Genomic DNA, 57671 nt, shown 5'->3' with positions numbered 1-57671 from the left:
TTCCGTGGCGAGCATGGTGAGTACAACCACCAAGCCAAAGGCAACGGCTCCATAACCGGGAGTGAAGTCGAGAATTTGACCGCGATCAACCAGTGTCAACATAATTGAGATGACAAACAGATCCATTACCGACCATTTGCCGATCCATTTAATCGCGAAATAAATGTTCATTCTCTGACGGTGGTAAACCGTTCGCTTAAATTTAATCGCCAGTAATAGATAGGTCAGGCCGAATATTTTTACAATAGGCACGATTATACTGGCCACAAAAATGATGATTGCAATTCCGACCATACCACTATTAATCAGTGACGCAACACCAGAGAAAATGGTGTCTTCTAATCGCTGTCCGTTGGTAATTAAAATCGATATTGGAATCAGGTTCGCGGGGAAAATAGCGACACTTGCTGCAATTAAATAGGCCCAAGTTCGTTGTATCGAGTTGGGTTTCCGGTGATATAATTTTTGCGCGCAACGCACGCAGTGCGTATTTTCGGGTTGTGAAAGATGGCAATGGTGGCAATGCACCTCTTTACGCTCGAAGACATATTGATTCTCTGGCTGCCACGCTTGCCAATAGCGCCTTACGCTAACTCGAGTCGCTAACAATACGGTTGCCAGTTGCAGCAAAACTAAACCATACAACCCCACACCGATAAAAATGTCGGAATAATCTTGAAGTTTAAAACAAGATACCGCCACGCTGACTAAAAAAACATCGAGCATTACCCATGCTTTTAATCGCTGAATAATGATCAGTGAGCCACGCAGTAGATGAAACCATCGATAACGCAAGGCAATATGAGCGGTCACTACGGAACCACACACTAAAAGTGGCGCAATAGAGCTGCAAAATAGCACCAATAAAGCGAGCGCTCCAAAGCCCTCTTCAGCCAGCGCAAAGACACCGGATGGCAAGGTGGCGGGGATCATCACCCCAACCAAGCGAATACTGATGAATTCAAAAAAATGAGAGGGGATAAACAGTAACAAGCAAGTGATGGCGACGGCTAAATCCCCAGATAAAGAGGGAGATCCACCGCGGTACAGTTGGGTACCGCAGCGTGGACAATAGGCACTTTTTCCATGCTCAACCTCGACGAGATCAACGGCCAATTCACAGCCGTGACACAACCTCACGCCGTTAGGTGATTGTGGATGTTGAATAAGCGCTGAATGTTGAGACAAACAATCATCCTAATTTATTGTTACCCAATCACTAAACGTACGATTGGAGATTTCCATAAAGGGTCTGATATAACCCATCTTGCTCGACTAATTCTCGATGCGTACCCATTTGGCTAACTTGACCATCTTCCAGCACGTAAATTATATCGGCTTGTTTCACTGCCGAAAGGCGGTGCGCAACAATTAAAGTAGTTCGACCTTTCAAAAATCCAGTCAGAGCATTGTGCAATGCCGCTTCAGTTACCGTATCTAACGCGGATGTTGCTTCATCCAAAATAACAAATTTAGGATTGCTCAGTACCATCCGAGCGATGGCTAAACGTTGACGTTGTCCGCCCGACAAGCGAATACCATTTCGGCCAACTAGCGTTTCTAAACCGTCACTGAGATTCGCAGTCACATCATCCAGTTGTGCAATATGCAGCGCTTGCCATAATTCCTCTTCTGCATATTGACCGCCGAGGGTCAAATTATGCCTTAAGGTGTCGTTGAATAGTATAGGTTGTTGTAATACCACGGCAATGTTATCGCGAATAATATCAAAACTTATCTCTTCAGTGGTCGCACCATTAAAACGGATCTGCCCGGAATTGGGCTGATACACACCAATTAACAGTTGGATCAACGTGGATTTCCCACCACCACTTGCGCCAACCAACGCAACTTTTTTACCCGCCGGAATCGTGAGTGAGAGATCGTTGAGCACACTCTTTTCACTATCGTAGGCAAAATTAACGTGAGAAACCTCAACATCGACCTGGCGGTTATCTGTGAATGGGTTAATTTTGCAAATAGGGCGAGGCTCTTCCTCCAGTGCAAGCAGATCATTAATGCGATGAAAGGCCGCCTTTGCACTGTACCAAGAAAATTGAATACTCAGCAGCTCTTGCACTGGGCCTAACATAAACCACAAATAACCGAAAACGGCGAAAATTTGCCCTATGGTCAAGTCGCTAAAAACCACCATCAGCATCGCGACCGCTCTAAATAGCTCAAAACCAAGTAAAAATAGGAGAAATGAGACGCGCCCTGCAGCCTCTGATTGCCATGCATATTTGTCTGCATTCTCTCGGACTTGGTTGGCTTGCTGCTTAAGTTCATTGAGAAACTCTCGCTCTTTATTAGCGGCACGCAATTGATAAATGCCATCTAATGTTTCGACTAGCCGATTTTGAAAGCGTTCATACGCTTGGTTTTCTCGCTTTTTCAGATGCTTAACTTTGCTTCCGAGTTTACGTGAAAAGTAAATCACAATCGGGTTGACCAATAAAATAAACAGCCCTAAACGCCACTCAAGCCAGAGTAGAACACCTGCTGTGCCTAACACGGTCAGTAGGCTGATGATAAATTTACTGAGTGTGCTGCCTATGAATTGATCAATGGTTTCGATGTCGGTGATTAAGTGAGCATTAATACCACCACTGCCTTTGGTTTCGTACTGCCTGATACTGATCCGTCCTAATTTATCAATCATTTTGCAGCGCATTTGGTAAGTAATGGTTTTGGACACCAAAGTAAATTGACGGCTTTGAAGTATGTTGAGCGCTTGGCTGACGCTACGCATCAAGACCACTAGTAATAACGTGAGCGCAATATAGCCTGTTGGGTTTTGCATCGATGTCGGTAGAATAGTATTCATCATCGCCAAACCAGAAGCGGGTTTATTCAGCAGAACTTCGTCGACCATTAATGGCATTAATAGTGGAATAGGGACACTAACCAGCGTTGCAATAACCGCGATCGCATTGGCAAATAGAAGTGTAGGTCGATGTTTTTTTACTTGTTTTATTACCCAAGAGCGGCTAATAGTGTCATTGGAATTAGTCATTATGATGAGAATGCATCCTATTTATCGTGTGAGAAATTGTACGCTGTTCAAAAATAGATGTCTTCCGTTTTCAAAAGGTCGTTGAGTTTATATGAACATAGAAGAATACCGCCGTCTTACCAAGCAGGCGGTGGCACTGGTTGAATCTGAAACGGATTTAATCGCTAATCTTGCCAATTTGAGCGCCTTATTTAACATGGAGCTTGAAGATCTTAACTGGGTGGGTTTTTACCTAATAAAAGAAGAGCAACTGGTTCTCGGTCCCTTTCAAGGAAAACCAGCTTGTGTACGCATCCCCTTAGGAAAAGGTGTGTGTGGTACTGCGGCGGCGACTAACCGTATACAACGTGTTTATGATGTACATGAGTTTGCTGGTCACATTGCTTGCGATGCTGCGAGCAATTCTGAGTTGGTGGTGCCATTTTCTATCAATGGTCAAGTGGTGGGAGTATTGGATATTGATAGCCCAACAATTGGCCGTTTTTCTGAAATTGATGAGAAAGGGATGGCAGAATTAATGATTGAGATAGAAAAGCTGCTCAATTCACACGCTAACAAGGCATAAATTGGTCATTGCCTGTGGTTTTTCGCATTTAGGTCACTATAATACCGAACATATTTATCTTAATGCCTCGCGGAAAGACCGCATAAACCAGGAATCCTCATGGAAAACACTGAAAAGTTAAAAAACAGCAAAGAAGTTATTGCGTACATTGCTGAATGTTTCCCTAAGTGCTTTACTTTAGAAGGTGAAGCAAAGCCTTTGAAAATTGGTATTTTTCAAGATCTTGCTGAACGCCTAAACGAAGACTCAAAAGTAAGTAAAACACAGCTGCGTGCTGCGTTAAGACAATACACGTCGTCATGGCGTTATCTACATGGTGTTAAACTAGGTGCAACTCGTGTTGACCTTGATGGCAACCCATGTGGAGAGTTAGAAGAAGAACATGTAGAGCACGCACAAGCCGCATTGGCAGAAAGTAAAGCTCGAGTACAGGCTCGTCGTAAAGAGCAAGGACAAAAAGCACGCGAAGAGGCAAAAGCGAAGCAGCCAAAAGCGAAAAAGCCTCAAGCACAAGCTCGTCGTCCTCAAGCGAAAGCGCCAAAAGCTGAAAAACCTGTCGAGACGCGCGCTTTAAATGCTGATGAAATGATCACTGGCAAACAAGTGAACGTAAACATGGGTAAAGGAAACATGGCTGCGACCATTGTTGAAGTTAATAAGGAAGATGTGCGCGTTCAACTTGTCAACGGCCTACAAATGGTTGTGAAAGCGGAGCACTTGCGCGCATAAAGGAGAAATTCCTACGCATGAAATGCCGTTCAAAATTAACGTTGATCGCTGCTGGCCTATGGCTAGCAGCGTCATCCGTTCAGGCCTTAGAAGCCACTCTTAGCAAAGAAGATTTACCTCTTCTTGCCCCAGAAATGCAGCATGAAACGGCGAGTAAGCGTGTGACTTCCCGTTTTACTCGTTCTCATTACAAACACTTCAACTTGAATGACGATTTCTCGCAAGCTATCTTCAATCGTTATCTCGAACTGCTCGACTACAACCGCAATATCTTTACTCAGAGCGATATTGATTCCTTTCATACGTGGTCGACACAACTTGATGATCAACTCAAGGCTGGCAATAACCAAATTGCATTTGATGTTTATAACTTATCAATGCAAAAGCGCTTTGAGCGTTTTCAATATGCGCTTTCTCTGCTCGACAAAGAAATTACATTTGAAGCCGATGAATCGATGGAACTTGATCGCTCAAAAGCAGCTTGGCCGAAAGATAAAACCGAGCTCGATAAGTTATGGCAGCAACGTGTCAAATATGATGCACTGAACTTAAAGCTTACGGGTAAAGAGTGGCCGGAAATTAAAGAAACGCTAGGCAAGCGTTATAATAACGCGATCAAACGTCTGTCTCAGACCCACAGCGAAGATGTATTTCAGCTTTATATGAATGCTTTTGCGCGTGAAGTTGATCCGCATACTAGTTATCTCTCTCCACGTAATGCCGAGCAGTTCCAATCAGAAATGAATCTTTCATTGGAAGGGATTGGTGCTGTACTGCAAATGACCGACGACTACACCATCATTCGTTCGTTAGTTGCGGGTGGTCCTGCCTCAAATAGCAAGCAGTTGGGTGAAGGCGATCGTATCATTGGTGTGGGCCAAGATGGCAAAGAGATGGTTGATGTTATCGGCTGGCGTCTAGATGATGTCGTACAACTGATCAAAGGCCCGAAAGGCACTAAGGTGAAGTTGCAAGTTTTGCCGGAAGGTAAAGACGCTAAAAGTCACGTTGTCACTATTGTTCGAGACAAAATTCGTTTAGAAGATCGAGCGGTTAAATCAAAAATCATCGAGAAAAATGGCAAGAAAATCGGCGTGCTTGAAGTCCCTAGCTTCTATGTCGGTTTAGCGCAAGACACGGACAAATTGCTGACTGAACTGAAGCAGAAAAAAGTGGATGGCGTGATCGTCGATTTACGTAATAACGGTGGGGGTGCATTAACGGAAGCGACGGCATTATCCGGCTTATTTATTGAAAGCGGCCCGGTTGTGCAAGTTCGCGATAGCTATGGACGAGTAAACGTTAATAGTGACACGGATGGAAAAATCAGTTATCAGGGTCCTATGACGGTATTGGTGAATCGCTACAGCGCATCAGCCTCAGAAATTTTTGCAGCGGCAATGCAAGATTATGGACGAGCGATCATTGTTGGCGAAAACTCATTCGGTAAGGGAACGGTTCAACAGCATCGCTCGTTGAATCATATCTACGACTTGTTTGATAAAGAATTAGGCTACGTTCAATATACGATTCAGAAATTTTATCGTATTGATGGTGGTAGTACGCAGAATAAAGGTGTTGTGCCTGATATTGCGTTACCCACTGCGATTGAAGCAAAAGATACCGGTGAGAGCGTTGAACCTAATGCACTTCCTTGGGATCAAATTGAGCGAGCTAAATACGACAAGTTACAAGCTAATGAAAAACTGATTGCTAAGTTATCTGCGCAGCATCAAGCTCGTATTGCCAACGATATGGAGTTCGGCTTCATTAACGAGGATATTGCAAAGTATAAAGCGGAGAAAGATGACAACACAATTTCTCTCAATGAATCTGTGCGTAAGCAAGAAAGTGACAAGGCAGATGAATTGCGTTTGGCGCGGATTAACATGCGACAAGTCGCCAATGGTTTGAAGCCCTATAAAACCTTGCAAGATGTGCCTAAAGATTATGAAACTCCAGATGTTTATTTAGAAGAAGCAGTGGCGATCACTGTTGATATGCTAAATTAGCAACCAGTAGCAATGAAAAGCGAGCCTTAGTGCTCGCTTTTTTGATCTTATTTAAACCAAATAAATAACGTGATATAGATCAAACATTTCGCTTTATCGTACAACCGGTTCTAAGCTTAAGAAAAAAGTGAGGAGCGTGTTATGAAATGGATAAGCATCATTTTTACCTGCATTGTTCTTATCAGCACCAGTGCGGCACAAAGTCAAAGTAGTAGTACGCAGACTCATCAAGACTTAACTCAGTTTGATCTCCCTTTTTTACTTGGTGATTGGTACCTACTTAACCCCAATCCTGACACTTCTTCCGATGATTTTCGTTCTATTAAACTGACCTTGGAATCGAATTATCGTTTCAAGATCGATATTCAAAAGAAAAATTATAATGTGGAGCACTGGGAAGGTGAATTTGACGCCAGCGATAACAGCTTGATTTTGGGGCTTAATTCATCGCAACCTCAAGTTTATCAATACCAAGTGAACCACAACATGCTCAACTTAAACGGCATTATGTTCACTAAAGCTTTACCAAATGCGTTGGCAGGGGTGTGGTCTAGCAAACGGATATTTGGTGAAGATGCGATAGCAACCGACATTAACCAACTTGATCTCGTTTTACAGCCGGATTTTGTATTTATGTTCAGAGTAAGTGGTGCTAATGGTAACGAATCGATCCATAAAGGGGTGTACTACACAGAAGGTGATCATTTGGTGCTCCTTTATGAAGACGGAGAACATGATACCCGCTATACGCTTGTTAGCGATATGTTAACGTTAGAGGTGGAAAATGGTTCCATGTCGGCTGTTTTAGCGCGAGTAAATCCGTAGTCTTGCAATCTTCTATCATAAGAAAGGCAATGAGTGAAATCTGTTGATATATGGGTAAATTGTCAGCGAAATAACGGGGTATTTGTCTAAAATGCCTCGTTTTTCGGTTTGAGGGGTTGTTATTAATGATAACAAGCCTTAGATCTATAGCCATCTTACTGAATGTTTATCAAAAACGTCACATTTCACTCCGTCAACAAGGATTCCGACATGGCTCATACACCCCAAGCCAAGTATCGCAAAGATTATCAATCTCCATCACATACCATTACGGATCTCGAATTAATATTCGATCTCTTTGATACCAACACCACAGTGACTGCTGTTTCTCACGTTAAGCAGCAAAAAGAGAGTAACCAATTGGTGCTGGATGGTGAAAACCTTGAGCTGAAATCGCTCAAAGTGAATGGCACTGAATGGCAAGATTTTCAGCTGCTTGAAACCGGGCTCTCGATCTCATCATTACCTCAAGAGTTTGAATTGGAGATCGTGACACTGATTAACCCTGAAGCGAATACCGCACTAGAAGGGTTATACAAATCGGGTGGTGCGTTCTGTACTCAGTGTGAAGCAGAAGGTTTCCGTCGCATTACTTACTTCCTCGATCGTCCAGACGTTCTTGCAAAATACACAACGACCGTGATTGCTGACAAAAAAGATTACCCATTTTTATTAAGTAACGGTAACCGTATCGAACATGGCGATCTTACAGAAGGGCGTCATTGGGTGAAGTGGCAAGATCCACATCCGAAACCTGCTTACTTATTTGCTCTCGTTGCGGGTGATTTTGACGTATTACGTGATCAATATAAAACCAAGTCCGGCCGTGATGTTGCCCTCGAGATTTTTGTTGATAAAGGTAACCTCGACCGAGCTTCTCATGCGATGACATCACTTATCAACGCAATGAAGTGGGACGAAGAACGCTTCGGCTTAGAGTATGATCTCGACATCTACATGATCGTTGCCGTTGACTTTTTCAACATGGGTGCGATGGAGAATAAAGGGCTCAACATTTTTAACTCTAAGTTTGTGCTAGCCAATGAAAAAACCGCTACCGATACTGATTATTTAGGTATTGAAGCGGTGATTGGCCACGAATATTTCCATAACTGGACTGGTAACCGCGTCACTTGTCGTGATTGGTTCCAATTAAGCTTAAAAGAAGGCCTAACGGTATTCCGTGACCAAGAATTTTCGTCTGATTTAGGGTCGAGAGCCGTGAATCGCATTAATAATGTGCGCATTATTCGCGGGCCACAATTTGCTGAAGATGCCAGCCCAATGTCACACCCAATCCGTCCCGATAAAGTGATAGAAATGAATAACTTCTATACATTAACTGTCTATGAAAAAGGCAGTGAGGTGATTCGTATGATGCATACGTTATTGGGTGAAACGAATTTCCAAAAAGGGATGAAGCTCTATTTTGAGCGTCATGACGGCACTGCCGCTACCTGCGAAGATTTCGTAGCAGCGATGGAAGATGCTTCTGGCGTCGATCTTACCCAATTCCGTTTATGGTATAGCCAATCTGGTACACCGATTGTTTCAGTGAGCACTGAATATGACGCACAACAGAAAACCTATGCCTTAACCGTAGAGCAAACAACCGAACCAACGCACGAGCAAAAAGAGAAAGCAGCGCTGCATATTCCTTTTGATGTTGAGTTATACACCGCTCATGGTGATGTAATTGAGTTACAATGTAACGGAAAGCGAATCTCTAATGTACTGAACGTAACACAGGCTAAGCAGACCTTCGTGTTTGAAAATGTGCCAGAGAAACCGATCCCTTCCTTGTTGCGCGAATTTTCAGCACCAGTGAAACTGGAGTATGACTACAGTGATGATGAGCTTATCTTCTTGATGGTCAATGCTCGTAACGAATTTGCTCGCTGGGATGCAGGCCAAATGTTGTTAGCCAAATATATCCGTAGCAATGTGTTTGGAGTGCAGTCGGGTAAGGCGGCGGATTTGCCTGAATCGGTAGTTGATGCATTCCGTGGTGTGTTACTGAGTGAGGCTCTAGAGCCTGCTTTTATTGCGGAAATGCTCTCATTGCCTAGCCATAATGAGGTTTCAGGTTGGTATAAACGTGTGGATGTTGATGCTATAGCGACCGTACTTAAAGCGATGAAAGTACAGCTTGCTAACGCATTGCAAGATGAGCTCAATGCGGTTTACCACAGTTTAAAACAGACAGCATACAGCATTGAACACAGTGCAATTGGTGAACGAGCATTGCGCAATACTTGCCTTGCTTATTTAGCTTATACCGACCAAGGCAATGATTTGGTGCTGGCTCAGTATCACAGCGCCAACAACATGACTGACACCATAGCCGCTATGAGCGCTGCGAATAGTGCACAGCTTATGTGCCGTCAAGCACTGATGGATGATTACAGTAATAAATGGAAACACGATGGATTGGTGATGGATAAATGGTTTGCACTGCAAGGGACTAACCCCGCGCCAAGTGTTTTGGATACCATTCAACAAACCATGAAACATGAAGCATTTAGCTTAAAAAATCCAAATCGTACTCGTAGTTTAATTGGTTCATTCCTCAGCGCAAACCCAGTTAATTTCCATGCAAAATCGGGTGAGGGATACCGTTTTGCAGGGCAGATACTGCGTGAACTCAATGATAGTAACCCCCAAGTTGCGTCGCGTTTAATTGATCCTTTACTTAAATTCAGGCTCTACGATGAAACTCGTCAAGCAATGATGAAATCGGAGTTGGAGACTTTGAAGTCAATGGATAATTTAGCTCGGGATCTCTTTGAAAAAGTAACAAAAGCGCTCGAATCTTAAGGATCTTAACTCTACTAAGAGCGAGGTGATAGATACGTCTCCTCGCTCTATTTTGGTTAACGGCTATGAAGCAATACTATTTTACTCTCAACATTTCCTATCAAACTTACTTAGCGCACTATTCTGGTGTAGCAAGCTCTGTACAAGTCTACACAGATCAAGGTTTACGCCTTCAGCTACCCGCGTCTCGATTTCGTCCATTTCTTAGCCAAATTGGAGTAAAAGGTCGATTTCGGCTGACAACTGACCAAAATAACAAGTTTGTAAAGTTAGAAACTCTGTGAGCCGCTGATTTTCTAGATATTTAAATAGGAATCTTAATCACATTCTCAAACATTTCACCTCAGACCTGCCCTAAAACTGTTAACTATTTGTCAATAAAGCTTTTACAATAAAGCAAGCATTACCAATGGTAAGCGCTATGCTTACCGCATACCCTACAAAAATAATAATCTTGGAGTCTACTATGACTGCGCGTGAAACTTTAGTGCCAGTTCTGCTTGAAAAAGTGTACAAACTGATTCAAGACAAACTCGATCTTGCTCATCAACCGCTCGTGACCCAACTTGCTCAACATCTATTTAGTAACATTTCGAAAGATGATCTGACTGAACGTAATGAATCTGACTTATATGGTGCGATAGTTAGCCTATGGCACCATATTAACGAGAAAAACCCGGAGGAGCGTTCAGTGCGGGTATTTAACCCGACAGTAAGCCGCCAAGGTTGGCAGTCAACGCACACGATTGTTGAAATAGTAATCCCTGATAGTCCGTTTCTTGTGGACTCCATTAAAATGGCGCTCAGCCGTTTGGATTTATCGTCACACCTCATGCTCAATGGTCCAACGCAAATCTCGCGCACCGATAACGGTGTTATTACTTCGGTAAACCAAGGTGAGGGTGTTCTGCAATCTCTTTTTCATATTGAAGTCGACCGCCTTAGTAGCAAAGAAGCGATGACACAGTTGAAAAATGAGTTGCTTAGTATTCTGAGCGATACAGCTTTAGTGGTGCAAGACTGGCAACCAATGTCAGAAAAACTGGTGCAAGTGATTGCGCAATTGGAGACACAAAAAGAGTTCATTCCTGTAGAAAGTGATCGTTACGAAGAAACCATCAAATTCTTAAAGTGGATGGGAAATCATAATTTCACTTTCATGGGGTACAAAGAATACGACCTCGTGACGGTCGAAGGCGATACTGAACTGAGACCAACAGCAGAAAAAGGGTTGGGTTTATTTTCTGATTCAAAACGTGTACGCAGCGTAAAATTATCTGACTTTCCTGATTCCGCGCGCCTTGAAGCCAAAAAGCCTTTTTTATTGATTGTCACTAAAGGCAATACCCAATCACGTATCCACCGCCCAGCTTATACCGATTATATCGGCGTTAAAAAGTTCGACAAAGCAGGTAAAGTGATCGGTGAACATCGTTTCACTGGCCTATATACCTCGGCGGTGTACAACCAAAGTGTCGAAACTATTCCGCTGATCCGCGAAAAAGTAGAACGTATCCTAAAAGCCAGCGGTTATCGTGCAGGCTCGTATTCCTATAAAGCGCTGCACAATATTCTAGAAAACTATCCTCGTGATGAGTTACTGCAAGCACGTGAAGAAGAGATGTTAGAAGTTGGGATGGGCGTAGTGCAAATGCAAGATAGGGATTTGCTGCGTCTGTTTGTTCGTAAAGACCCGTTTGGTCGTTTCTTCAGCTGTATGGTCTATGTGACCAAAGAGCGCTATAACACCGAGCTTCGCCGCCAAACGCAACGAATTTTCAAACAGTACTTTGGTTGTGAGCAAGATGTTGAGTTCACCACTTATTTTTCAGAAAGCCCATTGGCAAGAACACACTACATCGTACGTGTTGATAATAACAATATGGATGTCGATGTAAAAACGGTAGAGCAGAATTTAATGGAAGCATCATCAACTTGGGATGATCGTTTATCAGATGCGATCGTAGCAAACTTTGGAGAGAGTAAAGGGCTGCCATTATCGAAAGAATACATGCGTGCATTCCCTCGCTCTTACAAAGAAGACATGATGCCGGGTTCAGCGGTGGATGATATCCAGCGATTGGAAGCCTTAGATGAAGAGCACAAACTCGGCATGTTGTTCTATCGCCCACAAGAAGAAGCGGCCGATTCAAAAGCGGTGCGGTTAAAACTCTATCACCGTGACGAGCCAATCCATCTTTCTGATGTGATGCCGATGTTGGAAAACTTAGGGCTGAGGGTGATCGGAGAGTCACCTTATGAAGTACGAAAATTAAATGGTCAAACGTATTGGATCTTAGATTTCTCAATGCTGCATAAGAGCGATAAGAGTGTCGATCTTCGAGAAGCGAGAGATCGTTTTCAACAAGCATTTGCGGCTATTTGGGCTGGTGAATTAGAGAGTGATGGCTTCAACCGACTAGTACTCGGTGCTTCATTAACTGGGCGCGAAGTCTCGATTCTTCGTGCTTATGCGCGTTACATGCGCCAAGTGGGTTTCCCATTCAGTCAACAATATATTGAAGATACACTCAGCCATTATCCAGATGTAGCAAAAGGGCTGGTGGAACTATTCTTAAAGCGGTTTGATCCTAAACACAAAGGGGCTCAAAAAGGGCAAACGGATCTTATTAATGCTATTACTGAAGAGTTAGATCGTGTTGATAGCTTGGATGATGATCGTATTATTCGTCGTTATATGGAGATGATTAGTGCGACGATCCGTACTAACTACTTCCAGCTGGATGAAAACAATCAGATCAAACCCTGGCTTTCTTTAAAAATGAAACCGAAAGAGATTTCTGAAATTCCAGCTCCTGTGCCGGCTTTCGAAATCTTCGTTTATGCGCCTGATATTGAAGGTGTTCATTTACGTGGTGGTAAAGTAGCACGTGGCGGATTACGTTGGTCTGATCGCCAAGAAGATTTCCGTACCGAGATTCTAGGGTTAGTGAAAGCGCAACAGGTAAAAAATACTGTTATTGTTCCTGTGGGAGCAAAAGGTGGTTTTGTGTGTAAGAAACAGCACATGTTTACCACGCGTGATGAGATCTTTGCCGAGGGACAACGCTGCTATAAACGTTTTATTCGTGCATTACTCGATGTTTCCGACAATATTATTGAAGGTGAAGTCGTTCCACCTAAGAATGTCGTTCGTCATGATGAAGATGACCCTTACTTAGTTGTAGCCGCGGATAAAGGGACAGCAACATTTTCCGATTTGGCTAACTCAGTGTCAGCAGAATACAATTTCTGGCTAGGTGACGCTTTTGCTTCTGGTGGTTCAAATGGTTACGACCATAAAGCCATGGGGATTACAGCAAAAGGGGGATGGGAGTCAGTCAAGCGCCACTTCCGTGAGATGGGCATTAACTGCCAAACCACAGATTTCACAGCGATTGGCATCGGCGATATGGCTGGAGATGTGTTCGGTAATGGTATGCTGCTGTCTAAACACATCTGTTTGCAAGCAGCGTTTAACCATTTGCATATTTTCATCGATCCAACACCAAATTCAGCAAAAAGTTGGGAAGAGCGCAATCGCTTATTCAACACGCCACGATCTAGCTGGGAAGATTACAACGCAAAGTTGATCTCAAAAGGTGGTGGCATCTTCTCTCGCAAAGCGAAATCGATCACCTTAACGCCTGAAATTCAAAAAATGATCGGCACTAAGAAGGCTTCTGTTGCGCCTAATGAGCTGATTAAAATGATTTTGAAAATGGAAGTGGATCTTCTGTGGAACGGCGGCATCGGCACCTATGTTAAATCATCGAAAGAGAGCCATTCTGATGTAGGTGACCGTGCTAACGATGCTCTAAGAATTGATGGACGCGATCTTCGTACAAAAGTGATCGGTGAAGGTGGTAACTTAGGTATGACTCAACTTGGACGTGTTGAGTATGCATTAACTAGTGGTCGTGTTAATACCGACTTTGTTGATAACGTTGGCGGCGTCGATTGCTCGGATAATGAAGTTAATATTAAGATCTTCTTGAATGGCTTGGTGGCGAATGGTGATCTTACCGTCAAACAACGTAATCAGATCTTAGAGTCGATGGAAGACGAAGTAGGAGGCATCGTTATTGAAGATGCTTACGCTCAATCTGAAGCTATTTCTGTCACTGAGCAACAGGGTGTATCGTTAGTTAAAGAGCAAATTCGTTTCATCCATGCTATGGAAAAAGCAGGGCACCTTGACCGAGCATTGGAATACATTCCAGATGATGAAACTTTGCTTGAGCGTGAGAAGCAGGGATTTGCATTAACCCGTCCGGAGCTATCGGTATTAGTGGCATACGGCAAAATGGTGTTGAAAGAGGAATTGGCTTGTGAAGAGATTTCTCACGATGAATTCCATTCACAGCAGTTGATCAACTATTTCCCTACTGAGTTACGTCGTAACTATTCTCAGCACATGCAACAGCATCCACTTCGTGCAGAGATCATTGCTACGGCTCTGGCCAACCAGATGGTGAACGAAATGGGATGTAATTTCGTGACCCGTCTGCAAGAAGAGACTGGTGCGAATGTTGTCGATATTGCCAATGCTTACACTGCGGCAAGAGAAATCTATGGTTTAGGCCGTGTTCTTGAGCAGGTTCGTTTACTCGACAATAAAGCAGAAGCCGATGCACAGTACGATGTGATTTTCTTAGTACGCCGAACCTTACGCCGCTTATCTCGTTGGTTGCTGCGTAATCGTTCAGGCAAACAATCGGTCAAAGATTTGATTGCGCTTTATCAAACTGACGTCAATGCCGTTTCCGCTGAACTAGACAATATGCTCGTTGCTGAAGAGGTTGCAGAGCATAATGCCATGGCTCAAGTCTGGATTGATAAAGGCATTAACTCCGAACTGGCGAATTACGTTGCTCGTTTATCAAGCCTGTACTCAGCACTGGATATATCCACAGTGGCTCGTGATAAAGGTAAGACCGTTGCTCAGACAGCTAAGCTTTACTTTAACTTGGGTGATCGTTTATCACTGCACTGGTTCTTAAAACAGATTAACGGTCAAGCGGTGGATAACAACTGGCAAGCACTAGCTCGCGCTGCATTCCGTGAAGATTTAGACTGGCAGCAGCGTCAACTCACTGCGCAAGTATTGAATTGTACTTGTGCGCCAGAAGAACTCGATGTAATGAAAGCACTGGATGAATGGATTGCTAGTAATGAAGTATCCTTAATGCGCTGGGAGAGTATCCTCAACGAATTTAAAGTTGGTGCAGTACATGAATTTGCAAAATTCTCAGTAGCATTAAGAGAATTAGTACTTTTAAATTTGAATTGTGCGGCAAATGAGTAAATAATAACGCCCCGTTTATACGGGGCTTTTTATTTCGGAGGCACAATGCTCTACCGCTTAGCCAGGACTGGCTTTTTTCAACTTGATGCCGAAAAGGCACATGATCTCGCCATTGAAAACTTTAAACGTTTCACAGGCACTCCTCTTGATCTCTTCTATCGTCAACACTTACCCAATCGCCCAGTCGAATGCATGGGTTTAACTTTTAAAAACCCTGTAGGTTTGGCCGCTGGCCTAGATAAAAATGGGGAATGCATAGAAGCTTTTGGTGCAATGGGGTTTGGTTTTGTCGAAGTTGGTACCGTGACTCCACGTCCTCAATCTGGTAACGATAAACCGCGTTTATTCCGTTTGATCCAAGCGGAAGGTATTATCAATCGAATGGGCTTTAACAACTTAGGTGTCGACAACCTGGTTGAGAACGTTAAGAAAGCTAAATATGACGGCATTATCGGTATCAACATTGGAAAGAATAAAGATACACCGATTGAAAATGGGGCAGATGACTATCTTATTTGTATGGAGAAAGTTTACCCATATGCTGGTTACATAGCGGTGAACATTTCATCCCCCAACACTCCTGGGTTACGAACGTTACAATATGGTGAGGCATTGGATGATTTGCTTGCCGTACTGAAAGCGAAGCAATCTGAATTGGCTAAGCTGCATAATAAATACGTTCCGCTAACATTAAAGATCGCTCCCGATCTTTCTGATGACGAACTTAAACAAATTTGCCAATCGTTACTCAAGCATAATATTGATGGCGTTATCGCGACTAATACCACATTGGATCGGTCGCTGGTGGAAGGTATGAAATTCGCGAATGAAGCGGGTGGGTTAAGTGGCCGTCCTGTTCAATCAAGAAGTACTGAAGTGATTAAGTGCTTGTACCAAGAGTTGGGTGATAAGCTGCCCATTATTGGAGTGGGTGGTATTGATTCTTGTATCGCTGCAAAAGAAAAAATGTTGGCGGGCGCGAAACTAGTACAAGTCTATTCAGGATTCATTTACCACGGCCCAGGTTTAGTGAGAGATATTGTCAAGAACCTGTAAATAAGTGCGATTTAAAGGTATTTACTCAGAAAAATAAAAAGTGACTGGGTCAAAGTAAGAGGGAATGAGTTATTCATTTCCTCTTTTTTTTTATATTTCTGTTCTTAAAATTACATTCACTAGCTGGCAAAGGTAATTAAGCGTTTTACCTAATAGTTTGATAATTCATTAAAATTAGAGAGTGGAACGATGCTTAAACCAAGTGACAAATGGAGTTGGTATTATTCAGATAGCGAAAGCTGCCTGATGTTGTACCTTGGTGATGAGATGGTTTTTAAGACCAATCTTTACCGTAATCTGCTCGTCGATTGTGCTTTTGCTGAGAATCATTTTTCAGTCGATGATGCGAGTGCTTTCCAAACCTACAAAGAGCAAATTGCCTATTTAGGTTTAAGTGAGCCAAGACAAGCCGAATTAGCACTCTATTGTGTTGCCGCTAAGCGTTTTCATAAACCTGTCCAGCCTAAAAGTTGGTTTTTTGATCATCAAGGCTACGGTTTTGAACCGAGTGAAGGTGACATTGTTCGGCTGGTCAACGGCTACAGCCAAGGTTATTTCATCGTACTTGAGGTAGGGGACTGCGCTAGTCTTTGCGCCTTAGTCGATTTGGATGCGTTCATACTGAATGGTTCCAAACAGCTAGAATTCGGACAGGTCATTAAGGTTATGCATGACCGTATGGCTTGCGCTAATCATATTTTGCTCGAAGAGCACGTTGCTCTTGTGAGTTAACTTTTCCCTAATAGCACAACGTTTCGTTCCTTTGTTTCATTTCCCATCGGCTTAATAGCCGATTTTTTTTGCCTAGAGCTTTTCCCCAACTCAATCCTATCCGTCTGAATTCGATCTTAAATGTGAGATTTGTTCAGGATTCTGATGTTTTTTTCTTCAAAAGTGACGTTATAAACAGTGTCTACATCGCTAGAAATGGCCGACATATTCCCATTTTTGGCTCGTTTGTAATTTATTTACACTGCAAAAGGCAATCTGGTATAGTCCAATTTGATAGTGAATAAATACTCACTTATCCCATAGGCCTTGCTATATCTAGTAAGATGTTTTTGCAATGCTCGAAGCTTGTCTATTTGTAAAATTGGCGAGTAGTTAAGCAATTGAATGGTTGAGAAGGTGAAAGAGACACTTTGTTTTACTCAAGCGTGGGATTGTCAGGTATAATGCGTGGTCATTTTTATCAGTAAAAGAGCAGTATGAATCAATATCTAGCGGTTACCTCAAACGGTCTTGAGAACCTATTAGTTGAAGAACTAACCAAATTAGGGATTACGGACGCAAAACCCGTGCAGGCCGGGGTAAAATTTAAAGCGTCGAAAGAGCAGATTTATCGCTGTTGTTTGTGGAGCCGTCTAGCATCAAGATTTGTTCGCGTCCTCTCTGAATTTACCTGCCAAAATGATATGGATCTTTACTTGTCAGCAAGTTCAGTGAACTGGGTTAATCATTTTCATAGTTCGAAAAAGTTTGTTGTCGACTTCAACGGCACAAATAACGAAATTCGCAACAGTCAGTATGGCGCGATGAAAGTAAAGGATGCGGTTGTCGACTGTTTTACCAAAAAGAACTTACCGCGCCCTTCGATCGATAAAGATCATGCAGATCTTCGTGTCCATGTACGCTTGCATAAAGATAAAGCCATTTTAGGGATTGATATGGTGGGCGGTGGTTTACATCAGCGCGGTTACCGTACCGAAGCGGGGCGAGCACCACTTCGTGAAACATTAGCAGCGGCTATTATTTTGCGTAGTGGATGGAGTGAAGCGAAGCCACTGCTCGACCCAATGTGTGGTTCTGGTACTTTGCTCATTGAGGCGGCCATGATAGCTGCTGGTATGGCCCCTAGTCTCAAGCGTCCAAAGTGGAGTTTCGAAGCTTTAGAGGATTTTGATGCAGAGCTGTGGGCGCAAATAAAATCAGAGGCTAATGTTCAAGCAAGACGTGGTGTCAAGAAAGTTGACTGTAAGTTCTTTGGTTTTGATAACGATGCACGAGTGCTGCAGACCGCGAAAGATAACGCTCGCCGCGCAGGGGTTGAAGAACTGATTACCTTCCAGCTAGGTGATGCGGCACTGATCAAACGTCCTGAAGAGTTTGAGGATGGTGTGGTTATCTGTAACCCACCCTATGGTGAACGTTTAGGTACACATCCTGGTTTGATTGCTTTATACACGGCATTTGGTGGTCAATTAAAGGCTGAATTTGGCGGTTGCCAAGCATCGATTTTCTCAAGCTCTGACGAATTACTCAGTTGTTTGCGTATGCGCGCTGAAAAGCAGTTTAAGTTAAATAACGGTGCGTTACCTTGTCACCAAAAGAACTACTCAATTTCATTGCGCACGGTAGAACCGGGAGCGTCTATTTCTCAAGAATCGGTGATCGCTCCTGATTTTTCGAATCGTTTAAAGAAAAATATTGCGAAAATTGGTAAGTGGGCGAAACGTGAATCACTAGATTGCTATCGTATTTATGATGCTGATTTGCCTGAATACAATGTTGCGATCGATGTTTATCTCGACCACCTAGTGATCCAAGAATACGCCGCACCTAAAGATATTCCAGAAGAAAAGGCGAAACGCCGTTTAACCGATATCATTCGTGCCGCGATTCAAGTCACCGGAACAGAAGCAAATAAAGTGGTACTCAAAGTTCGTGAAAAACAGAAAGGGCGCTCTCAATATCAAAAATTAGGGCAAATTTCTGAGACAATGGAAGTGAACGAGTATGGCGTTAAACTGATTGTCAATTTACATGATTATCTCGATACGGGTTTATTCCTTGATCATAAATTGACGCGTCGTCGCTTAGGGCAAATGGCAAAGGGTAAAGACTTCCTCAATCTATTTGCTTACACCGGCTCTGCAACCGTTCATGCCGCTTGCGGTGGAGCAAAATCAACCATGACGGTTGATATGTCTAAAACCTATTTAGAATGGGCTAAAGACAACTTAAAGCTCAACGGTCAAGTTGGACACCAGCATCGCTTTGAACAAGCCGACTGTGTGCAATGGCTAGAGACTGCAAAAGAACAATTTGATTTGATATTTATCGATCCGCCGACATTCTCAAATTCCAAACGTATGGAACACACATTTGATGTGCAACGCGATCATATTAAGTTGATGGAAAATTTAAAACGTATCCTACGTCCAGAAGGTACGATTGTGTTTTCAAACAATAAACGACATTTTAAAATGGATTTAGAAGCGCTAGCTGAGCTTGGTTTAGTTGCTCAAAACATTTCAGCACAAACATTACCACTGGATTTTGAACGTAACAAACAGATCCATAACTGCTGGACGATTTCCCATGCATGCAGTGAATAGGGAATGAAGTTGTTCACGCTTTACAGTACTGAAGGATGCCATCTCTGTGAGATGGCATTTCAGCTTGTTCAGCAGGCAAACATTGCTGAACAAGTACAACTTGTTGATATTGCATTTGATGATGCGCTCTTCTCTCGTTACGGGGTCACTATTCCGGTTCTTAAATACCAAGAATCCGAACTGAGCTGGCCCTTTGACCAACAAACATTACTTCATTGGTTAGAAAATAATGGCATTAATTACCATCCATAACGGTCAATTAGCATTTGGTGACCACCCATTACTCGATCATGCAGATTTCGCATTGCAAGAAAATGAACGAGTTTGTCTCGTCGGCCGAAACGGTGCAGGCAAGTCGACTATGATGAAAGTTCTTGCGAGAGAAATCATCATGGACGACGGAAAAATGCAGATAGAACAAGATGTTGTTGTTTCTCGATTAGAACAAGATCCGCCTAGAGATGAAGCTGGCACCGTTTTTGACTATGTTGCTGGTGGATTAGCGGAAGTTGGTGAGTATCTAAAGATCTATCAAGATCTTTTGGATCTCATCGTTATCGATCCAAGTGAAAGTAATATCAATAAGTTATCTCGTATTCAAGAGCAGCTAGAGCATACAGGGGCATGGCGTTTTGAAGAACGTATCCAAAATGTTCTGGCGGCGTTGAAACTGGATGGCCACACCAAACTAACGGATTTATCCGGTGGATGGCAGCGTAAAGCGGCTCTTGCAAGAGCACTAGTGTGTGATCCTGATGTCCTTTTGCTTGATGAACCGACTAACCACCTTGATGTAACCACCATCGAATGGCTCGAAGGCTTTTTGAAAGATTTTAGAGGCTCGATCATCTTTGTATCGCATGACCGGACGTTCATCCACTCAATGGCGACACGCATTGTTGATCTTGACCGCGGTAAACTCAGCTCGTTTCCTGGTGATTATGATCAGTACCTTGTCGCCAAGGAAGAAGCCTTGCGCGTAGAAGAGATGCAAAATGCCGAGTTTGATAAGAAATTGGCCCAAGAAGAAGTTTGGATTCGCCAAGGCATCAAAGCGCGTCGTACTCGTAACGAAGGGCGTGTAAGAGCACTCAAGAAGCTAAGAGAAGAGCGTAATGATCGCCGTGAGGTACAGGGCAAAGCAAACTTGCAAATCGATGACGCTGCGCGTTCAGGAAAAATTGTCTTCGAAGCGAAGGATATTAGCTATAGCATTGATGGCAAAAACATTGTCTCGAACTTCAGTTTCAATATCATGCGTGGTGATCGCATTGCACTTATTGGCCCTAACGGATGCGGTAAAAGTACGCTGCTGAAACTGCTGTTGGGTGATTTACAACCTCAGAGTGGCAAATTACATTGCGGTACCAAACTTGAAGTTGCTTATTTTGATCAGTACCGTGAGATCCTCGATCCTGAGAAGTCGGTAATTGACAACTTAGCTGACGGAAAACAAGAAGTGATGGTGGCTGGGCGCCCACGGCACGCATTAAGCTACTTACAAGATTTTTTGTTTGCCCCTAAACGTGCGAGAACGCCAGTAAAAGCGCTATCTGGTGGTGAGAAAAACAGACTGTTGCTTGCTCGTATTTTCCTCAAACCGAATAATTTATTGATTTTAGATGAACCAACCAACGATTTAGATATCGAAACTTTGGAACTTTTAGAAGATTTGCTTGCCAACTACCAAGGCACATTGCTGCTTGTCAGCCACGATCGTCAATTTGTTGATAATACTGTAACAACGAGTTGGATTTTTGAAGGTGATGGCAAAATTGAAGAATTTGTTGGAGGCTATCACGATGCTCAGCAACAAAGAGCTCAAGTTTTGCAGTCACGAGTTGCTGAAAATGTCAGCAATAAAGAAAAAGTGGTTGAGGAAACTCTCAAAACAGCGCCAATTAAGACAAAACCTAAAAAGTTATCTTATAAACTGCAGCGAGAAATGGATGAGTTGCCCGCAATGTTAGAGCAACTTGAGAATGATATTGAAATGCTTCAACAGCAAGTGAACGATCCTGAGTTTTTCATGCAATCAGCAGACAAAACACAGCCCGTTTTAGATAAGTTAACTGCGAAAGAGCAGGAGCTTGAAATTGCTTTCGAGCGCTGGGAAGAGCTCGAAGCAATGCAACAGGAAAGTTAGAGATTATTAATGAGTAGTAAAACATTTAAAATCACCGTAATAGCAGCCAGTATTTTGGCTGCCACTCAAGCTCATGCTGCACTTTACCAAATTGTAGAAGTGACACCCGGTAACTTAGTCGCTAATGAATATTATGGAAGGGCAATACAAAAAGATAACCTTTCAGCAAATCCTCTTGGATGTTTTACGGCCGGAAATAGCTGTAATACTTTTGCGTTTGGTGGCGATACGCTCAATGGCTCTGATGGCATTTCCTATCATGATGAAGTGCCATTCAAAATGGATAATCGTTTTGTTTATCAGGATATTGATGATCTCAAAAACTATTGCTCTAACGAACTCGGTTATTCTACTTGTGAGGCATGGGCTGATAAGCAATGGCATGGTTTTGAGTACAACAATGTTGAAACTGGCGGTTTGAAACGTGAGCGTGATGCTTGGGATAATGGTAGTTATCTACAAAATGCAGCGGCCTTTGTTAATTCATCGCAAGTTGTTTTGACTTTTGGCTCTATTGCAAATACTCAGAATACCGTTTTAACTGGGTTAGACGGTACTTATGCTTTTGGTATTACGAGCAGCGGTTACACACAGTCTGGGAGTAATTACGCTCTAGGCTACCGTCAACGTGGTTTTTATAATGGCAATATTTTAAATCCACCAACAGACACCACAATTGTCAAAGACACAAATAATAAAATTGTTGAAAAAATGGGTCGGACGTTCGCTTATGATGTATTCAATGATGGTACCCATAATTTCGTGGTTGGTAGTGCATCAGTTAGCCCTTATTTAACAGGTAACGGTGATGATGATAACAAAGACTACAATGGCGATGTTAACACTTGTGTGAGTGATGGTCTCGATCCACAGTTAACTCGTCAGTGTCAAAATTTTGCATTTGCAACGCAAGCTTATATGTGGGATACAGCATCTACATCGACGGGTTACCGCGTAACAGGGTGGGTCGGTGATGTTGAAGCAAACCGTAGCGGATACTCTGCACAAGCAAGTGTAAGAGGCGCTGCTATTCCTACATCTGGCAGTTACGCTAACAAGCCGGTTATGGCTGGTTTTAATACCTATCGCGATGATAATGTGTTTAGAATGCAAGCAACAGTATTCTATCCTAATGCAAGTTACGACGTAACAACCCCTAAGCATGATATGTGGAGTAGTAAGGTTATTACTGGCACAGAACTGAAAGTGGATGGAGATGTTATTTACTCCAACTCATTAGCGACTGATATTAATAATAATTTAATCGTGATCGGTGAAACAAAACGTCGAGGCGATAAACCTGAAAGCGGCGCAGCAGCAAACCGTATTTTCGTGGCAGATGCTAATAGCGGAACACCTGTAGCTAACTATCTATCAGGTGGAATTTTCTTTACTGGTGCTGGCGGTGAAGCGAAAGCGATCAACAATTTCAATGAAATTGTCGGTCAAATCGATGCAGAAAAAGGTCGTGAAGATGGAGGCAAACAACGTCGTCATCGTGGCTTTATCTATCCTTTCAACGGTACAGGGAGTAATGCAGCAAGAATGGCATTGTTCCAGAACCAAGGTTGGTGGTTAGATGATCTAACCAACGGTGGGGCTTACTCACAACATAATAACCAGTTCCGTATTTTTGAAGCCTCAGATATCAACGATGATGGTGTGATTGCAGCAAGTGCATTTAAATGTACTGGTGGCTATGACGATTTCTCCCATAACTCATACTGTACTTCTGGAAGTGAAAGCGTTGTCGCGATTAAACTGATCCCGATTGCTGGCGCGGCGGCTAGCGATATTGAAGTCCGCAGCACGGCACTTCCGCCCGTTGAACGTAAAGGCGGTAGTATGGGGTGGATTACTCTGACACTACTTGCTCTCTTTGGGTTCCGCAGAAAATAATTAAATAGTGTAAAGAATGGCGCAAGTTCACAATTTAGAATCTGCGCCTTTTTTGTAACTTGAGAAAGTCGAATTTTTGAGCAATTCTTAATTGTGGCGTAACAGATATGCCATGTAGATTTAATAGTTGTATGTAAGACACAAGTTACTGTATGAGGACTACACTATGATGAAGAGACAAAAGCGTGATCGCCTTGAAAGAGCACAGTCTCATGGGTATAAAGCTGGCTTAAACGGACGTTCCGTAGAGGCTTGCCCTTATCAACAAACGGACGCTCGTTCATATTGGCTAGGTGGTTGGCGCGATGCCAGAGATGACAAACAAGCTGGTCTCTACAAATAAACTCCCACATACATGCAAAAGGATTTAAGCCCCGGAAGGGGCTTTTTAGTATTCAAGCCACACTAAAGCACTATAACTAAGTGTTTTGATGAGAAAAAAGCGACTCTATGAGTCGCTTATGAATAGTTTAACGTCATTAAAAAGCAGAAGTATCTTGGAAAAGACCTACTTTTAAATCCTTTGCAACGTAAATCTCTTTGCCATCGACAAGAACGCGACCATCAGCTAGGCCCATTACAAGTTTACGGTTAACAACCCGTTTCATCGTGATTTCGTAAGTTACTTTTTTTGCTGTTGGTAGGATCTGACCTGTGAACTTAACTTCACCAACACCTAATGCCCGGCCTTTTCCTTTGCCACCAACCCAGCCAAGGAAGAAACCAACCAATTGCCACATCGCATCTAAACCTAAACAGCCAGGCATTACAGGATCGCCAGGGAAATGGCAATCGAAGAACCATAGATCAGGAGTAATATCTAACTCAGCAAGAATAAGGCCTTTACCATACTCGCCCTCGGTTTCTGACATTTTGGTGATGCGGTCCATCATCAACATATTTGGCGCTGGCAATTGAGGGTAGCCAGGCCCAAAAAGCTCACCTTGGCTAGAGGCTAGTAAGTCTTCACGATTATATGAATCTCGTTTATTCTGCATTATCAGTTACTCCAATTTTTGATAGGGTGCATATTAGGGAACACGTGTACGCTAAACAACTCCGATCAGTGCTACACAAACCAGTTTTTAATGCGCTCTGCAATACTGTGTGATTGGTCATGCCTTTCAAAGTTTTCAATACGTTGAGCAATTTTATTAATGATGCTTTCTTCGTCATCGCCTCTGAATGACGCACCCATAAGGATCGGTACGGCTTCATCAACTGTAGCGACTGGCCAAATATGAAATTCATCATTTTTAATGCTATTGACTACATCTTTATGAAGCGCAAGATGTTTTAGATTTGTTTTTGGTAGAATGACGCCTTGTCCACCCGTGAATCCCTGATGCTTACACACATGGTAGAAGCCTTCAATTTTTTCGTTTAGCCCGCCAACAGCTTGAACTCGCCCGAATTGATCAACCGCACCTGTCACAGCGATTTGTTGGTTAATGGGATGTTCAGATAAAGCGCTTACTAAAGAACATAACTCGGCTAGTGATGCACTGTCGCCATCCACTTCGCTGTATGATTGTTCGAAGACAACCGAAGCAGAATAGGGAAGCGGTGCGTCAAGGTTCATTGAACTGCTTACAAAGGCTTGCATTATCATCATGCCTTTTGCATGCAAATTACCACCGAGCTCGGCTTTGCGTTCGACATCGGTAATATCACCGTCACCAAAGTGCACAACGCATGAGATACGAGCTGGTTCACCATAGGAAAGAGGATGGCCAGCAACATCGATCACTGTTAATCCATTGACTTGGCCGACTTGTTCGCCTTGAGTTTCGATAATTACCTGCCCATCAAGTATATCGTCGAGTGCTCGTTGCTGCAGATAAGACTCTCGATAATAGCGTTTGTCTAAGGCACTTTCGATATGAGATTTAGTAATCGGATACTGATTTGACTCTAAGGCCGCTTCTTCTATGAGTGTTCTGTGCCATATTACACATAACGGTGTGTAATGTTGATCTTCCGTGAAACGGGCACCTGCGGTCATAAGAGCAGGAATGGCATCTTCAGTCAGTGTAGGGAGTTGGTATTCTTCAGATATCCAACGCAAATAAGCGAGGTAGGTCAATATCGATTGTTCATCAATTTTCAGGTCCAACTCTAATTCGGTGTAGAAACAAAAGCTTGAGCGGACGTCTGCATCCAAATAGTCGACATCGGCTAACTGGTTCCTATCACCTAAAATGATCAGTTTGACCTCATATTTTTTAGAGATTGGTGAGGGGTGTGGTGATTTAGCATCACAATTAATGGGGCTTACATCTTCGCCTAATACTGCCGCTTTTAATAATGGCCACATTTTAGGATTAGCCAGCAGCATATTAGCGGAGATCAGAAGATAACCACCATTGGCTTTATCCAATAAGCCAGGAATTTCGCTGGTGATAAGCCCATTTTCAGCGCGGTATTGGCCAAAGATAGTCCCCATATCGAGGGACTCCGTACAAATAACGTGCGAGTTTGGCTTTATTACTTGAAGTTTTTGACTGACTAATTGACGATAGATTGAGTTATCTGGCGCGTTGATCAACATCACTCGTGTAAAACCTTTCAATTGAACAAACTGCTGAATAGCGGTTGCTAGTCTGGGCTGTGTGTCGAGTAATGTTACCGGAGATAGACTAGGGTACTGAGCTAGTTGCGAGTGGAATTGATCATACTGAGGTGTGACTGAACGCCAAATATTTTGAGTCATTGAAATCTAGTGTTTATTAAAAGAAGCCAGATTATATAGAAAAATAGCAATGTCTAACAGCTCCATTATTATGCTTGATCTTGTTCGCTTTTTTGAATCCAAAAATTGAACTCTGAACAATGGTGGGTTACGCTGTCACCCTAACTTGGCATGGATTTTACGTTATGAAATATCAACAGCTTGAAAATTTGGAATCGGGTTGGAAGTGGCAATACTTAATTAATAAGTGGAAAGATGGCGAAACAATCACTCGTTATGTAGACAAAAGCGAAGCTCTAGCTGCAATTGAACAGTTAAAAAAAATAGAGCATGAACCCAATCTGGTTCTTGGGTGGATTGATCAGCACATGTCACTTGAGCTGAGTAATAAACTCAAGCAAGCAATTAGAGCCAAACGCAAACGCCACTTTAATGCCGAGCAACTACACACCAGAAAGAAATCTATCGATCTCGATTATCGAGTGTGGGAAAAACTATCATATCGAGCCAATGAGCTTGGTTGCACTTTGTCTGACGCGATTGAATACCTGTTAAGTGAAGCATCTCGTAGCGAAAAAGCGAGTAGAACCGTCTCAAGTTTAAAAGAAGATTTAAGTAAATTACTGTCTGAATAAGAAAGGAGATAAAAATGTTGTATGTCATTCTGGCTGCTGCTGCAGTTATCTTTTGGTTAGTCGCTGTTGATCGGCCTATATTGAGAGTTAAATTCAAAGATGGTGTCGTAGCACAAGTTAAAGGTCATTTCCCTCCAAGTTTTAAACATAATGTGACTGAGATTGCTGAAAAGACAGACTTGAGCGGCGAACTAAAAGTTTACCAGCAGAGAACGGGTGTTAAGTTGGTTTTTTCTAAAGACGTACCTAAAAAAATTCAACAGCGTATTCGCAATGTTTTTCCTCATCAGGGATTTCATACAAAAGAGCAACGAACCAAGAAGTCACATTGAGTCTGCCATTCTTAAGTTACAGATTGTTTTCATTAAAAAACGAACATCGTCGAAACGATTAACTTTACACATCGTCCATTTATAACTTGCTGATATCATGATGGAAATCTCTGTAAAGGTTCTCGACGATGAAAAAAATCTGTGTAGTTATCATTTCGTTAGTGATAGTAGTTTTCTGTTCAAAGGGTTATGCCGACGATTCAGAAAGTAATCCTGTCGCGAAATCAATAAAACAGCAAACGCTTAAAGCTCTTAAAAAATATAGATCTAAGCTTGATGGATATTGTGACGTGATGATCGAAATGAAGCATGTTCAAAGTTATGCAGAAATTGTAGGCGTTGGGACAAACGGTGATTACCAAATCTGCGCGAAAGCAAAATCTAAAATTAAGATAGGCAAAAAATTTAAATATAAAGTTCCAGAGAAATACATACGGATACAAATCAATGCAGCAGAGTTATGAGTAAGGTGTGATTTCACTGTGAAATGAAAATTTGGATGTATGGTTTCAATTGCTATGATGGTTTACAAATCAAAGTGCGCATTATGTGGATGGAATTATGTTGAGGGTTTGCCTCTGGCCTAGGAACGCGCAAAGGGTGGGCGGTGTGAATTGCTCAATGTCGCACCCAAGTGCGTACATGCTATGAGAGAGAATCGCTTTGAAGTGATGAGCCCGTAACATAATTGCCATAATGCGTTAGCCAGCAAGCCTATCGAAAAATTCAGCTTTATAGCACAAATCCCACCACCCCAAAAGATGATCCTAACCCCCTGCAAGATCCAAAAAGTATCAAAATGGAACCATAAGCCGCTGTTAGAGATAGCGGCTTTTCACTAAGTCGCTTCGCTCTGTATACAGTGACCGTAGAAGTGGTCTAAATCTGAGAAATTACGCTTCCTCCTTCTCGACTAATCAAAGATTAGCTCGAAGTGCGGCGAGCGTTAGATATAAAAAAGGTATGTCATTTTTGACATACCTAAAGAGTAGGGTTTGTTATTCTGCGTGAAAAGTGCGGATTTGTTTAAGGGAATCTAAAGCGTCAAGAAAATCAGTTACAGCAGCACCGTTGCGATAAAGCTGCTGCGTAAGTTGCTTATTCTTATTTCGCTCTGAAAGATACAATTCTCGATACTTCAAAGCATCATAGCCGCCCTTAATCAATGCTTTACTCATTGTTGACGTGTTGGTCTGCTCCTTGAGAGCTGAAAGCATTTGTTCATGTTCCGTTGTGTCTCGAATTGTAATTGCCATCATTTTTCCTTTCTGCAGAAATTGCCTGGTTAAAATATGATAGCATAAATACCAATCGATTCCAGGAGCCGGTATCAACTTTGATAGCAAAATATAAAGTGAAAATTAGAACAACTTGATGTTAGGGGCGTATTGTTTACCAGTGTCAGAGCTGGCAAGGGCCGTGGAATCATCATCCTCAGATTCATCAACAGAATCAACAACCTCACGAATGTAGAAAGGGTTACAGGTAATCGGATGAGTCACATCACCAATACGAATATTAGCCAAGCAAGGGGCAAGCGGTTCAATATTCAGGCCGACAGAATCAGGATAGAAAACAGCATTATCTGAACTACGAACAAACGAATAGTGATAAGCCTTGTCATTCATCGTGGTTTCAACAACAACCCCAGAAATATAGACATCAGTAAGTAACTCAGAAACATAAAAAGTCAAAGGGTCGGTTGTTTCGGTGGCCGGAGAAGTGGAAGGAACAACCGCAGGAACTGGAGAGGGTGTAGGCGTTGGTTCGTCAGATGGAAAAAGAGTACTAGAGAGTGAATAAAGGGAGTAAGCAATCATCAAAATACAGAAGATCGCAACAAAGCCCATGACAGGGAATTTAAATTTATGAGTATGAATTTCAGCAGACCAGTAAACACCGTAAAAGCGTTTATCACGCTTAATCGGTTTTTTAGTCGATGCTTTAGAGTCGTGATAGTCGTTAGGGTCAAAGCATTTAGGAGCTTCTTTTCTAACAACACGTTCACCACCAAGAGGGTTGAAATAGTGAACATGGCAACCCACTAATTTACGAATATTAACATCACATAGAGTTCTATCTTGAGTAACAAAATGGATGTCATAACCACCGTGGCGATGAGTTTCGAGCTGAGAAATAGCATGAGGAACACGAGAGCCAGTAGCTCGAGGAGGATAAAATTGCTGACACTCATCAATCAAAATAACCGAACGTTTGGGGAGATTCATCCACTCGTTAGGGTCAGGAAAATGAGTAAAGTGCAAATTGAGTGGTTTAACTAAATCAAACTTATCAAGCGGAGAATCCCCACAAGCAGATAAAATATCGTGAAGTTTGGTCAGTTTCTTTTTCGAGTAAACACGTTCAACCCAATACAACCAAGTAGTGAAATGATCGTGAGATTCAAACTGAGGAAGTAGCCAAGGCACATCATCAAGTGTAATAAACTCACCATCATCATGAATAGGCATCATGATTTTAATGAGTTTACGTTTCATGGCCTTGTCAGTTAAACGCGGGAAATACCAACCGTAAAACCAACCAGAAAACGAACAAGCAACAGCAATATCAAGCATAAACAGTTTGATATTCGTGTAGTAATAACGACGAGCAGCATCATGAGAAACAATGATTTCTTTCAAAGAGTTCAGTGTTTTAGATGCACCCGGCAAGCCAGTTCGTAAAAAAATCATCCTTCCATTCCTCCTGTTTTCTGACCGGGTTTCCACCAACCTTGACGCATAGCAATACCTTCACGAACACCTTTAAGGGCCATGAGAAAAGCACCAGTTGAAATCAAAAGATTCAGCGCTTTATCAGCCCACATATAACCAAGCAATTGGACGATATCAGCACCAAATGAACCCAATTCATTAAGCTCATTGAGAGACTCAACAGCCGTACCGATAAGGCGACCAGTTAACAAATTGAAGCCCGAAAATATGACAACCCCGAAACCAGCCGAAACAAGAAAGTTAGAGGCTGAAGCACCAAAAGCACCAATAATCCAAGGGAGTGCAGAACGCAGCCATATGAAAACTGAACCGAGAGCTTGAAAGAGATATCCCATAAAATCACCATAGAGTTATTGAAGCAAAGCACGGCGCCTGCGCTTCTCCCGTCCTTTGCTTCATTCAATTACATAAATTTAGCAATCATAAAAAACGAACCTAAGGCCGCAGAAGCCATAAGGAACGCACGAAAAACCAAAGCCAAAGTACAGAACGGTTGATAGTCGATAGTTAGACGAGTAATACCGAGGTCGTAGGTTCGGGGTTGTGGACAGCCGGAACTAAAACTAAAGCCGTTAGATTTATCGTAAGCTTCTAAAGCCTCATCAACAGAGCCGTTAGCATCGGTAAAGACCTTTTTAAACGCTCCATTCTCATCAACCGACTCTTGAGTAATGCGCTGTAACTCATCGGTAACAGCCCCAGTTTCTTGATTGAAAATAGGAATGCGGGCGAGTTCGCCACACTTAGCATCCCAATTCATGCGAGCAAGGTAACAACTGGCCGCATTGCCCGTACAATGAAATGAATTGCAACCAGACTCATTAAGTTCACCTGTTAATTTATCCCCTAGGCCATTGATGCCAGCACTCACAGAATCGAGAGAGTCTTTAAGCTGTGTCGTTTGAGAATTAATAGCACCAACAGTTTTAGAAGTGCCCTCAGTAATTGCGCCCGTGGTTTGAAGTTGCAAAAGCTTGTTAGCTTGGTGAATTAAATAGTCCTGATTGGTTTGCTCAACAATCGACTGACCAATAGCATCAAGCTTTGAGTTCGAGTGATTAAGGGCATCAAGTGTTGAAGAAAAACCCGCATTTAAATCAGTATTGAGAGAGGTGGCCGCCTGATTGTTGTCACGGTTTAAATTACGCAAAGCCTCAAGAACGGCGGTATCCGTTGTGTCGTTAGGAGCAACTTCATCAGGTTCAGGTTTGTCAAAATCTGGCGGTGTTGGATTAACTGGGTCAGGGTTGCTAGGGTTAAAGCCACCGTTTGGAGGATTAATCGGAGACGTAGGATCTTTAGGTTTAGCGATACCCTGAACACAAGAGAGAGAGTAATTTTCTCTATCAGTACAAGTAAAATTAACATCAGTGAAGAAGTCAGGATATTTAAGGGCACAACTATTTACTTCAGCCGCAACAAGTTCAGAAAAGTCAGTGTCGCAAAAATCGTCTTCAGGGCTAAGAACGCACATACCGACTTCATCACGAATATAGCCGGGGGGGCAAGGTGGTATATCCTCACAAACACCAGTGATAGGATTTATCTGTTGATTTTCAGGACATAATTTAGAGGATAAGCGAAAAGACATAACATTATCCCAAGAACTACCAGAGCCAAAAGCTCTAATACCAAAATTACCACCACCAGAATCATACTGAACAAGACGAGAAATAGTACCAGCATAACGAGTAGTTTTACCGATATAACAATCAGCAGCAGCAGCAGTAGCAACTTGACCAATAGTAAAATTACAACCGACACCCTTATAGAAATCAGTAATTTCATAAGTTGCAGCAGAAGCACTAAAAGAAACACCGAAGAGTAAGAAAAGAAGTGCGAGGTTTTTTTTAATGCTCATAGAGTGAACCCTAGTTAGAAAAGTCGACGAGCCGCATCCCAGATAACCAAAAGAACGAAGCCCCAAATAAGATCGTCAGGTGTTAAATACAGTGGCATGAGAACCCCCAAAGAGGGGGACGAATCCCCCAAGAAAACGAGTAATTAGCCGAAAATTGCACCTTTGACCCATTTGTAAACGACCGCAAGACCTGCCAAGCCGATGAGAGCATTACCGACTTCACCAATGGCCTTGCCGCCATCGGTGGTAATTGCAGTGGTCGCAGCCGAAGTATCAACAGCCGCAAAAACAGGAAGTGAAGCAACAGAAGCAACAGCAACAGTGGCAACTAACGTTGTGATTTTCATAGTATTAACTCCTAAAACCGAGTACACGAAGAATGGTATTGATAACAAAAACCAAGCCATACAAGCCGATAGCCGCACTAAGCAAAGCAAAGACCACTTGAGGCGTTAAAAACGCTTCAGGGTTAGCAAAGTCAGATTGTTCTAGAAGCGTAATAGCTTGGCACTTTTCACCGGGAGCGAGCGAAATCACTTTGAGCGTATCGTTAAGAACTTGAGCACAAATCATTTAGCTAGCCCCCAGAGAATTAGGAAAGAAGACCAAAGCACATGTTACGGCTAGGGTCTTCAGGATTCGGATTCACTTTTAGTTCAACCTCTTCACCAACATCAATGCCAGCGAACTCAGCAATACATTGGTTAGCAAGAGTTAAGGTTTTCACGTCAAAGCCGTGACCAACCTGTTGGAATTTTTCAGTATCAACTTGGCGAAGTGGTACAACGTAAGCAACTTCAGCGAAGTCATAAGGACGGCCAGATGTTTTAGAAATACCTGAGCGACGGTAAGCGGCAAAAAATTTAACTTTCATGTTGGATTCCTTTATAGGTACATGGGTATAGATTTATGAGTAAGTGCGAGTGATTGCGCTACAAGGTTATGCCTGAACGGATCATGTTCATGGCGTTTTAGCGTTATCTCACCATCCGGCCAGATAACAAGAGAGAGAGATTCCCGAGGGCAAACGGGAACGGGTTTAAAGTCCAAAAGGCTATCGAGCAATGGCGAATCAACATCAAGCTGAAGCATGTTAGCGACTTGCTCAGTAGGACTTTGAGCAAGACCGACCGTGTGTGAAAGTCGGTGGCTAATGCCAAACTTGTTGGCCAAATAGTTAGGTTCGTTCGCGTAAGGGGACTTTGGCTCAACGTATGAAGCAGGGCGCTGATTATCGAAGTCAAATTTAATGATTTGAGAAAGTGGCATACGTTCACCTTTGTCTAAGTTCTGTAGGTCGCTTTTGGATAGACCGATAGCTTTAAGTTCGTTAAGGTTTCTAGATAATGTGGCTTTGGGTGTGTGTGCTTTGATTTCGTTGTAGCCCCTGTCACACAGAGACATATAGAAGCGAAAAATACGGTCAGCCGTGGCGTAACTGACTTTGCCCGTCTTAGTGGTTGTGGCGTAATAAGTACGAAGCAACTGTTTGATTTTTATATCGTTGTAAAACTCAAGCTCTGTCCCTTCAATGCACTCGAGCATGTCGCGGAACATGTCTTTAAATAGCCATTCACAAAACGGATAGCCATTAATCGACTCGAATGTTTCAGCGTGACGGATAACATGCCAAATGCCCGCGCTATCATTACAAATACGTTTGATGTAACGCTTTTTACCACGGCCTTCAAAACGAAGACGGTTAGCGGTGAAGTCTTGAAGTTCATGAGTAGACAACTCATTAATGACCCGTTGAAAACGACCCGTATGATCACGTTTAGCTGAACGTCTAAGCTCAGAAAGTTGATGGTTTAGCTCATCCTCTTTGGAGTAAATGACCAGAGTTTTAGCACGGCCAACGTCACTGTTTTGTTTAGTGCCGCGAGAGAAATAAACAGTGGTCTGAAAATCGGATTTGTTCGATGGACGGAGATATTTATGCGAGATGTTAGAAAAAGACTCGATGGCCTGACGAAGCAAATCACGGCTAGGCATTTGGATTGAGTAAGTCGAGTCAATACGGGAAAACTCAGCGTTTGGAAAGTCGAGTGCGTCAAAGAGCTGAGGGTTCGCATCTTCAATAGATTTCAAAAGAAATTCAGTGCAGGTTCGTAAGTTGTCGGAGCCATAAACGTTATGGCCCTGCATGACTTTAGCTGGTGATGCTTTGATACGAACGTATCCCCAAACAACGTTAGAAAGTGGGCAAGCATCGAAAACTTTAACCGCTATGTTGGTGTAAGAGCTTGGCATAGTCGCCCAAGGACAATACAAGTTGTGGAGCTCTTTAGTCTGCCCGTCAATATCAAACTCAACATCACCAGAAGCGACCTTATAGCCAGTCAAACTGGATAGCTTTCTAAAATTCACATAGCCGCAGTTATCCGACACATCAACGTAATCAGATTTAAGTGGAATGGTGATTTCTAGAAAGTCATACATAGGCTAGCACTCAAGAACATAAGTGAGTTGAGCCAATGGAAAAGATTTCTGAACAACTTCAAGCGCTTTTTTAGCGTCAGAATCCGAAAAAGGAACAGCTTTAGACAGGTCATCGGTCGTGACCAGGGAGGAGGAACTATCGTCTAAAGCTGTGAAACCTGCAACGTAACGAGGCAAGCAACCCGATGTTACTTGAACAAGAATAGCCATATAAACAAACCTAACTGACGAAAATGAGTAAACATGTACACATTTATATTTGAATATTTTAACGCAGAATAGCAAATGGTGTTCATGTGTACAAGGTGCACATGGCTATGTTTGTCACAAAACACTAAACTACAAGTGCATTATGTAGAGGAATGAACATGGCATACAAAACACTTAGAGTAAGAGAATCAGACCAAATAAAACTCGAAAGAGCAGCGATAGAAATTAGCTTTAAGACTGGGAAGCAAGTGCAGTGGACAGATGTGGCAAGATACATGTTCGAGAACATGCTGACAGATGCAAAACACGGAATGATTCAAGAATCGAAAAAAAATCAATAAAGGCCCAACTGGGCCGTTGTTGTTATGACCGAACCCAAGTACGCATTATGTGGATGGAATTATGTTGAGGGTTTGCCTCTGGCCTAGGAACGCGCAAAGGGTGGGCGGTGTGAATTGCTCAATGTCGCACCCAAGTGCGTACATGCTATGAGAGAGAATCGCTTTGAAGTGATGAGCCCGTAACATAATTGCCATAATGCGTTAGCCAGCAAGCCTATCGAAAAATTCAGCTTTATAGCACAAATCCCACCACCCCAAAAGATGATCCTAACCCCCTGCAAGATCCAAAAAGTATCAAAATGGAACCATAAGCCGCTGTTAGAGATAGCGGCTTTTCACTAAGTCGCTTCGCTCTGTATACAGTGACCGTAGAAGTGGTCTAAATCTGAGAAATTACGCTTCCTCCTTCTCGACTAATCAAAGATTAGCTCGAAGTGCGGCGAGCGTTAGATATAAAAAAGGTATGTCATTTTTGACATACCTAAAGAGTAGGGTTTGTTATTCTGCGTGAAAAGTGCGGATTTGTTTAAGGGAATCTAAAGCGTCAAGAAAATCAGTTACAGCAGCACCGTTGCGATAAAGCTGCTGCGTAAGTTGCTTATTCTTATTTCGCTCTGAAAGATACAATTCTCGATACTTCAAAGCATCATAGCCGCCCTTAATCAATGCTTTACTCATTGTTGACGTGTTGGTCTGCTCCTTGAGAGCTGAAAGCATTTGTTCATGTTCCGTTGTGTCTCGAATTGTAATTGCCATCATTTTTCCTTTCTGCAGAAATTGCCTGGTTAAAATATGATAGCATAAATACCAATCGATTCCAGGAGCCGGTATCAACTTTGATAGCAAAATATAAAGTGAAAATTAGAACAACTTGATGTTAGGGGCGTATTGTTTACCAGTGTCAGAGCTGGCAAGGGCCGTGGAATCATCATCCTCAGATTCATCAACAGAATCAACAACCTCACGAATGTAGAAAGGGTTACAGGTAATCGGATGAGTCACATCACCAATACGAATATTAGCCAAGCAAGGGGCAAGCGGTTCAATATTCAGGCCGACAGAATCAGGATAGAAAACAGCATTATCTGAACTACGAACAAACGAATAGTGATAAGCCTTGTCATTCATCGTGGTTTCAACAACAACCCCAGAAATATAGACATCAGTAAGTAACTCAGAAACATAAAAAGTCAAAGGGTCGGTTGTTTCGGTGGCCGGAGAAGTGGAAGGAACAACCGCAGGAACTGGAGAGGGTGTAGGCGTTGGTTCGTCAGATGGAAAAAGAGTACTAGAGAGTGAATAAAGGGAGTAAGCAATCATCAAAATACAGAAGATCGCAACAAAGCCCATGACAGGGAATTTAAATTTATGAGTATGAATTTCAGCAGACCAGTAAACACCGTAAAAGCGTTTATCACGCTTAATCGGTTTTTTAGTCGATGCTTTAGAGTCGTGATAGTCGTTAGGGTCAAAGCATTTAGGAGCTTCTTTTCTAACAACACGTTCACCACCAAGAGGGTTGAAATAGTGAACATGGCAACCCACTAATTTACGAATATTAACATCACATAGAGTTCTATCTTGAGTAACAAAATGGATGTCATAACCACCGTGGCGATGAGTTTCGAGCTGAGAAATAGCATGAGGAACACGAGAGCCAGTAGCTCGAGGAGGATAAAATTGCTGACACTCATCAATCAAAATAACCGAACGTTTGGGGAGATTCATCCACTCGTTAGGGTCAGGAAAATGAGTAAAGTGCAAATTGAGTGGTTTAACTAAATCAAACTTATCAAGCGGAGAATCCCCACAAGCAGATAAAATATCGTGAAGTTTGGTCAGTTTCTTTTTCGAGTAAACACGTTCAACCCAATACAACCAAGTAGTGAAATGATCGTGAGATTCAAACTGAGGAAGTAGCCAAGGCACATCATCAAGTGTAATAAACTCACCATCATCATGAATAGGCATCATGATTTTAATGAGTTTACGTTTCATGGCCTTGTCAGTTAAACGCGGGAAATACCAACCGTAAAACCAACCAGAAAACGAACAAGCAACAGCAATATCAAGCATAAACAGTTTGATATTCGTGTAGTAATAACGACGAGCAGCATCATGAGAAACAATGATTTCTTTCAAAGAGTTCAGTGTTTTAGATGCACCCGGCAAGCCAGTTCGTAAAAAAATCATCCTTCCATTCCTCCTGTTTTCTGACCGGGTTTCCACCAACCTTGACGCATAGCAATACCTTCACGAACACCTTTAAGGGCCATGAGAAAAGCACCAGTTGAAATCAAAAGATTCAGCGCTTTATCAGCCCACATATAACCAAGCAATTGGACGATATCAGCACCAAATGAACCCAATTCATTAAGCTCATTGAGAGACTCAACAGCCGTACCGATAAGGCGACCAGTTAACAAATTGAAGCCCGAAAATATGACAACCCCGAAACCAGCCGAAACAAGAAAGTTAGAGGCTGAAGCACCAAAAGCACCAATAATCCAAGGGAGTGCAGAACGCAGCCATATGAAAACTGAACCGAGAGCTTGAAAGAGATATCCCATAAAATCACCATAGAGTTATTGAAGCAAAGCACGGCGCCTGCGCTTCTCCCGTCCTTTGCTTCATTCAATTACATAAATTTAGCAATCATAAAAAACGAACCTAAGGCCGCAGAAGCCATAAGGAACGCACGAAAAACCAAAGCCAAAGTACAGAACGGTTGATAGTCGATAGTTAGACGAGTAATACCGAGGTCGTAGGTTCGGGGTTGTGGACAGCCGGAACTAAAACTAAAGCCGTTAGATTTATCGTAAGCTTCTAAAGCCTCATCAACAGAGCCGTTAGCATCGGTAAAGACCTTTTTAAACGCTCCATTCTCATCAACCGACTCTTGAGTAATGCGCTGTAACTCATCGGTAACAGCCCCAGTTTCTTGATTGAAAATAGGAATGCGGGCGAGTTCGCCACACTTAGCATCCCAATTCATGCGAGCAAGGTAACAACTGGCCGCATTGCCCGTACAATGAAATGAATTGCAACCAGACTCATTAAGTTCACCTGTTAATTTATCCCCTAGGCCATTGATGCCAGCACTCACAGAATCGAGAGAGTCTTTAAGCTGTGTCGTTTGAGAATTAATAGCACCAACAGTTTTAGAAGTGCCCTCAGTAATTGCGCCCGTGGTTTGAAGTTGCAAAAGCTTGTTAGCTTGGTGAATTAAATAGTCCTGATTGGTTTGCTCAACAATCGACTGACCAATAGCATCAAGCTTTGAGTTCGAGTGATTAAGGGCATCAAGTGTTGAAGAAAAACCCGCATTTAAATCAGTATTGAGAGAGGTGGCCGCCTGATTGTTGTCACGGTTTAAATTACGCAAAGCCTCAAGAACGGCGGTATCCGTTGTGTCGTTAGGAGCAACTTCATCAGGTTCAGGTTTGTCAAAATCTGGCGGTGTTGGATTAACTGGGTCAGGGTTGCTAGGGTTAAAGCCACCGTTTGGAGGATTAATCGGAGACGTAGGATCTTTAGGTTTAGCGATACCCTGAACACAAGAGAGAGAGTAATTTTCTCTATCAGTACAAGTAAAATTAACATCAGTGAAGAAGTCAGGATATTTAAGGGCACAACTATTTACTTCAGCCGCAACAAGTTCAGAAAAGTCAGTGTCGCAAAAATCGTCTTCAGGGCTAAGAACGCACATACCGACTTCATCACGAATATAGCCGGGGGGGCAAGGTGGTATATCCTCACAAACACCAGTGATAGGATTTATCTGTTGATTTTCAGGACATAATTTAGAGGATAAGCGAAAAGACATAACATTATCCCAAGAACTACCAGAGCCAAAAGCTCTAATACCAAAATTACCACCACCAGAATCATACTGAACAAGACGAGAAATAGTACCAGCATAACGAGTAGTTTTACCGATATAACAATCAGCAGCAGCAGCAGTAGCAACTTGACCAATAGTAAAATTACAACCGACACCCTTATAGAAATCAGTAATTTCATAAGTTGCAGCAGAAGCACTAAAAGAAACACCGAAGAGTAAGAAAAGAAGTGCGAGGTTTTTTTTAATGCTCATAGAGTGAACCCTAGTTAGAAAAGTCGACGAGCCGCATCCCAGATAACCAAAAGAACGAAGCCCCAAATAAGATCGTCAGGTGTTAAATACAGTGGCATGAGAACCCCCAAAGAGGGGGACGAATCCCCCAAGAAAACGAGTAATTAGCCGAAAATTGCACCTTTGACCCATTTGTAAACGACCGCAAGACCTGCCAAGCCGATGAGAGCATTACCGACTTCACCAATGGCCTTGCCGCCATCGGTGGTAATTGCAGTGGTCGCAGCCGAAGTATCAACAGCCGCAAAAACAGGAAGTGAAGCAACAGAAGCAACAGCAACAGTGGCAACTAACGTTGTGATTTTCATAGTATTAACTCCTAAAACCGAGTACACGAAGAATGGTATTGATAACAAAAACCAAGCCATACAAGCCGATAGCCGCACTAAGCAAAGCAAAGACCACTTGAGGCGTTAAAAACGCTTCAGGGTTAGCAAAGTCAGATTGTTCTAGAAGCGTAATAGCTTGGCACTTTTCACCGGGAGCGAGCGAAATCACTTTGAGCGTATCGTTAAGAACTTGAGCACAAATCATTTAGCTAGCCCCCAGAGAATTAGGAAAGAAGACCAAAGCACATGTTACGGCTAGGGTCTTCAGGATTCGGATTCACTTTTAGTTCAACCTCTTCACCAACATCAATGCCAGCGAACTCAGCAATACATTGGTTAGCAAGAGTTAAGGTTTTCACGTCAAAGCCGTGACCAACCTGTTGGAATTTTTCAGTATCAACTTGGCGAAGTGGTACAACGTAAGCAACTTCAGCGAAGTCATAAGGACGGCCAGATGTTTTAGAAATACCTGAGCGACGGTAAGCGGCAAAAAATTTAACTTTCATGTTGGATTCCTTTATAGGTACATGGGTATAGATTTATGAGTAAGTGCGAGTGATTGCGCTACAAGGTTATGCCTGAACGGATCATGTTCATGGCGTTTTAGCGTTATCTCACCATCCGGCCAGATAACAAGAGAGAGAGATTCCCGAGGGCAAACGGGAACGGGTTTAAAGTCCAAAAGGCTATCGAGCAATGGCGAATCAACATCAAGCTGAAGCATGTTAGCGACTTGCTCAGTAGGACTTTGAGCAAGACCGACCGTGTGTGAAAGTCGGTGGCTAATGCCAAACTTGTTGGCCAAATAGTTAGGTTCGTTCGCGTAAGGGGACTTTGGCTCAACGTATGAAGCAGGGCGCTGATTATCGAAGTCAAATTTAATGATTTGAGAAAGTGGCATACGTTCACCTTTGTCTAAGTTCTGTAGGTCGCTTTTGGATAGACCGATAGCTTTAAGTTCGTTAAGGTTTCTAGATAATGTGGCTTTGGGTGTGTGTGCTTTGATTTCGTTGTAGCCCCTGTCACACAGAGACATATAGAAGCGAAAAATACGGTCAGCCGTGGCGTAACTGACTTTGCCCGTCTTAGTGGTTGTGGCGTAATAAGTACGAAGCAACTGTTTGATTTTTATATCGTTGTAAAACTCAAGCTCTGTCCCTTCAATGCACTCGAGCATGTCGCGGAACATGTCTTTAAATAGCCATTCACAAAACGGATAGCCATTAATCGACTCGAATGTTTCAGCGTGACGGATAACATGCCAAATGCCCGCGCTATCATTACAAATACGTTTGATGTAACGCTTTTTACCACGGCCTTCAAAACGAAGACGGTTAGCGGTGAAGTCTTGAAGTTCATGAGTAGACAACTCATTAATGACCCGTTGAAAACGACCCGTATGATCACGTTTAGCTGAACGTCTAAGCTCAGAAAGTTGATGGTTTAGCTCATCCTCTTTGGAGTAAATGACCAGAGTTTTAGCACGGCCAACGTCACTGTTTTGTTTAGTGCCGCGAGAGAAATAAACAGTGGTCTGAAAATCGGATTTGTTCGATGGACGGAGATATTTATGCGAGATGTTAGAAAAAGACTCGATGGCCTGACGAAGCAAATCACGGCTAGGCATTTGGATTGAGTAAGTCGAGTCAATACGGGAAAACTCAGCGTTTGGAAAGTCGAGTGCGTCAAAGAGCTGAGGGTTCGCATCTTCAATAGATTTCAAAAGAAATTCAGTGCAGGTTCGTAAGTTGTCGGAGCCATAAACGTTATGGCCCTGCATGACTTTAGCTGGTGATGCTTTGATACGAACGTATCCCCAAACAACGTTAGAAAGTGGGCAAGCATCGAAAACTTTAACCGCTATGTTGGTGTAAGAGCTTGGCATAGTCGCCCAAGGACAATACAAGTTGTGGAGCTCTTTAGTCTGCCCGTCAATATCAAACTCAACATCACCAGAAGCGACCTTATAGCCAGTCAAACTGGATAGCTTTCTAAAATTCACATAGCCGCAGTTATCCGACACATCAACGTAATCAGATTTAAGTGGAATGGTGATTTCTAGAAAGTCATACATAGGCTAGCACTCAAGAACATAAGTGAGTTGAGCCAATGGAAAAGATTTCTGAACAACTTCAAGCGCTTTTTTAGCGTCAGAATCCGAAAAAGGAACAGCTTTAGACAGGTCATCGGTCGTGACCAGGGAGGAGGAACTATCGTCTAAAGCTGTGAAACCTGCAACGTAACGAGGCAAGCAACCCGATGTTACTTGAACAAGAATAGCCATATAAACAAACCTAACTGACGAAAATGAGTAAACATGTACACATTTATATTTGAATATTTTAACGCAGAATAGCAAATGGTGTTCATGTGTACAAGGTGCACATGGCTATGTTTGTCACAAAACACTAAACTACAAGTGCATTATGTAGAGGAATGAACATGGCATACAAAACACTTAGAGTAAGAGAATCAGACCAAATAAAACTCGAAAGAGCAGCGATAGAAATTAGCTTTAAGACTGGGAAGCAAGTGCAGTGGACAGATGTGGCAAGATACATGTTCGAGAACATGCTGACAGATGCAAAACACGGAATGATTCAAGAATCGAAAAAAAATCAATAAAGGCCCAACTGGGCCGTTGTTGTTATGACCGAACCCAAGTACGCATTATGTATATTATGTTAAATTGCAAATGATCATATTTTAGTGTACGAATATTTCCTTCCTCTTTTTCTATCTATCCTCATGACATTAAACATAATCAGCATTTACCATAAAATACCTAATAACTAGTCTGATAATCGAAGATTTCATTCTAGTTATTATTTATGCTGATCAATCCAAGAACCAGATTGGGTTCATGTTTTATTTTTGTAAGAGTTTATATCGAGGATCTTTTTCCAATTATCTTGAAAGTTATAGGTTTATTGGGTGAATTTGGTTGGATTATCCAGTGGTCGGAATGTTGAATAAGTGTTCCATTTGTATGTATTTCTAGTTCAGGAATTCGTGGCCCAATTATGTATTGATTTGGGTTTTTATCATCTTTAATCACTATAATTTCCTGTTCATTTACAAATACAGAACAATTTGGCGTTGGAGTGCAGCTCGTCATGTCGACGTTTTGATAAGAAAAAGTCCTCCAGAAAAAAGCGACCAAAAGAATGAGTAATGTGATTAGTATTTGAGCAAACCTGTGTTTTGTAAGCTTTTCTGAAGCCATGATGCTTCCTTCCTCGTGTAACAAACTTCAAAGTTTTGAAATAAAAGGCCAAATCCTGAACAACTGTAAGGTTACTACTCTGTCATTGAATTGTTAATTGCAGTATAGTTGACGGTTGAAAATGCCACTTTTTTTTAAAGTCAGCAATAGATAGTAACGTTCTGATAAAGCAGTATTTCTATTGTGGATTTGGGGGGCATTACGACATGTGTCGTGTTGGAAGTAAAGTGTAGTTAATTAGAAATTGGAAGCATGCAAATGAGCCAAGAAAAGCAGCTTGAACAAAACTACAACTATACAGTTGTTCGGCAATTTACCTTAGTGACTATTCTCTGGGGTATTGTTGGTATGGCTGTAGGTGTTTTGATTGCCGCTCAATTAGTTTGGCCACAGCTAAACTTTGATACGCCGTGGTTGACGTACAGTCGCTTACGTCCTCTGCATACTAATGCGGTTATTTTTGCGTTTGGTACAAGTGCCCTCTTTGCAACATCTTATTATGTTGTTCAGCGTACTTGTCAAACTCGTCTATTTGGTGGTCCTCTTGTGCCCTTCACCTTTTGGGGATGGCAAGCCATTATTTTATCTGCAGCAATAACTTTACCTTTGGGTTATACCTCCGGTAAAGAATACGCGGAATTAGAATGGCCAATTGATATCGCCATTGCTCTTGTATGGGTATCTTATGCGATAGTGTTTTTTGGAACACTCGTCAAACGTAAGACGGCACATATCTATGTGGCAAACTGGTTCTTCGGAGCTTTTATCCTTACTGTTGCTGTATTACATATTGTAAATAGCATGGCAATCCCTGTTTCTATGGGTAAATCGTATTCAGTTTACGCTGGGGCGGTGGATGCTATGGTTCAGTGGTGGTACGGTCATAATGCGGTGGGTTTCCTGCTTACTGCCGGCTTCCTTGGTATGATGTATTACTTTGTACCAAAACAAGCTGAACGCCCTGTTTATTCATACCGTTTATCGATTGTTCACTTTTGGGCTTTGATCTCTCTTTACATTTGGGCTGGTCCGCACCATTTACACTACACTGCTCTGCCTGACTGGACTCAGTCACTTGGCATGGTGATGTCGTTGGTGTTGTTTGCTCCTTCATGGGGCGGGATGATTAACGGGATTATGACGTTATCTGGTGCTTGGCATAAACTGCGCTATGACCCAATCTTACGATTCCTCATCGTTTCATTGTCATTCTACGGAATGTCTACGTTTGAAGGACCAATGATGTCGATTAAGACAGTTAACGCACTGTCACACTACACCGACTGGACTATTGGTCACGTGCATTCTGGAGCTCTAGGTTGGGTGGCAATGGTGTCGATTGGTTCGGTATACCATTTAATCCCTCGCCTATTTAACCAAGAGCGTATGTACTCTGTTGGTCTAATCAATGCTCACTTCTGGTTAGCGACTATTGGTACGGTGCTCTACATCGTTGCGATGTGGATTTCAGGTGTTATGCAGGGCTTGATGTGGCGTGCTGTTAACTCTGACGGTACGTTAACGTACAGTTTTGTTGAGTCTGTCCAAGCCTCTTACCCATTCTATACCGTTCGATTCATTGGTGGATTTATCTTCTTAGCAGGTATGTTCCTGATGGCTTACAACACGTATAAAACGGTTTTTGCACCAGATAATAGCTTAAAAGCTATTCCTCAACCGGCATAAGGAGATGAAAGAATGAGTTCTAATAATCGCCATGAAATCATCGAACGTAATGTCGGTTTACTGGCTATTTTCATTATTTTTGCCATCAGTTGGGGAGCCTTGGTTGAGATCACGCCATTGATTTTCCAAAAGCAAACTACTGAGCCTGTTGAAAATCTTAAGCCCTACACTGCGCTGCAACTTGAAGGCCGTGATATCTATATTCGCGAAGGTTGTAACGTTTGCCATAGCCAAATGATTCGCCCATTCCGTTCCGAAACGGAGCGTTATGGTCATTATTCGGTGGCTGGTGAAAGTGTTTGGGAGCATCCATTTGTGTGGGGTTCGAAGCGGACTGGGCCTGATTTGGCTCGTGTTGGTGGTCGTTATTCTGATGAATGGCATCGAGTTCACTTGACTAATCCTCGCGAACTGGTTCCTGAATCAAACATGCCCGGTTTTCCTTGGCTAGCAAAAAATGTGTTGGACGGCAAGCTTACGCAAAGCAAACTTGAATTATTCCGTAATCAGTTTGGTGTGCCGTATACCGATGAACAAATCGCGAATGCAGCAAAAGATGTCGAAGGGAAATCAGAAATGGATGCAATCATTTCTTATCTTCAATCTCTTGGTCACGCAATGAAGTAAGGGGTAGTTATGGATATCGGTACTATTCACAGTATTTGGACCATAGTGCTGTTCGTCTGTTTTATAGGCGTAGTGTGGTGGGCCTATGGCAAAAACCGTAAAGCTCGTTTCGATGAAGCGGCTAACCTCATTTTTGCCGATGAACAGCCCAAATCCTCTAAGGAACAAGGAGTGACTAAACAATGACGACATTTTGGAGTCTATGGGTCATCATCATTACGGTGGGAACTTTGCTGGGCTGTGCGATTCTGCTCGTTTGGTGTTTAAAAGACAAAATGGGAGTGGAAGAAGGCTCGGATATGGGCCATGAATACGATGGTATTCGTGAGCTCAACAACCCTCTGCCTAAATGGTGGACCTATCTTTTTATTAGTACGTTTATTTTTGCCGCTATCTATCTGACCCTCTATCCTGGGTTAGGTAGTTTTAAAGGTGTACTTGGTTGGCAAAGTTCAGATCAAACCATTCGCTCTCTTGATGAGTCCAAAGCCTCGATTGCAAATGCGCAAAACAATAAAGTGTTAGTACAGTATGCAAAAGAGTTAGATGACGCAAACACCTACTTTGGTGAAGCATTTAAACGCTTAGCTTATACTGGCGGCGGTTCGGATTTACGCCCTATTCCTGAAATTGCAGCAGATTCTGATGCATTGAAGGTTGGTCAGCGTTTATTCTTACAAAACTGCTCTCAGTGTCATGGTTCTGACGCTCGTGGTCAAAAAGGCTTTCCGAATCTAACCGATAATGCTTGGTTATATGGTGGTGAACCAGAAGCGATTGTGACCACTATCCGACATGGTCGTATTGGACAAATGCCAGCTTGGAAAGATGTCCTCGGTGAGCAAGGTGTGAAGGAAGTGGTGAGTTATACCCTAAGCCTTTCTGGGCGTTCTGTGAACGTTCGAGAAGCGGAAGCAGGTAAAGCTCGCTTCGTCGTTTGCGCCGCTTGTCATGGTACGGATGGTAAAGGTAACCCTGCGTTTGGAGCACCTGATCTTACTGATAACGATTGGTTATTTGGTGACTCAAGAGCCGATGTTACTCAAACGGTCATGCATGGCCGATCAGGTGTTATGCCTGCTTGGAATGACATTCTCGGTGAAGATAAAGTTCAACTGGTTGCTGCTTACGTGTGGAGTTTAAGCAATACAGAGAACTAATTGCACAACAAAGGCAGCTCTTTATTAGGGCTGTCTTTCTTCTCTTTTTAATAAGCCTTCTTTATTTTGTTGTTGAGAACTTTTTTATGGTAACTCCTTGGTATAAACAATTCTGGCCGTGGTTTCTGATCATCTTACCGTTAACTGTGGTGATATGGACGATTGCAACGGTTATCGTCTTTTCTCAGAATTCAGTGTCATTGGTGACAGAGGATTACTACAAAAAAGGCAAAGGCATTAATATTGATCTATCAAAAATTAACGAAGCGAAAGCATTAAAGCTCAGCTCGGAAGTCTACTCTGAGGGTAATGATATTATCTTCAAATTTAATAAAGGTGAGCTTGAACACTACCCCGCGATTAAAATGATGTTTGCTCATCGGACACTGCCAGACCGTGATTTCACACAACTTGTCGCATCGGATGCACAAGGTATATATCGCATTACCCTGCCTGCCCCGTTACAAGGCCCTTGGTTCATCGAACTCACTCCTCACAATGAGGAGTGGTTAATCCAAGGTCGAGTAACGTTTCCAATGCCAACTTCTACTCAATTAATGAATTAAACTATGTGCAAAGCGTGTTACCACTGTGGTGAAGATGTACCAGCCAACACGGATTATAAAGTTGATATTCTAGGTGAAAGCAGAGATATGTGTTGTCCCGGTTGTGAAACCGTGGCTAAAACCATTGTAGAGAGTGGCCTAGTATCTTATTACCAATACCGAACGACCACTGCAGATAAAGTGGAGCTTGTGCCAGAGCAGCTCAAAGCACTCATTCATTATGATAATGACGATGTACAAGCAGAGTTCGTTCGTAACGACAACGAAACGTCCGAAGTAACGTTATCGTTAGAAGGTGTTTCCTGTGCGGCTTGTGCTTGGTTAATTGAAAAACAACTCTCTCATAAAAATGGGGTAATTTCGATAAGGGTCAATACCACTACCAACCGTGCTTTACTCAGTTGGGATAAGACACAAACACGACTCAGTGAATTACTCTCCACTATTCATAAATTAGGTTATAAGGCTGCCCCTTTTGAAGCAGACGCACATGAGGCAGCCTACCATCAATCAATGAAGCAATATCTTTATCGCTTGGGTATTGCAGGTCTAGCCACCATGCAAGTGATGATGCTTGCTGTGGCGCTCTATCTTGAGGTCTTCGGTGATCTTGATTCTGAGTTTCGCAATTATTTTCGTTGGGTTAGCTTGATCTTTGCAACCCCCGTACTTTTATACTCTGCCCTTCCCTTTTACCTCAATGCTTGGCGAAGCATTAGAGGCAGAACATTAGGTATGGATGTCCCTGTTTCTATCGCTCTTATTTTTGCGTATGTTGCTAGTCTTATAGCGACAGTGACTGAACAAGGCGAAGTCTTTTTTGAATCCATTTCAATGTTTACCTTTTTCTTACTGGTTGGACGATTTTTAGAGATGCGGGCGCGTAGAAAAGCCGCGGCGGCTAGCGGCAATTTACTGAAATTGATCCCTGCGGTTGCAACTACGTTGGATGGCCGTCAAGTGCCTGTAAAAACTCTAGCTCTTGGTGATCGAATTCGCGTGTTGCCTGGAGAACACGTCCCTGCTGATGGTCGAGTGTTGAATGGGCGTATTCATATTAATGAATCAATGTTGACCGGTGAATCAGTACCCGTTGTCAAAACAGTCGGTGATGCTGTTTTTGCTGGTACATTAAATGGCGATGAGTCTTTCGAGTTGGAAGTCACTGCATCTAAAGCGGATTCCGTTATTTCCAATATTGTTAGACTGCAAGATGAAGCTCAAATGTCTAAGCCTAAGATTGCAGAAATTGCTGATATTGTCGCGAGATATTTTGTGGCTGTAATTTTGATTATTGCAGCAGCCACTTGGTTTTATTGGCACCAGACAAAACCTGAAGATGCATTTTGGATCATGTTAGCGGTCTTGGTGGCAACCTGCCCGTGCGCGCTTTCTCTTGCCACCCCTACAGCCATCACTTGCGCTACATCACGAATGGGTGACTTTGGTATTTTATTGAGAAAAAACCATGTCTTTGAAACACTTTGCAAAGTTAACCATTTGATTATTGATAAAACGGGAACGTTGACCCGTGGTGATATCGAAATTAGTGACGTTGAGTTGCATGGTGATATAGACGAAAACCATTGTTTGGTGCTAGCCGCTGCTTTGGAGCATCATGCCAATCACCCCATTGCCAGAGCGTTTGCGCAATATCGTAATGACGAGTTTCGAGTTGAGCATGTGCAGAATATGATTGGGTCTGGTATTCAAGGTAAATATTTAGGCGGCGATGTTCGTATCGGCAGCGCCGAATTTGTTTTGAACGACATCAGTGATGATCGAGCAAATCGTATTTATCTGTCGCTCAACGGGCAACACATTGCGACCTTCACGTACCGCGATCCTATCCGTAGTGAAGCGAAACAATTTATCGATCGTTTCCATCAGGAAGGAATTAAGATCACGCTATTAACGGGTGACTCTCAACTTAATGCACAAAGTGTGGCCGCCGAAATGGACATCGATATTGTCGTATCGAATGCCAAACCAGAAGATAAACTGAGTTACTTAAAGTCGTTACCAGATGATGATATCACCATGATGATTGGCGATGGCATTAATGATGCGCCAACGCTTGCTGGTGCGCACTTATCAGTCGCTATGGGTGGTGGAACCGATGTCGCAAAAGCATCCGCTGATATGGTTTTACTTGGTGATAAACTCGACAGATTATTGGAAGCCAGAAGCTTAGCGTTAAAAGCTCGCAAAATCATTCGGGAAAATTTAGCGTGGTCACTTGGATACAATATTATTGTTTTGCCACTCGCCGTTGCGGGGCTGGTTGCTCCTTACATTGCCGTTGTGGGCATGTCGGCGAGTTCGATTATTGTGGTATCTAATTCTCTTCGACTACTCAAAAAGAGGGATAAGTAGATGGAAAGTCTTTATATATTGATCCCCATAGCGATCGTTTTGGTTACGATCGCCGTCATCATCTTTTTATGGGCAGTAAAGAGCGAACAGTTTGAAGATTTAGAACGCCAAGGACACAATATTTTGTTTGATGAAGATGAACTTACCTCATCAAAAGAAGAGAAAAAATGACCGCAGATTGGATTGGTGCTTTCTTTATCGGTTTACTTGGAGCTGGCCACTGTATGGGAATGTGTGGCGGAATTGCTTCTCTTTTGACCTTAGGTGAAAAACGCAGTGATCGACTCCCAATACTGCTTGTTTTTTACAACCTTGGGCGTATTGCCAGCTATATGCTGTTTGGCGGTTTATTAGGAGGCCTCGCCGCCTCGCTATCCGAATTCTCTACACTTAATCATGCGTTGATTTGGTTGAGGCTCATTGCGGCAGGCCTAATGATTGTACTTGGATTATATGTTGGGCGTTGGTGGTTTGGTCTGTTGAAGCTGGAGAAGGTTGGGCAAAAAATCTGGAGTTTTATTTCGCCTTTTGGGCAATCATTGCTCCCGCTTAGGAAAACGTGGTTCGCTCTCCCTTTTGGGTTTATCTGGGGATGGTTACCTTGTGGGCTAGTTTACTCGGTACTGACTTGGTCTGTGGTGTCCGGTAGTGCGCTGTCTGGGGCACTGGTTATGGCCTCTTTTGGTTTGGGAACCTTACCTGCGATGCTTCTTGTTGGTTACGGAGCGACCCGTTTGAAGAACATTCAACAATCATTCATATTTCGTCATTTTGCTGCGATTTTTATCATACTCTATGGTCTATACACGGGTTATGGAGCAGTGAGTATTTTATCATCTACGTGGTAGCTGTCTGATTTATGGCATCTTTTTTCGCTATCCTTTAGGGGTAATGGGTGCTAAAATATTGATGTACATCAAAAAGTGAAAGGTTGTTATGATTTCTGATAAGCCAGCGGCAAAGCGCATTCAATCTGGTGGTTGTGCAATTCACTGTCAAGATTGCAGCATTAGCCAGCTTTGTATTCCTTTTACTCTCAATGAATCTGAACTTGATCAACTTGATCAAATTATTGAGCGTAAAAAACCTATCCAAAAGGGCCAAGAGCTATTTAAAGCTGGTGACGACCTTAAGTCTCTCTACGCTATTCGCTCAGGTACAATTAAAAGTTATACCATTACTGAGCAAGGTGATGAACAAATCACTGCGTTTCATTTAGCGGGTGATTTAGTTGGTTTTGACGCGATCACTGATGATTCTCATCCTAGCTTTGCTCAGGCTCTAGAAACATCAATGGTATGCGAAATACCCTACGAAATTCTTGATGATCTTTCGGGTAAAATGCCTAAGTTACGTCAACAAATTATGCGCTTGATGAGTAATGAAATTAAGGGCGACCAAGAGATGATTCTTCTGCTATCTAAAAAGAATGCAGAAGAAAGATTGGCGGCTTTTCTTTATAACTTGTCGACTCGTTTCTCTCAGCGCGGCTTTAGCCCTAGAGAGTTTCGTCTGACAATGACTCGCGGTGATATCGGTAACTACCTTGGTCTCACTGTTGAAACGATCAGTCGTCTACTCGGCCGTTTTCAGAAGTCTGAAATCCTTAGCGTTAAAGGCAAATACATCACAATCCTTGACCATGACCAACTGATGGAACTGGCAGGCGTATCTAAAGAAACTAAGTAACTTCAATGAGGTAGCTCTTAAATGAGCTACGTCATACTTCTGTTAAAAACTCTCTTTTTTTCTAAAATTCTCGCTGGTTATGAGCTAAAGTAACTCTAACGCCCTCCTCCATAATTAAGGAGTCGATATGAGTATTTATAGCAAGATTCTGGTGGTTGCTGACATCAACCACGATGAACAACCCGCCCTTGCCAGAGCCATACAGTTAGCGCAGCAAAGCACGTCTTCTAGCCACATTACATTTTTTCTATCTATTTATGATTTCTCTTATGACATGACGTCGATGCTCTCTGTTGATGAACGTGATGCTATGCGACGTGGTGTTATCCATCAGCGCGAGCAATGGATGAGGAAAGTAGCTGAATCGTATATTGATAGTTCGATTCAATTTGAAGTAAAAGTGGTGTGGCATAACCGCCCTTATGAAGCGATTATTGCTGAGATATTTTACGGAGAACATGACATTCTGATCAAAGGGACGCGCAAGCATGATGTCCTGGAATCCGTTATTTTTACACCGACAGATTGGCACTTATTGCGTAAATGCCCAACTCCAGTGCTATTGGTTAAAAATTCAGATTGGCCACAGAATGCGAATATAATCGCTTCGGTACATGTGGGGTCAGAAAATCCGGCTCATATTGATTTAAATGATTGCATGGTTGAACAACTAAAAAGCCTCACCACTCGTTTAGGTGCGACGCCTTATCTTGTGAATTCATACCCTATTACGCCTGCGAATATTACCATTGAGTTGCCCGAGTTTGATCCAATGACCTACACTGATGCTGTTCGTGGTCACCATTTGATGGCAATGAAAGCATTGCGACAAAAGCATGGTATAGATGAATCGCAAACACTTGTAGAGCAAGGCTTGCCTGAAGACGTCATTCCTCAAGCTGCTGAAAAGCTCAATGCGGCGATGGTTATTCTTGGTACGACGGGGCGTACAGGGTTATCTGCGGTATTTATTGGCAACACGGCAGAACAAGTCATTGATAAAATTAACTGTGATGTTTTAGCATTAAAGCCGCATGGCTACGTGAGCCCTTTAGATCCTAAAACCTCTATTTAAAATGGCCCGATCTATCATCGATCCCCCTTGTCATAGACGAGGGGGATTTTTTATCTTCCTTACTTGTTAGATCTGGCATCTGCGCTATTTATCCGTATCATACGCACTCTATTTTGTTTTAAAGATTAAAGACCAGACACTGATGACTGAGCAAATTCAAGAGCGCACCAAAGCTCAACAATATAATTTCAATAAACTTCAGAAGCGTATCCGTCGTAATACGGGTCAAGCCATTGCTGACTTTAATATGATTGAAGATGGCGACCGTATTATGGTATGTCTTTCTGGCGGTAAAGATAGCTTTACCATGCTGGATACTCTAATGAGCCTTCAGAAAAGTGCCCCTGTTAGCTTTGAGCTTATTGCCGTGAATCTTGATCAAAAACAGCCCGGATTCCCTGAACACATTCTGCCGCAGTACTTAGAGCAGCTAGGCGTTGAATATAAAATTGTCGAAGAAGACACGTATTCTATTGTTCAAGATAAGATCCCTGAAGGGAAAACCACCTGCTCACTTTGTTCACGCTTACGCCGCGGTATTTTGTACCGTACAGCCAAAGAACTCGGTGCGACGAAAATTGCGTTAGGCCATCACCGTGACGACATTCTAGAAACGCTATTTTTGAACATGTTTTATGGTGGAAAGATCAAAGGAATGCCACCTAAACTTGTGTCTGATAACGGTGAACATGTGGTAATTCGCCCTCTAGCCTACTGTCGTGAAAAAGACATTATCAAATATGCGAACATGCGAGAGTATCCGATTATTCCATGTAATCTATGTGGCTCTCAGCCAAACATGCAACGTCAAAACATTAAGCAAATGCTAAATGGCTGGGATAAACAGTTCCCTGGGCGCATCGAGACCATGTTTAGTGCAATGCAAAATGTAGTGCCTAGCCATTTGGCTGATTTCAAGTTGTTTGACTTTAAGTCGATTAACCGTGATTCAGGCGTTATTAATGGCGGCGACATTGGTTTTGATAAAGAAGAGATGTCAATCCTAGCGCTCGAAGATGAGGATAGCGTTATGGAGTTTGATCCTAGTTTGAAGTTGGATGTCACCAATCTTTGATATTCCTACAAAGATAAAACGAGTAAGGGCTGCGAATGCAGCCCTATTGATATTAGCCCAACATGTCTAATGTTTCGCTTTGGGAAGATAAGGTAACACGCGAACCGTTTCTTGTGGTAACTGCATCGATCCACCTTCACCCAGTTGACTGAGATCCACTTGGGCTTTGCCATTTTCTATGTTAATGGTTTCGCCGTTACTCAACTGAATGACCGAATTCAAATTATTGGCAAATTCGAGTGTGACACCAGAAACATCGGGTGTGAACCAACTCGCAAACATCCCGCCGAGCTCTTCCAGTAATTTTTGCATCTGAGGTAATAAGATGGCGACCTGCTGGTAAGATATTTCTCCTTTGAACTGCTCTTTTGCCATAACAACAGTCGAAAAGTCACAACGCATATCTTGAGGAGTATCGACAAACACTAACGGATTCGCTTGCCGTAAATGATCGTCTAAAGGAAGTAGTAGTTCGTGGTTGCTACTGACTTTCAACGCTTCATAGTGCTTTTCTTTTTCCATCCAAGCCTTCTCTATTGGGCAGAGCTGCTTGGTATTGGCATTAAGGAAATAATAAGCGACTTTGACATTGGGGTACTCTTCTTTCACGTTATTTTTCATTGCTGAAAACAACTTGGAGTATGTAAACATATACTCTTGAGCGTTAACGGGAAATGCGTTAGCAAAGCATAACGTTGTCAGTAATAAGGTAAGCGTTCTTTTTTTCATTATTATTCTGTCCAGAAAGGCTGATTGTGACGCATCATAGATTGAAGATCTTGCACATAAGCTTCTCCGCGCTCTGAGTATTTCAGTAAGCCATTGGTCATCTCCATGGCACTGTCAGCACTCAATAAATCGGCATTATTTTTTCTTAATCGAAAACGAATCTCTCGTAAATCATGATAAGCGGAGTTGCGGTTAACATTCATGAAGTAACCGTGGATTGACTCTTGAACAGAACCAAAACTCGCCACTTCGTGTGTCATACCTTCCACTCGTTGCAAAGGTACCAACCCACACCCTACACTGTAACACCATTGACCGAAATAGTTGTTTCCTTCAGTTGCAAAGCGAGAGGTTCCCCAAGCCGATTCATTCGCTGCCTGGGTCAAGACTAACGCTTCGGGTAAAACGTCAACTCGATGCAGCATGTTTTCTAACCATGCGCTAGTGATGCCTTCTGCAGGAATCGGTACTTCATATCGCTTAGAGAGTTTTTGCGCCTCACTATAGTCACTTTTGGCTATCTGATTGCTTAGATGATGTTGTGCAATCCTCTCTAATATTTCACGCTCTCGCAAAACACGTAAATTTTCCCAAGCTATCCCTGGTTTTAAGAAAGAAAAAAAAGCATGCTTTTTCTCATTCACATCATCGATGGCTGAGAAGTCAGGCGCTTTGCCAATAGCTCTTGCACCTTGCAAAGATGGAATGTCGCTTTTGTAAGTCGTCTCAGTTGAGGTTTGCTTGACGTAATAAACGCTGCAGCTCACAACCACGAGCGAGATGGCGGTAAGTAAGATTATTTTACGCATTGAACACCTGAGAATTTGGATTATTGTCGGATTGATTAGTCGCTATGATCTTTAGTTTGATGCCAAACATATTGCGATAAATAATCCCTTTAGCATGGAAGAAGAAAGGTAATACAAAAATGAAACCTATCCCATAAAAGAGCGCGGCGGCAACGAACATCAGCATGATCACGGAATAAATCACGGCAATAGGAACGATTTTTTTATTTACTGCGCGTAAGGATAATAGCAGTGATTGCATAGGTGGAACCCGTTTTTCGCAGATCAATAAGATGGATTGGCTAAACGCAATACTCAAATACATTGATAGCAATGGGAAAATCATTCCTGCTACACCTTGCAGTAATAAGCTGAATAGCGTTGCTAAAATCACTGGGATGGTGAACTGTAATCCCTTACCTATATGTCTTGGCTGTGTTCTTAACCCAGCGACATGACTCATCGCCATTAAGCTCACGCCAGCATAAATAGGTGCACTAACGACCTCATAGCTAAAATTAGCCACAAAAATAGCTTGTACAATATTGCCTGTGAAAGCTTCTGGTGTTTCTAACGCATCCAAGATTAGTGATGGATCACCCAGTTGCAATTTTAAAGCAATATAGAAGATCGCAAGCTGCACAAATAAAAGAATCACGATGGAAGGAGAAAAGGAGATAAATTGCTTGATCGTACAATCCCATGCCTCTTTGAGCACGGCGTTGACTTTTAGCTCGTAATCTCCCTTGAGCGCATGCTCTACACTACCACCTAAATTGAAATCTTTTTCAATATCATTATTCATAAAATGTCCTAGGCAACGGAAAAGCAAGTTGCCTGTATTTGGGTCACAAAGTTATTGTCATTATACTGCAATACACTCTAGTCCAAAATCAGAAGCCTAATCTGATCTTGCATTATTATGTGTTTGGTTGATAATTAACCACTTGAAAGCATTGAACAGTTAGTTAGTTCTGTATGGTAATCAATCTTTACTGCTACCTACAAAACTTTTTCTGTATCAATATAAGAAAACGCTTTGAATTCACTCTTTTGGTGATTATGATGCGCGCCTCAATTGTGTATAGCGACAGGTCGTAAGATAGGCATCCCTATAGACCAAGGTGGGAGAAAAACAGACGTTGAACGTAAAAAAATCAGTAGGAAAACCAGTAGTTCGTCTTTCTGGTATCAGTAAAAGTTTCGATGGTAAGGAAATCATTGGCAACCTAAACCTTGATGTTAATCATGGCGAATTCTTAACGATACTTGGTCCTTCTGGCTGTGGTAAAACAACAGTACTAAGAATGATTGCAGGTTTTGAAACCGCAGATCAAGGTTCAATTACTCTTGATAATCAAGATGTTACGAAAGTTCCTGCTGAACAGAGACACGTTAACACCGTCTTTCAAAGCTATGCACTTTTCCCACATATGACAGTATTTGAAAATGTCGCGTTTGGTTTGCGTATGCAAAAAGTGCCAACGGCGGACATTGAACCCCGTGTGATGGAAGCACTGCGGATGGTACGCCTCGACGCGATGGCCCAGCGTAAACCAAGTCAACTTTCTGGTGGTCAACAACAACGTATCGCTATCGCGCGTGCCGTTGTTAATAAACCTAAGGTTCTGTTGCTTGACGAATCTTTATCCGCGCTTGACTATAAACTGCGTAAGCAGATGCAAATGGAGCTTAAGCAGCTTCAACGTCAGCTTGGGATCACCTTTATCTTCGTTACGCACGATCAAGAAGAAGCCTTATCAATGTCGGATCGCATTATTGTTATGCGTGAAGGGAAAATTGAGCAAGATGGCTCTCCACGTGAAATTTACGAAGACCCTAAAAACCTATTTGTTGCTCGCTTCATCGGTGAGATCAACGTATTTAATGCTGAAACGATTGAACGAATTGATGATAAGCGTATTCGTGCACATATCGAAGGTGTTGAAGCGGTGGTTTACCACGATCAAAATGTACAACCCGGACACAAACTACAAGTTTTGCTGCGTCCTGAAGATCTTCGCATCGAAGAGATTAAAGAGTCAGAAGAAAAAGGCATTGTTGGGCACGTGACAGAACGTACCTACAAAGGCATGACTCTAGAATCTGTAGTCGAATTGGAAGAATCAGGCATGCGCGTGACGGTTAGCGAATTCTTTAACGAAGATGATCCTGATGTGGACCATTCTCTCGGCCAGAAAGTCGCTATCACTTGGGTTGAAAGCTGGGAGGTAGTACTCGATGATGAGCAAGAAGCTTAATCTTCAAAATGCTATTATCACATTGATTGTTGGGTGGTTAGTGCTGTTTGTGCTAATCCCTAACGTTATGATCATTGGTACTAGCTTTTTGACTCGCGATGAAGCCAACTTAATTGAAATGACCTTCACGCTTGATAACTATACACGCCTATTGGATCCACTTTACGCCAAAGTGCTCATGCACTCTTTCTATATGGCAATTGTGGCTACCCTTCTCTGCTTGGTTATTGGTTATCCATTTGCCTACATTGTCGCAAAAATGCCACAAAAATGGCGTCCAATTATGCTGTTTTTGGTGATTGTTCCTTTTTGGACGAACTCTCTTATCCGTACCTACGGATTAAAAATAGTGCTGGGTACGCAAGGCATCCTAAACCAAGCTTTAATGGCTTTAGACATCATAGACAAACCACTGCGTATTATGTACACCGAGACAGCGGTAATGATTGGCTTGGTTTACATCTTGCTGCCTTTTATGATTCTTCCGCTCTATTCTGCTATTGAAAAATTGGACGATACTTACATTGAAGCCGCGCGAGATCTAGGGGCAAATAAGCTTCAAACTTTACTGAAGGTAGTATTGCCATTGACCATGCCGGGTATCATCGGGGGCTGCTTATTGGTGTTACTGCCAGCATTAGGTATGTTCTACATTGCTGACTTACTCGGTGGCGCGAAAAACCTGCTGATTGGTAACGTGATTAAGAGCCAAGTATTGAATGCTCGTGATTGGCCATTTGGCGCCGCGACCAGCATTGCCTTGACTCTGGCGATGGCTGTAATGCTTTATGCATACTATCGTGCTGGTAAGTTATTGAATAAGAAAGTGGAGCTAGACTAATGGGCAAAACAGTTAGATTTAGCTTTATGAGTTTAGTGTATGTATTTCTATACCTACCTATCATAGTGCTGATTGTAAACTCATTTAATGACAACAAATTTGGTATTAAATGGGGCGGTTTCACTACGAAGTGGTACCACGCTTTAGTT

Annotated in this window: 59 protein-coding genes (2 of these 59 cut by a window edge); 33 read left to right on the top strand and 26 right to left on the bottom strand. The window is 42.5% G+C overall.

All coding sequences use genetic code 11. From position 1 onward, the window contains the following. Both AACV12_RS12725 and AACV12_RS12720 read right to left on the bottom strand, forming a co-directional pair. Positions 1–1188: the 5' portion of a paraquat-inducible protein A gene (locus AACV12_RS12725; protein WP_017047655.1), read on the bottom strand. Its footprint begins 72 nt before the window's first position; 1188 of the gene's 1260 nt are visible here — the first part of the coding sequence; it begins with the start codon at positions 1186–1188; its stop codon lies off the left edge, out of view. A gap of 31 nt (positions 1189–1219) precedes the next feature. Further along, positions 1220–3016 (bottom strand): ABC transporter ATP-binding protein, encoded by a 1797-nt coding sequence (locus AACV12_RS12720; protein WP_013856918.1) that lies wholly within the window; start codon positions 3014–3016, stop codon positions 1220–1222. A 91-nt stretch (positions 3017–3107) separates the two neighbouring features. Here AACV12_RS12720 and AACV12_RS12715 point away from each other — a divergent pair, with 91 nt between their 5' ends. The 14 genes from AACV12_RS12715 (at position 3108) to rmf (ending at position 24054) form a co-directional block, all read left to right on the top strand. Beyond that, complete coding sequence (locus tag AACV12_RS12715; RefSeq protein ID WP_017041971.1) at positions 3108–3581, top strand: GAF domain-containing protein; 474 nt, start codon at positions 3108–3110, stop codon at positions 3579–3581. 99 nt (positions 3582–3680) lie between these two features. Continuing rightward, positions 3681–4310, top strand: a complete 630-nt coding sequence (gene proQ / locus AACV12_RS12710) for an RNA chaperone ProQ (protein WP_017044692.1) — start codon at positions 3681–3683, stop codon at positions 4308–4310. Between the two features lie 17 nt (positions 4311–4327). Further along, positions 4328–6322, top strand: coding sequence for a carboxy terminal-processing peptidase (gene prc, locus AACV12_RS12705; RefSeq protein WP_170900422.1), 1995 nt, complete (start codon positions 4328–4330; stop codon positions 6320–6322). Between the two features lie 141 nt (positions 6323–6463). Beyond that, positions 6464–7147 carry a hypothetical protein gene (locus AACV12_RS12700; protein ID WP_170900421.1) on the top strand — a complete coding sequence of 228 codons (684 nt, stop codon included), beginning with the start codon at positions 6464–6466 and terminating at the stop codon, positions 7145–7147. A gap of 210 nt (positions 7148–7357) precedes the next feature. Further along, the gene (gene pepN / locus AACV12_RS12695; protein ID WP_170900420.1) at positions 7358–9964 is read left to right on the top strand and encodes an aminopeptidase N; all 2607 of its coding nucleotides are present in this window, start codon (positions 7358–7360) and stop codon (positions 9962–9964) included. A gap of 65 nt (positions 9965–10029) precedes the next feature. Beyond that, positions 10030–10248, top strand: a complete 219-nt coding sequence (locus AACV12_RS12690) for a DUF2835 domain-containing protein (RefSeq protein WP_013856912.1) — start codon at positions 10030–10032, stop codon at positions 10246–10248. Positions 10249–10430: 182 nt separating this feature from the next. Beyond that, positions 10431–15272 carry an NAD-glutamate dehydrogenase gene (locus tag AACV12_RS12685; RefSeq protein WP_170900419.1) on the top strand — a complete coding sequence of 1614 codons (4842 nt, stop codon included), beginning with the start codon at positions 10431–10433 and terminating at the stop codon, positions 15270–15272. Between the two features lie 45 nt (positions 15273–15317). Next, positions 15318–16328, top strand: coding sequence for a quinone-dependent dihydroorotate dehydrogenase (pyrD, locus tag AACV12_RS12680; protein WP_013856910.1), 1011 nt, complete (start codon positions 15318–15320; stop codon positions 16326–16328). Between the two features lie 189 nt (positions 16329–16517). Further along, complete coding sequence (locus tag AACV12_RS12675; protein WP_010320557.1) at positions 16518–17060, top strand: cell division protein ZapC; 543 nt, start codon at positions 16518–16520, stop codon at positions 17058–17060. 476 nt (positions 17061–17536) lie between these two features. After that, positions 17537–19666, top strand: a complete 2130-nt coding sequence (rlmKL, locus tag AACV12_RS12670) for a bifunctional 23S rRNA (guanine(2069)-N(7))-methyltransferase RlmK/23S rRNA (guanine(2445)-N(2))-methyltransferase RlmL (RefSeq protein WP_013856909.1) — start codon at positions 17537–17539, stop codon at positions 19664–19666. Positions 19667–19669: 3 nt separating this feature from the next. Next, positions 19670–19918 (top strand): glutaredoxin family protein, encoded by a 249-nt coding sequence (locus AACV12_RS12665; RefSeq protein WP_013856908.1) that lies wholly within the window; start codon positions 19670–19672, stop codon positions 19916–19918. Then, entirely contained in the window at positions 19896–21812 is a 1917-nt protein-coding gene (locus AACV12_RS12660; protein ID WP_017041963.1) for an ABC transporter ATP-binding protein, read from the top strand. The genes AACV12_RS12665 and AACV12_RS12660 overlap by 23 nt, the downstream gene beginning before the upstream one ends. Before the next feature lie 9 nt (positions 21813–21821). Next, positions 21822–23711: a DUF3466 family protein gene (locus AACV12_RS12655; protein ID WP_170900417.1), complete on the top strand. Its 1890-nt coding sequence runs from the start codon at positions 21822–21824 to the stop codon at positions 23709–23711. Between the two features lie 169 nt (positions 23712–23880). Continuing rightward, positions 23881–24054: a ribosome modulation factor gene (gene rmf / locus AACV12_RS12650; protein ID WP_010320553.1), complete on the top strand. Its 174-nt coding sequence runs from the start codon at positions 23881–23883 to the stop codon at positions 24052–24054. A 136-nt stretch (positions 24055–24190) separates the two neighbouring features. Here rmf and fabA read toward each other — a convergent pair whose 3' ends face one another. After that, entirely contained in the window at positions 24191–24709 is a 519-nt protein-coding gene (gene fabA, locus AACV12_RS12645) for a bifunctional 3-hydroxydecanoyl-ACP dehydratase/trans-2-decenoyl-ACP isomerase (RefSeq protein ID WP_013856904.1), read from the bottom strand. Positions 24710–24780: 71 nt separating this feature from the next. Next, positions 24781–26424: a S16 family serine protease gene (locus AACV12_RS12640; protein WP_094124516.1), complete on the bottom strand. Its 1644-nt coding sequence runs from the start codon at positions 26422–26424 to the stop codon at positions 24781–24783. Between the two features lie 164 nt (positions 26425–26588). On the opposite strand from AACV12_RS12640, the gene matP reads away from it, so the two are divergent. The 3 genes from matP to AACV12_RS12625 all read left to right on the top strand — a co-directional run bounded on the left by matP (position 26589) and on the right by AACV12_RS12625 (position 27834). After that, the gene (gene matP, locus AACV12_RS12635) at positions 26589–27038 is read left to right on the top strand and encodes a macrodomain Ter protein MatP (RefSeq protein ID WP_026027109.1); all 450 of its coding nucleotides are present in this window, start codon (positions 26589–26591) and stop codon (positions 27036–27038) included. A 14-nt stretch (positions 27039–27052) separates the two neighbouring features. Beyond that, a complete protein-coding gene (locus AACV12_RS12630) occupies positions 27053–27370 on the top strand; it encodes a DUF3634 family protein (protein WP_013856901.1) in 318 nt (105 codons plus the stop codon). A gap of 128 nt (positions 27371–27498) precedes the next feature. Further along, positions 27499–27834 (top strand): hypothetical protein, encoded by a 336-nt coding sequence (locus tag AACV12_RS12625; protein WP_013856900.1) that lies wholly within the window; start codon positions 27499–27501, stop codon positions 27832–27834. A 534-nt stretch (positions 27835–28368) separates the two neighbouring features. Here the strand turns inward: AACV12_RS12625 and AACV12_RS12620 are convergent. From AACV12_RS12620 to AACV12_RS12580, 9 genes are all read right to left on the bottom strand, one after another. Then, entirely contained in the window at positions 28369–28626 is a 258-nt protein-coding gene (locus tag AACV12_RS12620) for a hypothetical protein (protein ID WP_170900438.1), read from the bottom strand. 105 nt (positions 28627–28731) lie between these two features. Continuing rightward, complete coding sequence (locus AACV12_RS12615; RefSeq protein ID WP_170900416.1) at positions 28732–30063, bottom strand: zonular occludens toxin domain-containing protein; 1332 nt, start codon at positions 30061–30063, stop codon at positions 28732–28734. After that, complete coding sequence (locus tag AACV12_RS12610; RefSeq protein ID WP_019281033.1) at positions 30060–30440, bottom strand: DUF2523 family protein; 381 nt, start codon at positions 30438–30440, stop codon at positions 30060–30062. The genes AACV12_RS12615 and AACV12_RS12610 overlap by 4 nt, the downstream gene beginning before the upstream one ends. A 68-nt stretch (positions 30441–30508) precedes the next feature. After that, on the bottom strand, positions 30509–31966 hold the full coding sequence (locus AACV12_RS12605) for a virulence factor TspB C-terminal domain-related protein (protein WP_170900415.1): 1458 nt from the start codon (positions 31964–31966) through the stop codon (positions 30509–30511). A 143-nt stretch (positions 31967–32109) separates the two neighbouring features. Further along, positions 32110–32313: a major capsid protein gene (locus AACV12_RS12600; RefSeq protein WP_170900414.1), complete on the bottom strand. Its 204-nt coding sequence runs from the start codon at positions 32311–32313 to the stop codon at positions 32110–32112. 4 nt (positions 32314–32317) lie between these two features. Further along, complete coding sequence (locus AACV12_RS12595; protein WP_019281030.1) at positions 32318–32539, bottom strand: hypothetical protein; 222 nt, start codon at positions 32537–32539, stop codon at positions 32318–32320. 19 nt (positions 32540–32558) lie between these two features. Continuing rightward, complete coding sequence (locus AACV12_RS12590) at positions 32559–32840, bottom strand: hypothetical protein (RefSeq protein WP_019281029.1); 282 nt, start codon at positions 32838–32840, stop codon at positions 32559–32561. A gap of 11 nt (positions 32841–32851) precedes the next feature. Next, the gene (locus tag AACV12_RS12585; RefSeq protein WP_170900413.1) at positions 32852–34408 is read right to left on the bottom strand and encodes a phage/plasmid replication protein, II/X family; all 1557 of its coding nucleotides are present in this window, start codon (positions 34406–34408) and stop codon (positions 32852–32854) included. Positions 34409–34411: 3 nt separating this feature from the next. Next, entirely contained in the window at positions 34412–34618 is a 207-nt protein-coding gene (locus AACV12_RS12580; RefSeq protein ID WP_170900412.1) for a hypothetical protein, read from the bottom strand. 158 nt (positions 34619–34776) lie between these two features. Here AACV12_RS12580 and AACV12_RS12575 point away from each other — a divergent pair, with 158 nt between their 5' ends. After that, positions 34777–34959 (top strand): hypothetical protein, encoded by a 183-nt coding sequence (locus AACV12_RS12575; RefSeq protein ID WP_249371346.1) that lies wholly within the window; start codon positions 34777–34779, stop codon positions 34957–34959. A gap of 498 nt (positions 34960–35457) precedes the next feature. On the opposite strand, the gene AACV12_RS12570 is transcribed toward AACV12_RS12575, so the two are convergent. The 9 genes from AACV12_RS12570 to AACV12_RS12530 form a co-directional block, all read right to left on the bottom strand. Next, a complete protein-coding gene (locus AACV12_RS12570; protein WP_170900438.1) occupies positions 35458–35715 on the bottom strand; it encodes a hypothetical protein in 258 nt (85 codons plus the stop codon). Between the two features lie 105 nt (positions 35716–35820). Continuing rightward, positions 35821–37152: a zonular occludens toxin domain-containing protein gene (locus tag AACV12_RS12565; protein ID WP_170900416.1), complete on the bottom strand. Its 1332-nt coding sequence runs from the start codon at positions 37150–37152 to the stop codon at positions 35821–35823. Further along, positions 37149–37529 (bottom strand): DUF2523 family protein, encoded by a 381-nt coding sequence (locus AACV12_RS12560; RefSeq protein WP_019281033.1) that lies wholly within the window; start codon positions 37527–37529, stop codon positions 37149–37151. The genes AACV12_RS12565 and AACV12_RS12560 overlap by 4 nt, the downstream gene beginning before the upstream one ends. Positions 37530–37597: 68 nt before the next feature. Then, positions 37598–39055, bottom strand: a complete 1458-nt coding sequence (locus AACV12_RS12555; RefSeq protein WP_170900415.1) for a virulence factor TspB C-terminal domain-related protein — start codon at positions 39053–39055, stop codon at positions 37598–37600. A gap of 143 nt (positions 39056–39198) precedes the next feature. Next, positions 39199–39402, bottom strand: coding sequence for a major capsid protein (locus AACV12_RS12550; protein ID WP_170900414.1), 204 nt, complete (start codon positions 39400–39402; stop codon positions 39199–39201). Between the two features lie 4 nt (positions 39403–39406). Next, positions 39407–39628 (bottom strand): hypothetical protein, encoded by a 222-nt coding sequence (locus AACV12_RS12545; protein WP_019281030.1) that lies wholly within the window; start codon positions 39626–39628, stop codon positions 39407–39409. A 19-nt stretch (positions 39629–39647) separates the two neighbouring features. After that, a complete protein-coding gene (locus AACV12_RS12540; protein WP_019281029.1) occupies positions 39648–39929 on the bottom strand; it encodes a hypothetical protein in 282 nt (93 codons plus the stop codon). 11 nt (positions 39930–39940) lie between these two features. Next, complete coding sequence (locus AACV12_RS12535) at positions 39941–41497, bottom strand: phage/plasmid replication protein, II/X family (protein ID WP_170900413.1); 1557 nt, start codon at positions 41495–41497, stop codon at positions 39941–39943. 3 nt (positions 41498–41500) lie between these two features. Next, positions 41501–41707, bottom strand: coding sequence for a hypothetical protein (locus AACV12_RS12530; RefSeq protein ID WP_170900412.1), 207 nt, complete (start codon positions 41705–41707; stop codon positions 41501–41503). Between the two features lie 158 nt (positions 41708–41865). On the opposite strand from AACV12_RS12530, the gene AACV12_RS12525 reads away from it, so the two are divergent. Then, positions 41866–42048, top strand: a complete 183-nt coding sequence (locus tag AACV12_RS12525) for a hypothetical protein (protein WP_249371346.1) — start codon at positions 41866–41868, stop codon at positions 42046–42048. A 259-nt stretch (positions 42049–42307) separates the two neighbouring features. On the opposite strand, the gene AACV12_RS12520 is transcribed toward AACV12_RS12525, so the two are convergent. Then, positions 42308–42649, bottom strand: a complete 342-nt coding sequence (locus AACV12_RS12520) for a hypothetical protein (protein WP_013856898.1) — start codon at positions 42647–42649, stop codon at positions 42308–42310. Between the two features lie 258 nt (positions 42650–42907). Between AACV12_RS12520 and ccoN the strand changes: the two genes are divergently transcribed. The 11 genes from ccoN to ttcA all read left to right on the top strand — a co-directional run bounded on the left by ccoN (position 42908) and on the right by ttcA (position 52903). Then, a complete protein-coding gene (ccoN, locus tag AACV12_RS12515; RefSeq protein WP_026027333.1) occupies positions 42908–44335 on the top strand; it encodes a cytochrome-c oxidase, cbb3-type subunit I in 1428 nt (475 codons plus the stop codon). A gap of 12 nt (positions 44336–44347) precedes the next feature. After that, positions 44348–44962 carry a cytochrome-c oxidase, cbb3-type subunit II gene (gene ccoO / locus AACV12_RS12510; protein ID WP_013856896.1) on the top strand — a complete coding sequence of 205 codons (615 nt, stop codon included), beginning with the start codon at positions 44348–44350 and terminating at the stop codon, positions 44960–44962. A gap of 9 nt (positions 44963–44971) precedes the next feature. Further along, on the top strand, positions 44972–45148 hold the full coding sequence (locus tag AACV12_RS12505) for a CcoQ/FixQ family Cbb3-type cytochrome c oxidase assembly chaperone (protein WP_010320252.1): 177 nt from the start codon (positions 44972–44974) through the stop codon (positions 45146–45148). Further along, positions 45145–46122 (top strand): cytochrome-c oxidase, cbb3-type subunit III, encoded by a 978-nt coding sequence (gene ccoP, locus AACV12_RS12500; RefSeq protein ID WP_013856895.1) that lies wholly within the window; start codon positions 45145–45147, stop codon positions 46120–46122. Before AACV12_RS12505 ends, ccoP begins: the two co-directional genes overlap by 4 nt. Before the next feature lie 86 nt (positions 46123–46208). Continuing rightward, a complete protein-coding gene (locus tag AACV12_RS12495; protein WP_017042885.1) occupies positions 46209–46688 on the top strand; it encodes a FixH family protein in 480 nt (159 codons plus the stop codon). Between the two features lie 3 nt (positions 46689–46691). After that, positions 46692–49064, top strand: a complete 2373-nt coding sequence (locus AACV12_RS12490) for a heavy metal translocating P-type ATPase (RefSeq protein WP_170900410.1) — start codon at positions 46692–46694, stop codon at positions 49062–49064. Beyond that, positions 49065–49235: a cbb3-type cytochrome oxidase assembly protein CcoS gene (ccoS, locus tag AACV12_RS12485; protein ID WP_013856892.1), complete on the top strand. Its 171-nt coding sequence runs from the start codon at positions 49065–49067 to the stop codon at positions 49233–49235. Next, entirely contained in the window at positions 49232–49912 is a 681-nt protein-coding gene (locus AACV12_RS12480) for a sulfite exporter TauE/SafE family protein (protein ID WP_013856891.1), read from the top strand. The genes ccoS and AACV12_RS12480 overlap by 4 nt, the downstream gene beginning before the upstream one ends. Before the next feature lie 88 nt (positions 49913–50000). Next, positions 50001–50753 carry an FNR family transcription factor gene (locus AACV12_RS12475; protein WP_010320258.1) on the top strand — a complete coding sequence of 251 codons (753 nt, stop codon included), beginning with the start codon at positions 50001–50003 and terminating at the stop codon, positions 50751–50753. 127 nt (positions 50754–50880) lie between these two features. After that, on the top strand, positions 50881–51828 hold the full coding sequence (gene uspE, locus AACV12_RS12470) for a universal stress protein UspE (protein ID WP_094134124.1): 948 nt from the start codon (positions 50881–50883) through the stop codon (positions 51826–51828). Positions 51829–51970: 142 nt separating this feature from the next. Next, a complete protein-coding gene (gene ttcA / locus AACV12_RS12465; protein ID WP_170900409.1) occupies positions 51971–52903 on the top strand; it encodes a tRNA 2-thiocytidine(32) synthetase TtcA in 933 nt (310 codons plus the stop codon). 66 nt (positions 52904–52969) lie between these two features. On the opposite strand, the gene AACV12_RS12460 is transcribed toward ttcA, so the two are convergent. The 3 genes from AACV12_RS12460 to AACV12_RS12450 are packed head-to-tail and all read right to left on the bottom strand — an operon-like array spanning position 52970 to position 55225. Next, positions 52970–53632: a DUF2987 domain-containing protein gene (locus AACV12_RS12460; protein WP_047689451.1), complete on the bottom strand. Its 663-nt coding sequence runs from the start codon at positions 53630–53632 to the stop codon at positions 52970–52972. A gap of 2 nt (positions 53633–53634) precedes the next feature. After that, positions 53635–54441 carry a glucosaminidase domain-containing protein gene (locus AACV12_RS12455; RefSeq protein WP_094125502.1) on the bottom strand — a complete coding sequence of 269 codons (807 nt, stop codon included), beginning with the start codon at positions 54439–54441 and terminating at the stop codon, positions 53635–53637. Then, on the bottom strand, positions 54434–55225 hold the full coding sequence (locus AACV12_RS12450; RefSeq protein ID WP_026028002.1) for a membrane protein: 792 nt from the start codon (positions 55223–55225) through the stop codon (positions 54434–54436). Before AACV12_RS12450 ends, AACV12_RS12455 begins: the two co-directional genes overlap by 8 nt. 319 nt (positions 55226–55544) lie before the next feature. On the opposite strand from AACV12_RS12450, the gene potA reads away from it, so the two are divergent. The 3 genes in view from potA to potC are tightly spaced (each overlapping or abutting the next) and all read left to right on the top strand, a layout consistent with a single transcriptional unit that may run on beyond the window. After that, a complete protein-coding gene (gene potA, locus AACV12_RS12445) occupies positions 55545–56681 on the top strand; it encodes a spermidine/putrescine ABC transporter ATP-binding protein PotA (RefSeq protein ID WP_010320264.1) in 1137 nt (378 codons plus the stop codon). Further along, complete coding sequence (gene potB / locus AACV12_RS12440; RefSeq protein WP_026027331.1) at positions 56665–57522, top strand: spermidine/putrescine ABC transporter permease PotB; 858 nt, start codon at positions 56665–56667, stop codon at positions 57520–57522. The genes potA and potB overlap by 17 nt, the downstream gene beginning before the upstream one ends. Then, a protein-coding gene (gene potC / locus AACV12_RS12435) for a spermidine/putrescine ABC transporter permease PotC (protein ID WP_013856883.1) crosses the window boundary here: on the top strand, positions 57522–57671 show its beginning. 621 nt of this gene lie beyond the right edge of the window; the window shows 150 of its 771 coding nt (coding positions 1–150); it begins with the start codon at positions 57522–57524; its stop codon lies off the right edge, out of view. The genes potB and potC overlap by 1 nt, the downstream gene beginning before the upstream one ends.

The sequence above is a fragment of the Vibrio sp. 2-2(8) genome (genome assembly GCF_963888495.1).
GTDB classification, from domain to species: Bacteria; Pseudomonadota; Gammaproteobacteria; order Enterobacterales; family Vibrionaceae; genus Vibrio; species Vibrio anguillarum.
This window is presented reverse-complemented; position numbering and strand designations above follow the sequence as displayed.

Coding starts and splice junctions, on each gene's coding strand:
- AACV12_RS12720 (WP_013856918.1), bottom strand. CDS start 3,016: ATGACTAATTCCAATGACACTATTAGCCGCTCTTGGGTAATAAAACAA.
- AACV12_RS12715 (WP_017041971.1), top strand. CDS start 3,108: ATGAACATAGAAGAATACCGCCGTCTTACCAAGCAGGCGGTGGCACTG.
- proQ (WP_017044692.1), top strand. CDS start 3,681: ATGGAAAACACTGAAAAGTTAAAAAACAGCAAAGAAGTTATTGCGTAC.
- prc (WP_170900422.1), top strand. CDS start 4,328: ATGAAATGCCGTTCAAAATTAACGTTGATCGCTGCTGGCCTATGGCTA.
- AACV12_RS12700 (WP_170900421.1), top strand. CDS start 6,464: ATGAAATGGATAAGCATCATTTTTACCTGCATTGTTCTTATCAGCACC.
- pepN (WP_170900420.1), top strand. CDS start 7,358: ATGGCTCATACACCCCAAGCCAAGTATCGCAAAGATTATCAATCTCCA.
- AACV12_RS12690 (WP_013856912.1), top strand. CDS start 10,030: ATGAAGCAATACTATTTTACTCTCAACATTTCCTATCAAACTTACTTA.
- AACV12_RS12685 (WP_170900419.1), top strand. CDS start 10,431: ATGACTGCGCGTGAAACTTTAGTGCCAGTTCTGCTTGAAAAAGTGTAC.
- pyrD (WP_013856910.1), top strand. CDS start 15,318: ATGCTCTACCGCTTAGCCAGGACTGGCTTTTTTCAACTTGATGCCGAA.
- AACV12_RS12675 (WP_010320557.1), top strand. CDS start 16,518: ATGCTTAAACCAAGTGACAAATGGAGTTGGTATTATTCAGATAGCGAA.
- rlmKL (WP_013856909.1), top strand. CDS start 17,537: ATGAATCAATATCTAGCGGTTACCTCAAACGGTCTTGAGAACCTATTA.
- AACV12_RS12665 (WP_013856908.1), top strand. CDS start 19,670: ATGAAGTTGTTCACGCTTTACAGTACTGAAGGATGCCATCTCTGTGAG.
- AACV12_RS12660 (WP_017041963.1), top strand. CDS start 19,896: ATGGCATTAATTACCATCCATAACGGTCAATTAGCATTTGGTGACCAC.
- AACV12_RS12655 (WP_170900417.1), top strand. CDS start 21,822: ATGAGTAGTAAAACATTTAAAATCACCGTAATAGCAGCCAGTATTTTG.
- rmf (WP_010320553.1), top strand. CDS start 23,881: ATGAAGAGACAAAAGCGTGATCGCCTTGAAAGAGCACAGTCTCATGGG.
- fabA (WP_013856904.1), bottom strand. CDS start 24,709: ATGCAGAATAAACGAGATTCATATAATCGTGAAGACTTACTAGCCTCT.
- AACV12_RS12640 (WP_094124516.1), bottom strand. CDS start 26,424: ATGACTCAAAATATTTGGCGTTCAGTCACACCTCAGTATGATCAATTC.
- matP (WP_026027109.1), top strand. CDS start 26,589: ATGAAATATCAACAGCTTGAAAATTTGGAATCGGGTTGGAAGTGGCAA.
- AACV12_RS12630 (WP_013856901.1), top strand. CDS start 27,053: ATGTTGTATGTCATTCTGGCTGCTGCTGCAGTTATCTTTTGGTTAGTC.
- AACV12_RS12625 (WP_013856900.1), top strand. CDS start 27,499: ATGAAAAAAATCTGTGTAGTTATCATTTCGTTAGTGATAGTAGTTTTC.
- AACV12_RS12620 (WP_170900438.1), bottom strand. CDS start 28,626: ATGGCAATTACAATTCGAGACACAACGGAACATGAACAAATGCTTTCA.
- AACV12_RS12615 (WP_170900416.1), bottom strand. CDS start 30,063: ATGATTTTTTTACGAACTGGCTTGCCGGGTGCATCTAAAACACTGAAC.
- AACV12_RS12610 (WP_019281033.1), bottom strand. CDS start 30,440: ATGGGATATCTCTTTCAAGCTCTCGGTTCAGTTTTCATATGGCTGCGT.
- AACV12_RS12605 (WP_170900415.1), bottom strand. CDS start 31,966: ATGAGCATTAAAAAAAACCTCGCACTTCTTTTCTTACTCTTCGGTGTT.
- AACV12_RS12600 (WP_170900414.1), bottom strand. CDS start 32,313: ATGAAAATCACAACGTTAGTTGCCACTGTTGCTGTTGCTTCTGTTGCT.
- AACV12_RS12595 (WP_019281030.1), bottom strand. CDS start 32,539: ATGATTTGTGCTCAAGTTCTTAACGATACGCTCAAAGTGATTTCGCTC.
- AACV12_RS12590 (WP_019281029.1), bottom strand. CDS start 32,840: ATGAAAGTTAAATTTTTTGCCGCTTACCGTCGCTCAGGTATTTCTAAA.
- AACV12_RS12585 (WP_170900413.1), bottom strand. CDS start 34,408: ATGTATGACTTTCTAGAAATCACCATTCCACTTAAATCTGATTACGTT.
- AACV12_RS12580 (WP_170900412.1), bottom strand. CDS start 34,618: ATGGCTATTCTTGTTCAAGTAACATCGGGTTGCTTGCCTCGTTACGTT.
- AACV12_RS12575 (WP_249371346.1), top strand. CDS start 34,777: ATGGCATACAAAACACTTAGAGTAAGAGAATCAGACCAAATAAAACTC.
- AACV12_RS12570 (WP_170900438.1), bottom strand. CDS start 35,715: ATGGCAATTACAATTCGAGACACAACGGAACATGAACAAATGCTTTCA.
- AACV12_RS12565 (WP_170900416.1), bottom strand. CDS start 37,152: ATGATTTTTTTACGAACTGGCTTGCCGGGTGCATCTAAAACACTGAAC.
- AACV12_RS12560 (WP_019281033.1), bottom strand. CDS start 37,529: ATGGGATATCTCTTTCAAGCTCTCGGTTCAGTTTTCATATGGCTGCGT.
- AACV12_RS12555 (WP_170900415.1), bottom strand. CDS start 39,055: ATGAGCATTAAAAAAAACCTCGCACTTCTTTTCTTACTCTTCGGTGTT.
- AACV12_RS12550 (WP_170900414.1), bottom strand. CDS start 39,402: ATGAAAATCACAACGTTAGTTGCCACTGTTGCTGTTGCTTCTGTTGCT.
- AACV12_RS12545 (WP_019281030.1), bottom strand. CDS start 39,628: ATGATTTGTGCTCAAGTTCTTAACGATACGCTCAAAGTGATTTCGCTC.
- AACV12_RS12540 (WP_019281029.1), bottom strand. CDS start 39,929: ATGAAAGTTAAATTTTTTGCCGCTTACCGTCGCTCAGGTATTTCTAAA.
- AACV12_RS12535 (WP_170900413.1), bottom strand. CDS start 41,497: ATGTATGACTTTCTAGAAATCACCATTCCACTTAAATCTGATTACGTT.
- AACV12_RS12530 (WP_170900412.1), bottom strand. CDS start 41,707: ATGGCTATTCTTGTTCAAGTAACATCGGGTTGCTTGCCTCGTTACGTT.
- AACV12_RS12525 (WP_249371346.1), top strand. CDS start 41,866: ATGGCATACAAAACACTTAGAGTAAGAGAATCAGACCAAATAAAACTC.
- AACV12_RS12520 (WP_013856898.1), bottom strand. CDS start 42,649: ATGGCTTCAGAAAAGCTTACAAAACACAGGTTTGCTCAAATACTAATC.
- ccoN (WP_026027333.1), top strand. CDS start 42,908: ATGAGCCAAGAAAAGCAGCTTGAACAAAACTACAACTATACAGTTGTT.
- ccoO (WP_013856896.1), top strand. CDS start 44,348: ATGAGTTCTAATAATCGCCATGAAATCATCGAACGTAATGTCGGTTTA.
- AACV12_RS12505 (WP_010320252.1), top strand. CDS start 44,972: ATGGATATCGGTACTATTCACAGTATTTGGACCATAGTGCTGTTCGTC.
- ccoP (WP_013856895.1), top strand. CDS start 45,145: ATGACGACATTTTGGAGTCTATGGGTCATCATCATTACGGTGGGAACT.
- AACV12_RS12495 (WP_017042885.1), top strand. CDS start 46,209: ATGGTAACTCCTTGGTATAAACAATTCTGGCCGTGGTTTCTGATCATC.
- AACV12_RS12490 (WP_170900410.1), top strand. CDS start 46,692: ATGTGCAAAGCGTGTTACCACTGTGGTGAAGATGTACCAGCCAACACG.
- ccoS (WP_013856892.1), top strand. CDS start 49,065: ATGGAAAGTCTTTATATATTGATCCCCATAGCGATCGTTTTGGTTACG.
- AACV12_RS12480 (WP_013856891.1), top strand. CDS start 49,232: ATGACCGCAGATTGGATTGGTGCTTTCTTTATCGGTTTACTTGGAGCT.
- AACV12_RS12475 (WP_010320258.1), top strand. CDS start 50,001: ATGATTTCTGATAAGCCAGCGGCAAAGCGCATTCAATCTGGTGGTTGT.
- uspE (WP_094134124.1), top strand. CDS start 50,881: ATGAGTATTTATAGCAAGATTCTGGTGGTTGCTGACATCAACCACGAT.
- ttcA (WP_170900409.1), top strand. CDS start 51,971: ATGACTGAGCAAATTCAAGAGCGCACCAAAGCTCAACAATATAATTTC.
- AACV12_RS12460 (WP_047689451.1), bottom strand. CDS start 53,632: ATGAAAAAAAGAACGCTTACCTTATTACTGACAACGTTATGCTTTGCT.
- AACV12_RS12455 (WP_094125502.1), bottom strand. CDS start 54,441: ATGCGTAAAATAATCTTACTTACCGCCATCTCGCTCGTGGTTGTGAGC.
- AACV12_RS12450 (WP_026028002.1), bottom strand. CDS start 55,225: ATGAATAATGATATTGAAAAAGATTTCAATTTAGGTGGTAGTGTAGAG.
- potB (WP_026027331.1), top strand. CDS start 56,665: ATGAGCAAGAAGCTTAATCTTCAAAATGCTATTATCACATTGATTGTT.